Source organism: Nonomuraea sp. WAC 01424 (genome assembly GCF_003947315.1).
GTDB lineage: Bacteria > Actinomycetota > Actinomycetes > Streptosporangiales > Streptosporangiaceae > Nonomuraea > Nonomuraea spiralis.
Genome location: NZ_QHHZ01000011.1, coordinates 56,566 through 114,236, shown reverse-complemented (window position 1 = coordinate 114,236; position 57,671 = coordinate 56,566). Strand labels below are relative to the sequence as shown.

General features: G+C 74.0%; 39 protein-coding genes and 1 pseudogene (2 of these 40 only partly in view). 19 read left to right on the top strand and 21 right to left on the bottom strand.

Translation table 11 applies throughout. The annotated features are described in order from the left end of the window. Positions 1-1,365, top strand: partial view of a non-ribosomal peptide synthetase gene (locus DMB42_RS29045; RefSeq protein WP_125638373.1) — the 3' portion only. The gene continues 8,280 nt to the left of window position 1, outside the view; only the last 1,365 of its 9,645 coding nucleotides appear in the window; the start codon falls outside the window, past its left edge; it ends in the stop codon at positions 1,363-1,365. 7 nt (positions 1,366-1,372) lie between these two features. Here DMB42_RS29045 and DMB42_RS29040 read toward each other — a convergent pair whose 3' ends face one another. Continuing rightward, positions 1,373-2,542 carry an MAB_1171c family putative transporter gene (locus DMB42_RS29040; RefSeq protein ID WP_125638371.1) on the bottom strand — a complete coding sequence of 390 codons (1,170 nt, stop codon included), beginning with the start codon at positions 2,540-2,542 and terminating at the stop codon, positions 1,373-1,375. Beyond that, positions 2,535-3,077, bottom strand: coding sequence for an ImmA/IrrE family metallo-endopeptidase (locus tag DMB42_RS29035; RefSeq protein WP_125638368.1), 543 nt, complete (start codon positions 3,075-3,077; stop codon positions 2,535-2,537). The genes DMB42_RS29040 and DMB42_RS29035 overlap by 8 nt, the downstream gene beginning before the upstream one ends. Before the next feature lie 331 nt (positions 3,078-3,408). On the opposite strand from DMB42_RS29035, the gene DMB42_RS29030 reads away from it, so the two are divergent. The 3 genes from DMB42_RS29030 to DMB42_RS29020 are packed head-to-tail and all read left to right on the top strand — an operon-like array spanning position 3,409 to position 18,417. Next, complete coding sequence (locus DMB42_RS29030) at positions 3,409-15,759, top strand: non-ribosomal peptide synthetase (RefSeq protein ID WP_125638366.1); 12,351 nt, start codon at positions 3,409-3,411, stop codon at positions 15,757-15,759. Position 15,760: 1 nt separating this feature from the next. Continuing rightward, on the top strand, positions 15,761-17,164 hold the full coding sequence (locus tag DMB42_RS29025; RefSeq protein ID WP_125638364.1) for a serine hydrolase: 1,404 nt from the start codon (positions 15,761-15,763) through the stop codon (positions 17,162-17,164). 20 nt (positions 17,165-17,184) lie between these two features. Next, on the top strand, positions 17,185-18,417 hold the full coding sequence (locus DMB42_RS29020) for an MFS transporter (protein ID WP_125638362.1): 1,233 nt from the start codon (positions 17,185-17,187) through the stop codon (positions 18,415-18,417). 22 nt (positions 18,418-18,439) lie between these two features. Here the strand turns inward: DMB42_RS29020 and DMB42_RS29015 are convergent, their stop codons facing one another. The 4 genes from DMB42_RS29015 to DMB42_RS29000 form a co-directional block, all read right to left on the bottom strand. After that, positions 18,440-19,147, bottom strand: a complete 708-nt coding sequence (locus DMB42_RS29015) for an SDR family NAD(P)-dependent oxidoreductase (protein ID WP_125638360.1) — start codon at positions 19,145-19,147, stop codon at positions 18,440-18,442. Between the two features lie 65 nt (positions 19,148-19,212). Further along, positions 19,213-19,857: a response regulator transcription factor gene (locus DMB42_RS29010; protein WP_125638358.1), complete on the bottom strand. Its 645-nt coding sequence runs from the start codon at positions 19,855-19,857 to the stop codon at positions 19,213-19,215. Beyond that, positions 19,821-21,077: a sensor histidine kinase gene (locus tag DMB42_RS29005; protein ID WP_125638356.1), complete on the bottom strand. Its 1,257-nt coding sequence runs from the start codon at positions 21,075-21,077 to the stop codon at positions 19,821-19,823. The genes DMB42_RS29010 and DMB42_RS29005 overlap by 37 nt, the downstream gene beginning before the upstream one ends. Further along, entirely contained in the window at positions 21,074-21,847 is a 774-nt protein-coding gene (locus DMB42_RS29000; protein ID WP_125638354.1) for a type II CAAX prenyl endopeptidase Rce1 family protein, read from the bottom strand. The genes DMB42_RS29005 and DMB42_RS29000 overlap by 4 nt, the downstream gene beginning before the upstream one ends. A gap of 218 nt (positions 21,848-22,065) precedes the next feature. Between DMB42_RS29000 and DMB42_RS28995 the strand changes: the two genes are divergently transcribed. Further along, positions 22,066-23,907, top strand: coding sequence for a serine hydrolase (locus DMB42_RS28995; RefSeq protein WP_125638352.1), 1,842 nt, complete (start codon positions 22,066-22,068; stop codon positions 23,905-23,907). Between the two features lie 18 nt (positions 23,908-23,925). Here DMB42_RS28995 and DMB42_RS28990 read toward each other — a convergent pair whose 3' ends face one another. Further along, a complete protein-coding gene (locus DMB42_RS28990) occupies positions 23,926-27,807 on the bottom strand; it encodes a protein kinase domain-containing protein (RefSeq protein ID WP_185844918.1) in 3,882 nt (1,293 codons plus the stop codon). A gap of 161 nt (positions 27,808-27,968) precedes the next feature. Here DMB42_RS28990 and DMB42_RS28985 point away from each other — a divergent pair, with 161 nt between their 5' ends. After that, positions 27,969-29,252 (top strand): NAD(P)/FAD-dependent oxidoreductase, encoded by a 1,284-nt coding sequence (locus DMB42_RS28985; RefSeq protein WP_125638348.1) that lies wholly within the window; start codon positions 27,969-27,971, stop codon positions 29,250-29,252. A 29-nt stretch (positions 29,253-29,281) separates the two neighbouring features. Here the strand turns inward: DMB42_RS28985 and DMB42_RS28980 are convergent, their stop codons facing one another. The 3 genes from DMB42_RS28980 to DMB42_RS28970 form a co-directional block, all read right to left on the bottom strand. Beyond that, complete coding sequence (locus DMB42_RS28980; protein ID WP_125638346.1) at positions 29,282-30,265, bottom strand: BtrH N-terminal domain-containing protein; 984 nt, start codon at positions 30,263-30,265, stop codon at positions 29,282-29,284. A 112-nt stretch (positions 30,266-30,377) separates the two neighbouring features. Then, the gene (locus tag DMB42_RS28975; protein WP_125638344.1) at positions 30,378-31,868 is read right to left on the bottom strand and encodes an MFS transporter; all 1,491 of its coding nucleotides are present in this window, start codon (positions 31,866-31,868) and stop codon (positions 30,378-30,380) included. A 109-nt stretch (positions 31,869-31,977) separates the two neighbouring features. Beyond that, positions 31,978-32,796: a trypsin-like serine protease gene (locus DMB42_RS28970; RefSeq protein ID WP_125638342.1), complete on the bottom strand. Its 819-nt coding sequence runs from the start codon at positions 32,794-32,796 to the stop codon at positions 31,978-31,980. 190 nt (positions 32,797-32,986) lie between these two features. Here DMB42_RS28970 and DMB42_RS28965 point away from each other — a divergent pair, with 190 nt between their 5' ends. Then, positions 32,987-34,051: a serine hydrolase gene (locus DMB42_RS28965; protein ID WP_185844917.1), complete on the top strand. Its 1,065-nt coding sequence runs from the start codon at positions 32,987-32,989 to the stop codon at positions 34,049-34,051. Between the two features lie 53 nt (positions 34,052-34,104). After that, entirely contained in the window at positions 34,105-34,593 is a 489-nt protein-coding gene (locus tag DMB42_RS28960) for a protein-tyrosine phosphatase family protein (protein ID WP_260478012.1), read from the top strand. A gap of 30 nt (positions 34,594-34,623) precedes the next feature. Here the strand turns inward: DMB42_RS28960 and DMB42_RS28955 are convergent, their stop codons facing one another. Together DMB42_RS28955 and DMB42_RS28950 are read right to left on the bottom strand one after the other, a co-directional pair. Then, complete coding sequence (locus DMB42_RS28955; RefSeq protein ID WP_125638340.1) at positions 34,624-36,159, bottom strand: long-chain fatty acid--CoA ligase; 1,536 nt, start codon at positions 36,157-36,159, stop codon at positions 34,624-34,626. Positions 36,160-36,243: 84 nt separating this feature from the next. Continuing rightward, positions 36,244-36,993, bottom strand: coding sequence for a helix-turn-helix transcriptional regulator (locus tag DMB42_RS28950; protein WP_125638338.1), 750 nt, complete (start codon positions 36,991-36,993; stop codon positions 36,244-36,246). A gap of 355 nt (positions 36,994-37,348) precedes the next feature. Here DMB42_RS28950 and DMB42_RS28945 point away from each other — a divergent pair, with 355 nt between their 5' ends. From DMB42_RS28945 to DMB42_RS28930, 4 genes are all read left to right on the top strand, one after another. Then, the gene (locus DMB42_RS28945; protein WP_125638336.1) at positions 37,349-39,757 is read left to right on the top strand and encodes a PQQ-dependent sugar dehydrogenase; all 2,409 of its coding nucleotides are present in this window, start codon (positions 37,349-37,351) and stop codon (positions 39,755-39,757) included. Positions 39,758-39,833: 76 nt separating this feature from the next. Continuing rightward, positions 39,834-41,582 carry a CBM35 domain-containing protein gene (locus tag DMB42_RS28940; protein ID WP_125638334.1) on the top strand — a complete coding sequence of 583 codons (1,749 nt, stop codon included), beginning with the start codon at positions 39,834-39,836 and terminating at the stop codon, positions 41,580-41,582. A 115-nt stretch (positions 41,583-41,697) separates the two neighbouring features. Next, the gene (locus tag DMB42_RS28935) at positions 41,698-41,985 is read left to right on the top strand and encodes a hypothetical protein (protein WP_125638332.1); all 288 of its coding nucleotides are present in this window, start codon (positions 41,698-41,700) and stop codon (positions 41,983-41,985) included. A 94-nt stretch (positions 41,986-42,079) separates the two neighbouring features. Further along, on the top strand, positions 42,080-43,417 hold the full coding sequence (locus DMB42_RS28930; RefSeq protein ID WP_185844916.1) for an MFS transporter: 1,338 nt from the start codon (positions 42,080-42,082) through the stop codon (positions 43,415-43,417). Here DMB42_RS28930 and DMB42_RS28925 read toward each other — a convergent pair. Further along, complete coding sequence (locus DMB42_RS28925) at positions 43,401-44,243, bottom strand: alpha/beta fold hydrolase (protein WP_125638330.1); 843 nt, start codon at positions 44,241-44,243, stop codon at positions 43,401-43,403. The genes DMB42_RS28930 and DMB42_RS28925 overlap by 17 nt on opposite strands. A gap of 57 nt (positions 44,244-44,300) precedes the next feature. On the opposite strand from DMB42_RS28925, the gene DMB42_RS28920 reads away from it, so the two are divergent. Together DMB42_RS28920 and pip are read left to right on the top strand one after the other, a co-directional pair. Further along, complete coding sequence (locus DMB42_RS28920) at positions 44,301-44,831, top strand: helix-turn-helix domain-containing protein (protein WP_125638328.1); 531 nt, start codon at positions 44,301-44,303, stop codon at positions 44,829-44,831. A gap of 54 nt (positions 44,832-44,885) precedes the next feature. Then, positions 44,886-45,842 (top strand): prolyl aminopeptidase, encoded by a 957-nt coding sequence (gene pip / locus DMB42_RS28915; protein ID WP_125638325.1) that lies wholly within the window; start codon positions 44,886-44,888, stop codon positions 45,840-45,842. A 17-nt stretch (positions 45,843-45,859) separates the two neighbouring features. Here pip and DMB42_RS28910 read toward each other — a convergent pair whose 3' ends face one another. The 4 genes and pseudogenes from DMB42_RS28910 to DMB42_RS28900 all read right to left on the bottom strand — a co-directional run bounded on the left by DMB42_RS28910 (position 45,860) and on the right by DMB42_RS28900 (position 47,829). Continuing rightward, complete coding sequence (locus tag DMB42_RS28910; RefSeq protein ID WP_260478011.1) at positions 45,860-46,351, bottom strand: nitroreductase family deazaflavin-dependent oxidoreductase; 492 nt, start codon at positions 46,349-46,351, stop codon at positions 45,860-45,862. Beyond that, positions 46,348-46,683, bottom strand: a complete 336-nt coding sequence (locus tag DMB42_RS54370) for a hypothetical protein (RefSeq protein ID WP_221762397.1) — start codon at positions 46,681-46,683, stop codon at positions 46,348-46,350. The genes DMB42_RS28910 and DMB42_RS54370 overlap by 4 nt, the downstream gene beginning before the upstream one ends. A gap of 481 nt (positions 46,684-47,164) precedes the next feature. After that, positions 47,165-47,236, bottom strand: a pseudogene (locus DMB42_RS56400) (hypothetical protein); the annotation flags it as partial. Then, a complete protein-coding gene (locus tag DMB42_RS28900) occupies positions 47,224-47,829 on the bottom strand; it encodes a TetR/AcrR family transcriptional regulator (protein WP_125638323.1) in 606 nt (201 codons plus the stop codon). The gene DMB42_RS28900 and the pseudogene DMB42_RS56400, both read right to left, overlap by 13 nt. A 67-nt stretch (positions 47,830-47,896) precedes the next feature. Between DMB42_RS28900 and DMB42_RS28895 the strand changes: the two genes are divergently transcribed. Both DMB42_RS28895 and DMB42_RS28890 read left to right on the top strand, forming a co-directional pair. After that, positions 47,897-48,517: a hypothetical protein gene (locus DMB42_RS28895; RefSeq protein WP_125638321.1), complete on the top strand. Its 621-nt coding sequence runs from the start codon at positions 47,897-47,899 to the stop codon at positions 48,515-48,517. Between the two features lie 136 nt (positions 48,518-48,653). Beyond that, on the top strand, positions 48,654-49,457 hold the full coding sequence (locus tag DMB42_RS28890) for an N-acetyltransferase (RefSeq protein WP_125638319.1): 804 nt from the start codon (positions 48,654-48,656) through the stop codon (positions 49,455-49,457). Here DMB42_RS28890 and DMB42_RS28885 read toward each other — a convergent pair. The 4 genes from DMB42_RS28885 to DMB42_RS28870 all read right to left on the bottom strand — a co-directional run bounded on the left by DMB42_RS28885 (position 49,391) and on the right by DMB42_RS28870 (position 54,541). Further along, positions 49,391-50,620 carry a low temperature requirement protein A gene (locus tag DMB42_RS28885; RefSeq protein WP_125638317.1) on the bottom strand — a complete coding sequence of 410 codons (1,230 nt, stop codon included), beginning with the start codon at positions 50,618-50,620 and terminating at the stop codon, positions 49,391-49,393. The genes DMB42_RS28890 and DMB42_RS28885 overlap by 67 nt on opposite strands. A gap of 144 nt (positions 50,621-50,764) precedes the next feature. Further along, complete coding sequence (locus DMB42_RS28880) at positions 50,765-52,186, bottom strand: hypothetical protein (RefSeq protein WP_125638315.1); 1,422 nt, start codon at positions 52,184-52,186, stop codon at positions 50,765-50,767. Between the two features lie 135 nt (positions 52,187-52,321). Next, positions 52,322-52,843, bottom strand: coding sequence for a snapalysin family zinc-dependent metalloprotease (locus DMB42_RS28875; protein ID WP_125638313.1), 522 nt, complete (start codon positions 52,841-52,843; stop codon positions 52,322-52,324). A gap of 168 nt (positions 52,844-53,011) precedes the next feature. Next, positions 53,012-54,541, bottom strand: a complete 1,530-nt coding sequence (locus DMB42_RS28870) for an alpha/beta fold hydrolase (protein WP_125638311.1) — start codon at positions 54,539-54,541, stop codon at positions 53,012-53,014. A gap of 136 nt (positions 54,542-54,677) precedes the next feature. Here DMB42_RS28870 and DMB42_RS28865 point away from each other — a divergent pair, with 136 nt between their 5' ends. The 3 genes in view from DMB42_RS28865 to DMB42_RS28855 are tightly spaced (at most 60 nt apart) and all read left to right on the top strand, a layout consistent with a single transcriptional unit that may run on beyond the window. Continuing rightward, positions 54,678-57,029 (top strand): excinuclease ABC subunit UvrA, encoded by a 2,352-nt coding sequence (locus DMB42_RS28865; protein ID WP_125638309.1) that lies wholly within the window; start codon positions 54,678-54,680, stop codon positions 57,027-57,029. Continuing rightward, complete coding sequence (locus tag DMB42_RS28860) at positions 57,029-57,211, top strand: hypothetical protein (RefSeq protein WP_125638307.1); 183 nt, start codon at positions 57,029-57,031, stop codon at positions 57,209-57,211. The genes DMB42_RS28865 and DMB42_RS28860 overlap by 1 nt, the downstream gene beginning before the upstream one ends. Before the next feature lie 60 nt (positions 57,212-57,271). Continuing rightward, a protein-coding gene (locus DMB42_RS28855; RefSeq protein ID WP_125638304.1) for a LuxR family transcriptional regulator crosses the window boundary here: on the top strand, positions 57,272-57,671 show its start. It continues 2,342 nt past the right edge of the window; only the first 400 of its 2,742 coding nucleotides appear in the window; the start codon lies at positions 57,272-57,274; its stop codon lies off the right edge, out of view.

Below are 57,671 nucleotides of genomic sequence, written 5' to 3'. Positions count from 1 at the left end.
CCCTGCTCGTTGCCGGGCTCGCTGGCGTACGTCATGTACACCTCGGGCTCGACCGGGTTGCCCAAGGGCGTCGCGGTCACCCACGAGGACGTGGTGAGCCTGGCCTGGGACCACCGCTGGCGCGGCGGCGGGCACGACCGGGTGTTGTTCCACTCTCCGCACGCCTTCGACGCGGCCACGTACGAGATGTGGGTGCCGCTGCTGGCGGGCGGCGAGGTGGTGGTCGCGCCCGGCGACCTGGACGCGCGGCGGCTGCGGGCGCTGGCGGCCGAGCACGGCGTCACGGGGATGTTCCTCACGGCGGCGCTGTTCAACCTGTTCGCCGAGGAGCTGCCCGAGTGCTTCGCCGGGCTGCGCGAGGTGTGGACGGGCGGCGAGGCGGCCTCGCCGCAGGCGCTCGCGCGGGTGATCGGCCGCTGCCCCGGGACCACGTTCCACAACGGGTACGGACCCACCGAGACCACCACATTCGTCACAACCCGGGAGATGACCCCCGAGATCGTCCGGACCGGACGGGCGCCGATCGGCCGTCCCATGGACAACACCCGCGCCTACGTGCTGGACGCCGCCCTGGCGCCCGTGCCCGTCGGCGCGCCGCGCGAGCTGTACCTGGCGGGCTCCGGCCTGGCCAGGGGCTATCTCGGCAGGCCGGCGCTGACCGCCGAACGCTTCGTGGCCGACCCGTTCGGCGGCGGCGGGCGGCTCTACCGCACCGGGGACCGGGTCCGCTGGACGCCCGAGGGCGATCTGGAGTTCCTCGGCCGGGTGGACGGCCAGGTCAAGATCCGGGGCTTCCGGATCGAGACGGGCGAGGTGGAGGCCGCGCTCCTGGCGCATCCCGGGGTCGCCGAGGCCGTCGCCATGGCCAGGCAGGACACCGCCGGACGCCGGACGCTGGCGGCGTACGTGGTGCCGGCGGCCGGCGGGCCCGCGCCCTCGCACGAGGAGCTGGCCGCGAGCCTGGGCGCGCGGCTGCCCGCGTACATGGTGCCCGCGGCGTTCGTGTCCCTGGACCGGCTGCCGCTGAACGCCAACGGCAAGGTGGACCGCGCCGCCCTGCCGGAGCCCGCCCCGCCACGGGAGAAGGCGGAGTCGTACGTCGCGCCGCGCAACCCGACCGAGGAGGCGCTCGGCCGCATCTGGGAGCAGGTGCTCGGCCTGGACCGGGTGGGCGTGCACGACGACTTCTTCGCGCTGGGCGGCGACTCGATCACCAGCCTGCGGGTGACGTCGCGGGTGGGACCGGCCTTCGGCGTCGAGCTGTCGCCGCGCGACATCTTCCTGACGCCGACCGTCGCCGGGCTGTCGGAGGTGGTGCAGGACAGGATCCTGGACTCCCTGGAAGAGGCGGTCCACCGGTCGTGACGGCGGCTCAGCGCGCGCCCAGCCGCCGGTAGGCGCGCGAGACGAGGCCGAGGAAGGCGGCGTCGCTGCTCAGGTCGACGCCGCCGGGCACGGCCGCCGTCCCGGCGCCGCCGTCGGGCGGCAGGCCGCGGGCGCGGGCGCGGATGGCCGCGTCCACCGCGGCGGCCTCGGCGAACGCCTCCAGCCGCTGCCCGCGCAGGCCGGACCGCGCGCCCTCCCGCCGGGCCGCGTCCGTCACGCGCGCGTCCAGGTACGGCTCCAGAGCGATCCGGCCGTCCCGGATCTCCACGAACCGCCGGTACAACCGCAGGTCCAGGTCGCGGAAGGTGACCAGCTCGGTCAGGAAGGGGGCCGGGGCCAGCAGCGCGATGTCCGGGCTGGCCCGGTAGAGCGCCCGCCACAGCGGACGCAGCCGCAGGTGCAGCCGGAAGTCGCGGAACCAGCGCAGCCGCGCGGGCCACCACGACGGCAGGGCCAGGCCGAGCAGCACCGCGAGCACGCCGAGCGGCACCAGCAGCATGTCCAGGGGCGCCCGCAGCAGGTCGGGGTAGTCGGCGCCGACCCGCCGGCAGGCGAAGTAGGCCGCCTTGTGCAGGTGGTAGAGCACGGTCAGGGACGCGCCCACGGCGATCAGCCGCAGTCCCGCGCCCACCGCCCGGTTCTCCGTCTGGCGGGCCTCACGCAGGGCGAACCAGGTGGCGTGGCACAACACCGGCACGAGGTAGCACAGGAAGACGAGCCAGTATTCGAGCACGCCCGGCGTGTCCCCGTACCGGACGGCGAAGCGCGGGCTGTTGACCGGCGTACGGGCCAGGGCGAAGGTCAGGCACATGCCGAGCAGCACGAGCGCCGGCCAGGCGGCCTCCCCCCACGTACGGCGGCGCGGCCCCTCCGGCGGCTGGCCGACCTGCCGTACGAACGTCCCGACCGACCAGGCCACGGCCAGCATGAACGCGTGGGACACCAGCCTGGCCAGGTTCGGCACGCCGGTCAGCCGCCAGACGGCGTCGTAGGCCCAGGGCGTGTTGACCGTCGTCGAGGCGGCGATCGCAGCCAGGATGACGAACACCGCCCGCCCGGCCGGGTCGCGCGCCCAGGAGCGCACGGCGGCCAGCCGGTACGCGGTCAGCGCGCAGGCCAGCACCGCGGGGCCGTTGAGCCGCAGCCACTCACCCACGGGCGAGGCCGGACACCCCGCCGTGGAGCGCGTCCACGGTCCCGGTGAGCGCGGCGTCCACACGCCGGACGTCCGACGCCCGCGGGCGCGACTCGCGGCAGGCCCGCTGCCAGATGAGCGAGGCGAGCAGCTCGGCCTCCTGCTCCTCCTCCGACCCGTAGATCGAACGCCTGAGCACGCGGCGGACGAGGGCGGGGTTGAGGCTGGGGAACAACACGTGCCGCTGTGCCTTCGGGTCGGCCTCGGGGTAGTGGCCGCAGATCACGTGGCTCAGCTCGTGCAGGATGATGTGGTCCTGGTGCGGCGGCGTCGTGTCGGGCTTGTAGAAGATCAGGTCGGTCGCCTCGGTGGCCAGCCAGGCGCCCAGCATCTCGTCGTCGCCGGGCAGCTCCAGGAGCCGGATGGGACGCCCCCGCTCGGCGGCGACCAGGTCGCAGAGCGTTCTGACGCGATAGGGCCGCGGCATCGGTAATCGGCGGGCGATCTCCGCGCAGCGACGCCGCATGAGCCTGAACTTCTTGCCGGCGGGAGTCATACCTCTCCAGGGCTAACAATTCAGCATCGACATCCGATCACGATCGTGTCGCATCCGCTTCGACCGTGACAACGTCGTGCTTGCTCTGCCCCTTGGGCCGCCGGCCTAACCAACTCCGCACCCGCTGCCCGTACCGGCCTCTGAGCTGGTTCTTTAGCCGTCGGTTCAATGCTCTGGAGCGGCCGGGCGGCCGTTGACAACATCAAGAGGAGGCGGCGGGCGGCCTCGGACGACGCCCGCGAGGGCCGGGCCGCGCGCTTACCGCAGTTCATCGAAACGTTATCCAGGCGCGGGCGGCCGACCGTCAACCGGAGGGCTTGGAGACACCCCGATGCATATCTCTTCCCAGCGGGACGAGCGGATCGCGGCACTGCCGGAACACCTCCGTGACCAGATGCTGCGGAGACTGTCCGGCCGGTCGGCCGCCGACCCGATCCCGCGTACGGACACCACCGGCCCGGTCCCGCTCTCCCCCGCCCAGGAGCGGCTCTGGTTCATGTACGAGCTGGACCCGGACGCCGTGGACTACCTGGTGCCGCTGGCCGTACGGCTGAGGGGCGACCTGGACGTGCCCGCGCTGCGGACCGCGCTCACCCGGGTGGTGGCCCGGCACGAGACCCTGCGCACGACGTTCGGGTCCCTGGACGGGCGCGGCACGCAGCGGATCATGCCGGCCGCCGAGATGCCGCTGCCGCTGACGGACCTGTCGGAGCGTCCCGGCGAACTGGACCGCCTGCTGGAGGAGGAGGCCCGCCGGCCCGTGGACCTGCGCGTGGGGCCGGTGTTCCGGGCCCGGCTGATCCGGCTCGGCCCGCGCGAGCACGTGCTGACCGCCCACGCCCACCACATCGTCACCGACGGCTGGTCCTCGCGGGTGCTGCTCGACGATCTGGCCGCCCTGTACGCCGCCGCCGCCGGCGGCCCGCCCGCCGGCCTGCCGCCGCTGCCGGTGAGCTACGCCGACGTCAGCGCCTGGCAGCGGGAGCGGGCCTCGGGGCCGCAGGCCGAGGAGCAGCTCGCGTACTGGCGGCGCAGGCTGGACCGGCTGGCCCCCATGGACCTGCCGACGGACCGGCCGCGCCCGCCGGTCAGGAGCTCCGCCGGAGCGGCGTGCGCGTTCGAGGTGCCGGCGGACGTCGCCGGGCGGCTGCGGGAGATCGGCGAGCGGGCCGGCGCCACGCTCTTCATGACGCTGGTCGCTGCGGTGCACACGCTGCTGGCCCGCTACACCGGCCGTCCGGACGTGGCCGTGGCCACCGTCGTCTCCGGCCGGGACCGGGTCGAGACGGAGAACCTGGTCGGCTTCTTCGTCAACACGCTGGTGCTGCGCGGCGAGGTGGACGAGTCGCACCCGTTCGAGGAGCTGCTGGGCCGTACGCGCACGACGGTGCTGGACGCGTTCGCCCACGACCGGGTGCCGTTCCAGCGGCTGGTGGAGGCGCTGCGCCCGGAACGCGACCCGAGCCGCCCGCCGCTGACGGAGGTGGCGGTCAACCTGCGCAACCTGCCGCCCGGCACGGCCGCCTTCCCCGGCCTGCGGGTCACCGAGCTGCCGCCGCCCGTACTGGCCGCGAGCATGGACCTGTCGTTCGACTTCACCGAACGGGACGGCGCCCTGGCCGGAAGCCTGGCCTACAACACGAGCCTGTACGGCCCGGACACCGCCGAGCGGATGACCGCCCACCTGGTGCGCCTGCTCGCCGGGATCGCGGCGGCGCCCGCCCGGCCGCTGGCCGGGATCCCGCTGCTCGGCCGGACCGAGCACCGGCTGCTGACCTCGTTGTGGCCCGGGACCGGCGCCGGGCCGGAGACGCTGACGGTGACGCGGCTGTTCGCCGAGCAGGTGGCGGCCCGGCCGCGGGCCCAAGCCGTGGTGTGCGGCGGCCGTTCGCTCACCTACGGCGAGCTGGACGAGCGCGCCGACCGGCTGGCCCGGCTGCTGACCGCCAGGGGCGCGGGGCCGGAGCGGTACGTCGCGGTGGCGCTGCCCCGGTCGATCGACATGGTCGTGGCGGTGCTGGCGGTGCTCAAGTCCGGGGCCGCGTACCTGCCGGTGGACGTGGGGCAGCCGGCCGGCCGGATCGCGGCCATGGTCGGCGACACCCGTCCGGTGCTGGCGGTGGCCACCCGGGAGAGCGCGTCCGCGCTGCCCGCCGGCCTGCCGTTCGTCGAGCCGGACGCCCCGGCGCCCGCCGGACCGTCCGGTGGCGCCCCGGCCGCGCGGCCGGACAATCCCGCCTACGTGATCTACACCTCCGGCTCGACCGGCCGGCCCAAGGCCGTGGTGGTCACGCACGAGGGCGTGCACGACATGGTGCGCGTCCAGCGCGAGCGCATGGACGCCGGGCCGGGCGCGCGGGTGCTCCAGTTCGCCTCGCTCTCCTTCGACGGCGCGTTCTGGGAGCTGGTGCTCGCCCTGCTGTCCGGGGGCACGCTCGTGGTCGCCGCCGACGACGAACGCCCGCCGGGCGCGCCGCTGGCCGGGCTGATCGCCCGCGAGCGGGTCACCCACGTCACGCTGCCGCCCACCGCGCTCGCGACGCTGCCCGAGGACGGCGTCCCGCGCGGCGCGGTCGTCGTGGTGGCGGGCGAGACGTGCCCGCCGGAGCTGGTGCGCGCCTGGTCGCCGGGGCGGCGGGTGTTCAACGGCTACGGGCCCACGGAGACCATGGTCGGCGCCACGCTGAGCGAGCCGCTGGCCCCGGCGGACGCCGACCCGGGGCCGGTCCCCATCGGGCGGCCGTTCCCGAGCATCCGGGCGTACGTGCTGGACGAGCGGCTCAGGCCCGCGCCCATCGGCGTGCCGGGCGAGCTGTACCTCGGCGGTACGCGCCTGGCCAGGGGGTATCTGAACCGGCCCGGCCTGACCGGCGAGCGGTTCGTGGCCGACCCGTACGGGCCGCCGGGCACGCGCATGTACCGCACCGGCGACCGGGCCCGCTGGCTGGCGAACGGGCGGCTGGAGCACGCGGGCCGCACCGACGACCAGGTCAAGCTGCGCGGGTTCCGGATCGAGCCGGGCGAGGTCGAGGCCGCGCTGTCGGAGCAGCCCTGCGTGGTCGCCGCCGCCGCCGCGGTCAAGGAGGACGCGAACGGGACCAGGCGGCTGGTGGGGTACGTCGTACCGGCCGAGGGCGGCGCGGACCCCGCGGAGCTGCGCGAGGCCCTGCGGCGGCGGCTGCCCGAGCACATGGTGCCGACGGCGTTCGTGATCCTGGCCGCCCTGCCGCTCACGCACAGCGGCAAGGTGGACCGGCGGGCCCTGCCCGCGCCGACCGGCGCCCGCCACAGCGGCGAGGAGTACGCCGAGCCGCGCACACCGGCCGAACGCGCGCTCGCCGAGGTGTGGGCGCGGGTGCTGGGCGTCGAGCGGGTGGGCGTGCACGACAACTTCTTCGACCTGGGCGGCGACTCCATCCTCGGGCTCCAGGTCGTCGCGGGGGCGCAGGCGGCGGGGCTGGCGCTGACCCCGCGCCTGATGTTCCTCCGCCAGACCGTCGCCGACCTGGCCGCCGAGCTGCCCGCCGACCTGCCCGACGAGCCGCCGGGCGCGCGGGAGGCCGAGGACGGCCCGGTGAGCGGCGACGTGCCGCTCACGCCGATCCAGCACTGGTTCCTGGAGAACCTGGCCGGCAGCCTGCCCCGGTTCAACCAGGCGATAGCGCTGGAACCGCCCGCAGAAGCCGGCGACGACGCCGTCGAGGCGGCGCTGACGGCCCTGGTCGAGCGGCACGACGCGCTACGCCTGCGGCTGGAGCGGGACGGCGCCGGGTGGCGGCAGCACAACGCCGCCGCCGAGCACGGCCGGGTGCTGCGCCGCGTCGACCTGTCCGGCGTGCCCGAGGACGAGCGCGCCGGGTACGCCCACCGCGCGGCCGTGGAGGCGCAGACCTCGTTCGCGCTCGACCGCGGGCCGCTGATCAAGGCCCTGCTGTTCACCGGCGACGGCCCCCGGCGGTTGTTCCTGGCCGCCCACCACCTGGTCGTGGACGGCGTGTCGTGGCGGGTGCTGCTGTCGGACCTGGAGATCGCCTGCCGCCAGGCCGCGGCCGGGGAGCCGATCCGGCTGGGCCCGCGTTCCACGTCGTTCCGCGAGTGGGCGCTGCGGCTGGGCGACCACGCGGCGTCCGGCGGCTTCGACCACGAGCTGCCCCACTGGCGGCGGGTACGTGAGCTGGCCTCCGGGGTCCCCCCGCTGCCCGTGGACGACGACGGGGGCGCGAACGTCGCCGGCGACCTGCGTACGGTGACGGCCACGCTGGACGCCGGGCTCACCCGCCGGCTGCTGCGCGAGGTGCCGGAGGTCTACCGGACGCGCATCGACGAGGTGTTGCTCGGCGCGCTCGGCCGGGTGCTGGCCGGCTGGGCGGGCGGCGCCCGCGTCCTGGTCGAGCTGGAGGGGCACGGCCGCGAGGAGCTGTTCCCCGAGGTGGACCTGTCACGTACGGTCGGCTGGTTCACCACCGTCTCCCCCCTGGTGCTGGAGCTCCCGGACGGCGGCTGGGGCGACCTGCTCCGATCCGTCAAGGAGCAGGTCAGGGCGGTCCCGCTGCGCGGACTCGGGTACGGCGCGCTGCGCCACCTGTCCCCGGCGGGCGCCGAGCTGCGCGACGACCGGCAGCCCGAGGTCGCCTTCAACTACCTGGGCCGGATGGAGTCGCGCGGCATGCTGCCGACTCCCGAGGGCGCCGAGCGCGACCCGCGGCAGGAGCGCGTCCACCTGCTGGAGGTCAACGCGGTGGTGCGCGGTGACCGGCTGGAGATGCGCTGGTCGTACTCGGGCCGGCGGCATCGGGAGGCGACCGTGGCGGCCCTGGCCGAACGGATGACGGCGGCGCTGGCGGAGATCGTCGAGCACTGCGCGGAGCCCGGCGCGGGCGGTTGCACCCCGTCCGACTTCCCGCTGGCCCGGCTCGACCAGGCCGCCGTGGACCGCGTCGCGGGTGACGGCCGCTCGGTCGAGGACGTCTACCCGCTCACGCCGTTGCAGGGCGGCCTGCTGTTCCACTCGCTGGCCGACCCCGCCGCCGACACCTACGCCTCGCACTTCAGCCTCCTGCTCGACGGCGTGGACGACCCGGAACGCCTGGTGCGGGCCTGGCAGGAGGTCACCGACGAGATCCCGGCGCTGCGCACGGCGATCGTCTGGCAGGACGTGCCCGAGCCCGTACAGGTCGTGCGGCGCGGCGTGCGCCTCCCGGTCGAGCGGCACGACTGGCGCGGGCTGCCGGAGGCCGGGCGGCGGGCCGAGACCGAACGGCTGTGGGCGCGCCGCGCCGAACGGCGCCTCGACCTGGCCACCGCGCCGCTGGCCCGGCTGGTCGTCGCCCGCCTGACCGACACCCGGGTACGGGTCTTCTGGACCGCGCACCACGTCCTGGTGGACGGCTGGAGCGCGGCGCAGGTGCTGACCCAGGTGTTCGAGCGGTACGCGGGCCGTCCGGCCCCGGTGCGCAGGCCGTACCGGGACTATCTGGAATGGCTCGGGCTGCAGGATGTGGCGGCGGCCGAGGAGCACTGGCGGCGGGAGCTGGCCGGGTTCGCCGCGCCGACGCCGATCCCGTACGACCGGCCTCCGGCGCGGGCGCACCGGTCGCGTTCCACCGCGGCCGTACGGGTGAGCCTGCCCACCGACCGTTCCGCCCGCCTGTACGAGCGGGCCAGGAACGCGCGGCTGACGGTGAACACGCTGCTCCAGGGCGCGTGGGCGATCCTGCTGTCGCGCTACGCCGGAGAGCGCGAGGTGTGCTTCGGCGCCACCGTCTCCGGCCGCCCCGCCGGTCTGCGGGACGCCGGGTCGATCGTGGGGCTGTTCATCAACATGCTGCCCGTCCGGGTCGAGGTGGACGGCGAGGCCGAGGTGTTCGGCTGGCTGCGCCGGCTCCAGGACCACCAGGCCGAGTGCCGCCAGTACGACTACCTGTCCCCCGCCCAGGTCCACCGGTGCGGCGAGCTGCCGGGCGGCGTGCCTCTGTTCGACAGCGTGCTGGTGTTCGAGAACTACCCGGAGGGCCGTCGCGACGGGCACGGCGTACGGGTGCTGGAACACCTCGGCGACGAGCGCAGCAACTACCCGCTCATGATCACCGTGCACGCGGGCGACGAGCTGACCATCGCCGCCGACTACGACCCGGCGCTGCTCGACGAGGCCACCGCGGCCCGGTTGCTGGGCCACCTGGAGACCCTGCTCGACGCCCTCGCCGACGGCACCGCCCGGCGGACGGCGGACCTGCCGGTGCTCACCGCCGCCGAACGCGGGCAGCTCGCCGCCTGGAACGACACCGCGGCGCGTTTCCCCGCCGCCCGCCCGGTGCACGAGCTGTTCGCCGAGCAGGCCGCGCGCACCCCCGGCGACACCGCCGTGAGCTGCGGCACCGACAGCCTGACGTTCGCCGAGCTGGACGGGCGGGCCGACCGGCTGGCGCACCTGCTGATCGAGCGCGGCGCGCGGCCGGGCACGCTGGTCGGCGTCTGCGTCGAACGCGGTGTGGACGCCGTGGCCGCGCTGCTCGGCGTGCTCAAGTCGGGGGCGGCGTTCGTGCCGCTCGACCCGGACTACCCGCCTGCCCTGCTGGAATCCATGCTGGCCGACTGCGCCGCCCCGCTCGTCGTCACCCGTACGGCGCTGCTCGACCGGCTGGGCGGGACGCGGGCCGTCCTGCTGGACGATCCCGCCCTCGCCGCCGCCCCCGCCCGGCCGCCGCACGTGGACGTCGGGCCGGACGACCTGGCGTACGTGATCTTCACCTCGGGCTCGACGGGACGGCCGAAGGGCGTGATGGTCGAGCACCGCAACGTCCACCACATGACCCACGCCTGGGACGCCCGCTACGGCCTGGCCGGGACCCGGCCGCGCTGCCTGGCGGTCTCCAGCCAGTCGGTCGACCTGTTCTTCGGCGACTTCCTGCTGTCGGCGATGTTCGGCGGCGAGATGGTGATCTGCCCGGCCGACCGCGTCGGCGACCCCCGTGCCATGGCCGAGCTGCTGGTGAGCAGCGGCGCGCACCTCATGGTGACCGTGCCGTCGCTGGCGGCGGCGGTGACCGAGGAACTGGAGCGCGCGGGCCTTCGGCCGGAGGCGCTGCGGGTGCTGATGGTCGGCTCGGAGGGCTGGCCGGTGGCCGAGGCCGGACGGGTGCTCGCCCGCCTCGGGCCCGGGACGATCGCAGTCAACGCCTACGGCGCGACGGAGACCACCGTGGACTCGACCGTGTTCCAGCTCGGCGCGGCGCCCATGGGGCAGGGGGCGTACGCGCCGATCGGGCGGCCGTTCGCCAACACCCGCGTGCACGTGCTCGACGCCGGGCTGCGTCCGGTGCCCGTGGGCGTGACCGGCGAGATCTGCGTCGCGGGCGACGGGGTCGCGCGCGGTTACTGGGGGCGTCCCGAGCTGACCGCGAGCCGGTTCGTGCGCGACGCCTCCGGGGAGCGTGTGTACCGTACCGGCGACCTGGGCCGCCGCCGGGCGGACGGCGAGCTGGAGATCGTCGGGCGGGCCGACGACCAGATCAAGGTCCGCGGGTTCCGCGTGGAGCTGGGCGAGGTGGAGGCCGCGCTGGCCCGCCATCCCGGGGTGGCCGCCGCCGCTGCGGCCGGGCACCGGGACGAGGCCGGGCGCACGCGGCTGGTCGGCTACGTCGTGCCGGCCGGCGAGGACGTCCCAGGTCCGGCCGAGCTGCGCGCGTTCATGGCCGCGCACGTGCCCGCGCAGGCGGTGCCGTCGGCGTTCGCCATGCTGGACGCCCTGCCGCTGACCGCGGGCGGCACCCTCGACCGGCGGGCGCTGCCCGTGCCCGACGGGCCGCTCGACGCGGCCGTGCCCCGGGTCGCCCCGCGCGACGACACCGAGTCGCTGCTGGCCGGGATCTGGGCCGAGGTGCTGGGCCTGGACGTGGCGGACGTGGGCGTCGAGGACGACTTCTTCGACCTCGGCGGCGACTCCGTCCTCAGCATCCGGGTGATCTCGCGGGTGCGCGCGGCGCTCGGCGCGGCGCCCTCGCCGCGCCAGCTCTTCGACACCCCGACCATCGCCGCCTTCGCGGGCACGCTCACCGCCGCGCCCGTGCCCGACGCCGTCGAACGGGTCGCGGGCGAGGAGGGCCTGCCGCTGTCCTTCGCCCAGCAGCGGTTGTGGTTCCTCAGCGAGTTCGAGCCCGGCGGCTCGGAGTACAACACCGTGTACGGGCTGCGCCTGTCCGGCGAGCTGGACGTGGCGGCGCTGCGTACCGCGCTCGACCGGCTGGTGGAGCGGCACGAGGCGCTGCGCACGGTCTACGGCGACGTGGACGGCCGCGGCACGCAGACCATCCTGCCTCCCGGGCCGGTGCCCCTGCCGGTGACCGACGTGTCCGGCGACGGCGATCCCGAACGGGCGATGCGGGAGACCGTGGAGCGGGCCGCGTCCCGGCCGTTCGACCTGCGGCGCGGGCCCGTGCTGCGGGCCACGCTGGTACGGCTGGACGCCGGCGAGCACGCGCTCGCGCTGGTCATGCACCACATCGCGACCGACGGCTGGTCGATGGGCGTGCTCGGCGCCGAGCTGGGCGCCTGCTACGCCGCCGCGCTGCGGGGCGAGCGGGCCGAGCTGCCGCCGCTCCCGCTGCGGTACGCCGACTTCGCCTCCTGGCAGCGCCGGCACCCGTCCGACCCCGCCTACTGGGAACGCCGGCTGGCCGGCCTCACGCCGCTCGCGCTGCCGGTCGACCGGCCCCGCCCGCCGGTACGGGTGGCCGACGGCGCGATGCGGCTGCTCGACGTCGCGCCGGGGACGCTGGACCGGCTCAAGGCGCTGGCCCGCGGGCACGACGCCACGCTGTTCATGGTCCTGACCGCCGTGACGCAGCTCCTGCTGTCCCGGATCTGCGGACAGCGGGACGTCGCCGTCGGCACGGCGACCTCCGGACGCGGCCGGGCAGAGCTGGAGGGGCTGGTCGGGTTCTTCGTCAACACCGTCGTGCTCAGGTCCACGGTCGACGGCTCGTCGTCGTTCGCCGCGTTCCTGGCCGAGGTGCGTTCGACCGTGCTGGAGGCGTTCGAGCACGAGGACGTGCCGTTCGAGCGGCTGGTCGAGCTGCTCCGGCCGGAGCGGGACCCGAGCAGGAACCCGCTGGTGGACGTCATGGTGGTGCTGGACAACACGCCGTCGGCCGACCCGGACCTGCCGGGCCTGCGCGCCGCGCCGCTGGCGGCCGTCTCCGACCAGGTCAGCCACGACCTGACGTTCGACTTCCACGAGCACGGCGGCCGGCTGACGGCGGCCATCGGCTACAGCACCGCGCTGTTCGACCATTCCACCGCCGAACGGCTGGCCGGCCACCTGACGACCTTGCTCGACGCCGTCGCGGCCGACCCCGGCGCCCTCCTGGCCGACCTGCCGATCATGACGGACGCCGAACGGGAGCAGGTCCTGACCGGCTGGAACGCCACGCGCGCCCCGGCGTCGTCCGCGCTGTTCGCCGACCTGTTCGCCGAACGGGCCCGCGCCGACGCCGCCCTGCCCGCGCTGTCCTTCCGCGACCGTACGCTCACCTTCGCCGAGCTGGACGCCCGCGCCGACCGCCTGGCGCGGCTGCTCCGGGCGCGCGGGGCCCGTCCCGAGACGCTGGTGGGGCTGGCCTGCTCGCGCGGCGACCGGACCGTCGTGGCCCTGCTGGCGGTGCTCAAGGCCGGGGCCGCCTTCCTGCCGCTGGATCCCGACCTGCCGGACGAACGGTTGTCGTTCATGCTGGACGACGCCGCGCCGGTGATCGTCCTGACCGACCGGGAGGCGGCGTTCGGCCCGCCCGTGCCCGGTGAGCTGATCATGCTGGACGATCCCGCGCTGCTCGACGGGCAGCCCGACGGCCCGCCGGACTGGCCCGCGCCGCTCCCCGGGCACCCGGCGTACGTGATCTACACCTCCGGCTCGACCGGCCGGCCCAAGGGCGTGGTGCTCGAACACCGCGGGCTGGCCAACCTGTTCCTCGACCACCGGGCCGGTCTCATCCGTCCCGAGGCGGGCGGCGGGCGGCTCAGGGCGGGGCTCACCGCGGCGTTCAGCTTCGACACCTCGCTGGAGGGCGTGTTGTGGCTGGCCGACGGCCACGAGCTGCACGTGATCGACGACCTCACGCGGCGCGACCCGGAGGCGCTGCTGTCCTACATCGACCGGCACCGGATCGACGTGCTGGACCTGACGCCGTCCTACGCCGAGCAGCTCGTGCCGCTCGGCCTGCTCACCGGGGAACGGCACCGGCCGGCGGTGGTCATGCTGGGCGGCGAGGCGGTGGGCGAGGCGCTCTGGCGCGACCTGCGTACGGCCCCGGACACCGCCGGTTACAACTACTACGGGCCGACCGAGTGCACCGTGGACACCCTGTACTGCCGCCTGTCCGACAGCGAACGGCCCATCGTGGGCAGGCCGATGCGCAACACCCGGGCGTACGTGCTGGACGGGGGGCTGCGGCCGGTCCCCGTGGGCGTGGCCGGGGAGCTGTACCTCGCCGGTGACCAGCTCGGCCGCGGTTACCTCGGCCGGCCCGCGCTCACCGCCGAACGGTTCGTCGCCGGGCCGTTCGAGGAGGCGGGCGGGCGCATGTACCGCACCGGGGACCTGGCCCGGTGGCGTCCCGACGGGATGCTTGAGTACCTCGGCAGGACCGACGACCAGGTGAAGGTGCGCGGGTTCCGGATCGAGCCCGGCGAGATCGAGGCGGTGCTCGGCGAACACCCGGAGGTGGCGCGGGCGACCGTCGTGGTGCTCGGGGACGGGCAGGGCGTGCCGCGGATCGCCGCGTACGTCGTGCCGGTGGCCGGGGCCGCGCCGGAGACCGCCGCGCTGCGCGAGTTCGCCCGCGGCCGCCTTCCCGGCTACATGGTGCCGCACTTCTTCGTGACGCTGGACGAGCTGCCGCTGACCAGCAGCGGCAAGGTGGATCGGCGGGCCCTGCCGCAGCCGTCCGCCACCGCCGTGGACGCGGGCGCGGGCGGGCGGCTCGCGCCGCGCGACGGCGTGGAGTCGGCGCTGGTGGAGGTGTGGGCGGAGGTCCTGGGCGTCGAGCCGGGGGCGTTCGGGGTCGAGGACAACTTCTTCGACCTGGGCGGCGACTCCATCCTCAGCATGCAGATGGTCGCGAGGGCCAGGCGCGCCGGGATCGGCGTCACCACCAAGGACCTCTTCTTGAACCAGACGATCGCCGAGCTGGCCCCGGTGGCCAGGGCCGCCCCCGCCTCCACGGGCGCCGGGGCCGCCGGGGCCGTTCTCGGGGCCGGTGGGGACGCCGGTGGGCCGGTGCCGTTGACGCCGGTGCAGCGGGCGTTCCTGGCCGGTCACCGGGTCGCCCCGCACCACTACAACCAGTCCATGCTGGCCGAGCTGACCGGCCCGGTGGACGAGGAGGCCCTGCGGGCCGCACTCGCCGCGCTGGCGCGGCGCCACGACGCGCTGCGGTCCCGCTTCGAACGGGACAGCGGCGAATGGCGGCAGCACATCGCCCCCGCCGACGCCGCGCGGGTGCCGCTGACCCGGCACGACCTGACGCACCTGGACGCGGACGCCGACCTGCGGGCGGCCATGGACGAACGGGCCGCCGCCGCGGACGCCGGGTTCGACCTCGCCCACGGCCCCCTGTGCCGGGCCCTGCTGTTCGACACCGGCCCCGGCCGCCGGCCGTGGTTGTACCTCACCGCCCACCACCTGGTCGTGGACGCCGTCTCCTGGCGGGTCCTGACCGAGGACCTGGAGATCGCGTACCGGCAGGCGGCCGGCGGCGAGCCGATCGACCTCGGCCCCGCCTCCTCGCCGTTCGGCACGTGGGCGACCAGGCTGGCCGGGTACGCCGCGGGCGACGGGCCGGGCCGGGAGGCCGCGTACTGGACCGGGCTGCCGGAGCCGCCGCCGCTGCCGGTGGACCGCGACGGCGACAACCTGGTCGGCTCGGTCGCCGTCGTGCCCGGCGCGCTGTCGGAGGAGGAGACCCGCGCGCTGGTCCGCGCCGCCCCCGCCGCCTTCCGCGTACGGCTCCACGAGCTGCTGGTCACGGCCCTGGCCTGGACCCTCAGCCGGTGGAGCGGCGACGAGCGGGTGATGATCGACATGGAGGGCCACGGTCGCGAGCACCTGTTCGACGACCTCGACCTGAGCAGGACCGTCGGCTGGTTCACCACGGAGTACCCGGCGGCCCTCACGCTGCCCGGCGGCGACGACTGGGTGAAGATCGTCCGGTCGGTACGCGAGCAGCTTCGCGCGATCCCCGGCAACGGGCTCGGCTACGGCCTGCTGCGCCATCTCGGCCCGCCGGGATCCGCGGGGGCGGAGTTGTCGTCGCGGGCCGTCCCGCAGGTGGCCTTCAACTACCACGGGCAGGCGGACACGGCCGGCGGCCCCGGCGGCCCTGGTGGCCCTGGTGGCGGCCTCCTGCACGCCTTCCACGACCCGATCGGCCGCGAGCAGAGCCCGCTGGAGCGGGCCGACCACCTGCTGGAGGTCGTGGGCGCGATCCGGGACGGCCGGTTGTCGTTCGACTGGTACCACTCGCGGAACGTGCACGACCGGGCCACGGTGGACCGGCTCATGGCGGACTTCCTGACCTGCCTGCGCTCGCTGGCCCGCCACCCGGGCCCCCGCCACGCCACCGGCCCCGGCTCCGGCTTCGACCCCAACCCCGGCCCCGGCTCCGGCTCCGGCTCCGGCGGGGAGGGCTGACATGGACCGCCTCGACCTGCCGGGCCTGCTGGCCGAGTTGTCGCGCGGGCACCGCGTCCCCGGCGCCCAGCTCGCCGTCCATCGCGACGGCCGGACGACGACCGCCGAGTACGGCGTCCAGACCCCCGGCGGCCCGCCGGTGACGGCCGGCACCGCGTTCCCGCTCGGGTCGCTGACGAAGCCGTTCACCGCGACGCTGGCCGCCATGCTGGCCGACGACGGTGACGTGGGCTTCGGCACGCCGCTCGCAGGATCGCTGCCCGAGCTGGGCCCGTACGCCGCGGACCTCACCCTGGGCCGGCTGCTCAGCCACACCGCCGGCCTGGCCGCCAACGCCGAGGACGCCGACCGCGCGCCCAGCAGGCGGGCGTGGGCCGAGGGGCACTGCGGGCCCGCCTGGCCCGGCATCGTCCCCGCGTTCTCCTACTCCAACGCCGGGTACGTCCTGGCCGGTCACCTGATCGAGTCCGTCACCGGGATGACCTGGTGGGAGGCGGTCGAGGACCTGCTGCTGGCCCCGCTGGAGATCACGCCCGCGTACGTGGCGGGCCCGCCGACGGCCCGGCGGGCGGTGACCGGCCACAGCGTGCACCCGTCCCGGGACGTGGTGGTGGCGGTGGCCGAGGAGGAGTCGCCCGTCGAGGCGCCGGACGGCGCGCTGGCGCTCAGCGCCGCCGACCTGGTCACCTTCGCCCGCCTGCACCTGGGCGACCCGTCCCTGCCCGCCCTGCTCGGCGCGGACACGCTGCTGCGGATGCGCGTGGACCGGCTGGCCGGCGCCGCGATCGGCCCGTACGGCATGGCGGACGGGTGGGGACTCGGCTGGGCGATCCACCGCCGCGACGGCGTGGAGTGGTTCGGCCATGACGGCACGGGTGAGGGCACCTCGTGCCACCTGCGTGCCGATCCCGTCAGCGGCACGGTCGTCGCCCTGACCACGAACGCGAACACCGGCCTGGCCGTGTGGCGCGACCTGGTGGACCGGCTGGCGGCGGCGGGCGCCGGGGTGGGCGTCGAGGTGGGCGACCACCGCCCGCTGGCCGCCCTCGGTCCGCCCGTGCCGGGTCCGCCGGGCTGCGCGGGGACGTACGCGAACGGCGCGGCCAGGTTCGAGGTGGCCGAGGACGGCGCGGGACGCCTGAGCCTGCGGTCCACGGGCGCGATCACGTGTTTCCCCGGCCTGGTGTTCGCCGTCGGCGAGCCGCCGCCCCACGGCCGCACCGCGCACGCCGGCCGGTTCATCGCCGACGCCCCCGGCGGCAACGGCTTCAACCTCGGCGGCTTCGGCGGCGGCTTCGGCGGCGGCTTCGGCGGCGGCTTCGGCGGCGGCTTCGGCGGCGGCGGCCGGATCGGCCTGATCCAAGTGACCGGACGGCTGGCCCGCCGCCTGCCGCCGGAGTCCTGAACGGGAGGAACACGTCGACCATGAAGGATTCCGCCGTCGAGCCCGAGCCGGCCCCGCTGTCGCGCAACAGGAGCTACGCCACGCTGTGGAGCGGGCAGTTCCTCTCCGAGCTGGGCAACGAGATCAACTTCATCGCGATCCCCCTGCTGATCCTGGCCATGTCCGGCTCCGCACTGGAGGCAGGGCTGGCCTCGTCGGTGGTGGCGGCCGGTCACATGATCGCCAACCTTCCGGCCGGGGTGATCGCCGACCGCTGGGACCGCAGGCGCACCCTGCTGATCTGCCAGACCGGGCGGGCGCTGGCCATGGCCTCCGTCGCCGCCGCCGTGTGGCTGGACGCCTACTCCTTCCCGCACATCCTGCTGGTGGCGCTGCTCGACGGCCTGCTCGGGGCCGCGTTCGAGCCGGCCGAGCAGGCCGCGCTGCCGCAGGTGGTGCCCGCCTCGCAGCTGTCGCGGGCGGTGGCGGCCAACACCGCGCGGCCGTTCATCGCGACCCTCGTGGGGCCGGCGCTGGCCGGTTTCCTGTTCGCCGTTCAGCGGGCGATCCCGTTCGTGGTGGACGCCGTCATGCTCGCGTTCTCCTCCGTCGCGCTGCTCTTCCTGCGGCTGCCCGCGCGTCCGGAACCGGCGGCCGGGGAGGAGGCCCGGGGGCCGGGCGGTGACCTGGTGGCCGGGCTCCGGTGGGTGCTGGGGCGGCGGGTCATCAGGACGACGCTGCTGTGGATGTTGCTGTCCAACCTGGTCTTCACCGCCCTGATCATCATCGTGCTGGCGACGTCCCACGAGGACCAGGTGGGCGCCGGGGTGATCGGGCTGAGCATGGCCTGCATGGGGGCGGGCGGGCTGCACGGCGACGCGCTGGCCGACCGGCTGCACGCCGCGCTGCCCGCGCCGGTCGTGATCGTGGGCTTCTCGTGGGTCACCGCCGCGCTGACGGCGCTGATGGCGGTCGTGCCGAGCGGGCTGCCGCTCGGGTTGCTGCTCGGCTGCGCCGCCTTCTTCGTCCCCGTGGCCAACACCACGATCCTGACGTACCAGATCACCGTCACCCCGGACGCGCTGCGCGGCCGGCTGACGGGCATCACCGGGTTGTGCGGCGGCGGGGCGGCGGCGCTCGGGCCGCTGCTCGGCGGGGCGCTGGTCACGGTGGGGACCGGCGGCATCCTGGCCTGCGCCGCCGCGCTCGCCCTCGTGGCGACCGCGACCACGCTCAGCCCGACTCTCCGCCGATTCCCCACCGCCCGCGCCTGACCCCCAGGTCAGGCGGCCGGGGCTACCAGCCGAGGGCGCCCTCGGCGTCGAAGTAGCCGCCGGTGGGACCGTCGGGGCCGGTCAGCGCCATGCGGACGATGATCTCGGCGCCCTGCCCGACGGTCTGGTGGCCGCTGTTGCCGTTCAAATCGGTACGGGTGAAGCCGGGTTCCACCGCGTTGATCCGCATCCGGGGGAACGCCTTCGCGTACTGGACGGTGACCATGTTGACGGCCGCCTTCGACGCCGGGTACGCGACGCCCGGGTAGGCGTACCCGGTGGCGGCGGGGTCGGTCATGCGGCTGAGCGAGGCCAGGCCGCTGCTGACGTTGACGACGACCGGCGCGCCGGACCGCCGCAGCAGCGGCAGGAACGCGTGCAGCACGCGCACCATGCCGAAGACGTTCGTCTCGAACGTCCGGCGCATCATGTCGGCCGTCACGTCGGGCGCGCCGACCACGTGACCGTCCCCCATCTCCACCTGGACGCCGGCGTTGTTGACCAGCACGTCCAGCCCTCCATCGGCCTCGACGGCACGGGCCGCGGCCGCCACGGAGTCGTCGTCGGTGACGTCGAGCGGCACGGCCCGCGCGCCCAGCCGCTCGGCGGCCCGTCGTCCTCGCCCGGCGTCACGGCTTCCCACGTACACGGTGTGGCCCGCGGCCACGAGCCTTCGGGCCGTCTCGAAGCCGAGGCCCTTGTTCGCACCGGTGATCAGTGTTGTCGTCATGGCGCGACGCTAGGGATTCGCGCGCGCTCGAAGTCAATCCGGGCGCGGCGGGCTGCGTGCGGGCGTCAGCGCTTGAGGTAGGCCAGGACCGCCAGGACCCGGCGGTTGTCGTCCGTGGAGGGGGCGATCCGGAGCTTGGCGAAGATGCTCGCGGTGTGCTTGGCGACCGCGCTCTCGCTGAAGTGCAGGGTGGCGGCGATGGCGACGTTGGAGCGGCCCTCGGCCATCATCTCCAGCACGTCGAGCTCGCGCGGGGTCAGGCTGTCGATCATGCCGCGCGCCTGGCTGCGGGACAGCAGCTTGGTGATGACCTGCGGGTCCATCACCGTGCCGCCCGCCGCGACCCGGCCTACGGCGTCGACGAACTGCTCGGTGTTGGTGACCCGGTCCTTGAGCAGGTAGCCGACCGCGCCGTCGCCGCCGGCCAGCAGTTCGTTGGCGTAGAGCTGGTCGACGTACTGGGAGAGCACCAGGATGGGCAGGCCGGGCCGCCGGCGGCGGGCCTCCAGCGCGGCCTGGAGGCCTTCGTCGGTGTAGGAGGGCGGGAGCCGTACGTCGACCACGGCGACGTCCGGCTTCTCCTCCAGCAGCGCGCGCAGCAGGGACGGCCCGTTGTCGACCGACGCCACCACCTCGTAGCCGTGCTCACGCAGCGTCCTGGTCAGCCCGTCCCTCAGGAGGAAGAGGTCTTCGGCGAGGACAACGCGCACGGGATCTCCAGGGTCGCAGTGGTCGGCCCGCCGGGCGGGCTGTGCAGGGTGAGCACGCCGTCGAAGGACTCCAGGCGGCGCCGGAGCCCGCGCAGGCCGGTGCCCTTGGCGGGGTCGGCACCACCCTGGCCGTCGTCGGTGACTGTGACGCGCAGGCGCCGCCCGTCGTGGCCGATGACGACGGCGACCGTCCGCGCGGCGGCGTGCTTGGCCGAGTTGGCCAGCAGCTCACCCACCGCGAAGTAGGCCGCCGACTCGACCGGTGAGGGCAGGCGGCCGGTCAACCCTACCTCGACGTGCACGTCCAGGTGGCTGTCCAGCGCCAGCGACCGGACGGCGTCACCGAGCCCCCGGTCAGCCAGGACCGGCGGGTGGATGCCGCGTACCAGGTTGCGCAGGTCCTCCAGGGCGCGCGCGGACGTCTCGCCCACCTCCAGCAGCAGCAGGCGGGCCGCCGCCGGGTCGCTGTCGAGGAGCCGGGTGGCGGTGTCCAGGGTCAGGCCGAGGGAGACGAGCCGGGCCTGGGCGCCGTCGTGCAGGTCGCGTTCGATCCGCCGCAGCTCGGCCGCCTGCACGTCGAGCACCTGGGCCCGGGTGTCGGTCAGGTGGGCGATCCGCCGGGTCAGCTCGATACGGCTCGCCGGCGACAACACCAGCCGGGTCCAGCGGGCGTGCAGGCGCAGGATCGGCGGTGCGAGGAGGAGCCCGGCGACCACGAAGACGGCCCCCAGGACGGCGGACGCCAGCATCGTCGGCGTGTCGCTCACCGGGATGAACGCGTACCAGTTGCCGTCGCCGAGCAGCCGCCACACGAACGGATGCACCAGCACGCCGAACGCGCCGTACCAGAGGAAGGCGAGCGGGATCGCGACGAGGCCCCCGCCGATCCACGGCTCCAGCCACGCCCAGACCAGGTCCCGCCAGAACCCCTCCGCGGCCAGGATCGCCCCGGCCCGCCTGCGCCTGCTCCACGAGCGGTCACCGGCGAGCGGCTCCGACGGGGCGACGAGCGTGCCCGTCCACCGGAGGGCGCGGTCGCGGGAACGGTCCGACAACGACCGCAGCCTCGTCGCGGCCGGCGCGAGCAGCCAGAGCCCGGCGCCGACCGGCAGCAGAACGAGAGCCAGGACGACGAGTGATCCGACCGCCTGCGCCGCCACGGCGAGCAGCCCCGCGAGCTGGCAGCGCGCCACGGCGGCCAGTGTGCTTTTCCCCCTCATCGGAGGTGGATTCTAGCCGGTGCCCTCCATACCCAGATCAGCGCCGCCACCAGGCACGACACGCCGAACGCCGTGATCGGCGCCACCGCGCCGCTCTCCTCGTCCATGAACAGCAGCAGGCCGAGGTTGATCAGCGTGTGGAAACCGCCACTGAGCAGCAGCCGGTGGGCCCGCACCCGTTCCAGCGCCAGCCCCATCACGACCGACATGGACACCGTCGCCAGCAGGAACGCGCCAGCGTACGCCGGTGACTGTCCGAACACCGGCACGTGCCACACCCCCCACAACACGCCCACCGTGATCGACGTGGCCAGTGGGCCGAGCCGGCGGCGCAGCAGCGGCTGCAGCAGGCACCGCCAGCCGATCTCCTCCGCGCACGCCCCGATGAACTGCGCGACCACGATCAACGCGAACGGGCTGCTCAACGCCCCGGGCGCGGTGAAGCGCACGTCGCCGGTCAGCAGCCCGTACGCGCCCGCGCCGAGCACCAGGATCAGCGCGGCCGTGGCGAGCAGCAGCGGCCCGGTGGCGCCCACCCGGCCGCGGCCCACGGCGCCGGACAACACCGTACGGGCGAGCCCCGGCCACAACACCGCCACGACGACGACACCCAGGGCCGGCCCGAACTGGGTGAGCTGGATGACCTCGGCCGGGATCGGGGTGGCCGCCTGGGCCACGCCCAGCGCCCCCGCCGCCACGAAGGCGACGGCGCTGAACACCGCCGCGGGCGCCACCACGCCCCGGGCCGTCCCACGTTCTGTCAGAACCATGTGATCACGCTTTCGTCCGGTCGCCAGGTCTTTCGTCCAGTCGACAGGTCCAGTACCTGCAGGACGACGATCCCGCCCGGCGGGGCCGCGGGCACTGCACCTGCCAACCGGCTCGGGGTGTATCCAGGTACACCCCCGGCCTGGCCGGCGGTTGGTCCTTGGTGAGCATCTCTGCCAAGATCCATCCTGTTTCGCCCGTCTTTTGAGCGAGGAGTCCTGTGGACAGGAGACGTTTTCTCACGCTGACCGGCGTGGCCGGACTGGCGGCCGCCGCCGTGCCGGCCACGCCCGCGCTGGCGGCGGCCTACCCGTCCGCGGACTCGGGCCTGACGGCCGAGGCACACGCGAAGCTGATCGAGCTGGCCCCCTACGGCGTCACGGCGCTGGCCTTCACCCCGTCCGGCGGCTGGGTCATGGTCACGCAGGACGGGCGTTACTTCGCCCGCGGCATCCCCGACGCCTGCTACACGGAGTTGGGAGCGCTGCTCAAGGCGGGCCGGAAGATCAACGCGATCGCCTTCCCCCCGGCGGGCGGCGACCGCTGGGTGATCACCACCGATCGCGGCGTGTCGGCGCGCGGCCTGCCGGAGGCGTGCCTCACCCGCGTCAAGGCCTACTACACCGCCGGGCAGCAGGTCGTGGACGTGGCCTTCCCGCCCGCCGGCGGGGACCGCTGGGTGGTCGTCGCCGCCAACGCCTTCCAGGCGAACGGCGTGGACGACGAGTGTTACCAGATGATGCGCAACCTGACCCAGGGCGGCCGCCGGGTGACCCGCGTCGCCTTCCCGAAGGCGGGCGGCTGGACCGTGGTCGCGCAGGACGAGTTCTTCGCGCGCGGCATCGACGACGCCGCCTTCAAGAAGATGAACGCCCTGGCCGGCGGCGGCTGGCAGTTGCACAACGTGGCCTTCGCCCCTGGCGGCGGCTGGGCGCTGTGCAGCCGGGGCAAGGTGCCCGCGCTGCCCGCCGACCGGGTGCGGCAGTTCGAGAACGCGGTCGGCGGCTCGACCATCTGGCAGCGGATGAGCGCGTACAAGACGCCGGGTGTGGCGGTCGCGGTGGTCGTCGGCAACAAGATCGCCTGGTCCACCGGCTACGGGCGGCTGGCGGCCGGCGGCGCAGCCGCCGCGCATCCGGAGAGCGCATTCCAGGCGGCCTCCGTCAGCAAGGCCGTGGCCGCGGTGGGCGTGCTGCGCCTGCTGCAGACGCGCAAGATCGCGCTCACCGACGACGTCCGTCCGCTGCTCGGCTGGACGTTGCCGAGCCGCTCGTGTGTCCCGTCGTCGGCCGCGCCCACCGTCGACCAGCTCCTGACGCACCGGGCCGGGGTGATCGGGCGCGGCTCGACCTCGCCCGCCGGGGCCTGCTCCGGCTTCGACGCCGGCGGCGGCGGCTTCGCCGGGTACGCGGCCTCGGCCACGGTGCCGTCACTGCTGGAGGTCATGAACGGCGAGGGCAACTCCCCCAAGATCGAGCTGACCACCGAGCCGGGCGCCGAGTACCACTACTCGGGAGCCGGGTACGTGCTGCTCCAGCGCATGGTCGAGGAGACGGCCGGCATGCCGCTGGCCGACTACATGCGCCAGGAGGTGCTGACCCCGCTCGGGATGACGACCAGCTCGTACGCGCTCTCGCCCTCCTTCGAGCTGGCCTCCGGCCACACCGCCGCCGGGGCGGTGATCCCGGGCGCCCGCAACCGCTACCCCGAGTCGGCCGCGGCGGGCCTGTACACGAACGTGCTCGACCTGTGCCGCCTGGTGTCGTACCTGAACCGGGCCTGGACCGCGACCGGCGACATCGCCGGCCCGCTCAGCCGCACGTCGGCGCGTACGCTGCTCACCCAGGGGCCGCAGCCGGGCATGGGCCGCGGGCTGTTCATCGCCGGCTCCGGCACCCAGAACTTCTCCTACACCCACGACGGCTCCAACTACGGCTTCAGGTCGGTGTTCAAGGGTTATCCGGAGCTCGGCGCGGGCTACGCCGTCCTGGCCAACGGCAGCGACGCGGCGCTGGTCAACGAGGTCGCGGCGGGCATCAGGTCGGTCTACGGCTGGGCGTAGGGACACCGCGGCCGGGGGTCAGGTCAGGTCCTGTTCGAGCTGCGACAGCCGTTCGACCAGCCGGGCGGCCGTCGGCCGCTCGGCGGGGTTCCTGACGAGGGCGGCCGTCAGGAGCGGGCGCAGCAACGCCGGAGCCTCTCCGACGTTGGCCTTCCCCGCCGTGATGTTGTAGAAGATCATCTCGAACGGCCCCTTGCCGAACGGCGGCCGGCCGGTGGCCGCGTACAGGAGCGTGGCCGCCCAGGCGTGCACGTCGACCGCCGGTCCTGCCTTGGCGCCCTCGATGATCTCGGGGGCGACGTAGCCGGGCGTGCCGATGAACATGCCCGTGCCGGTGAGCCTGGTGGAGTCCATGGCCTGGGCGATGCCGAAGTCGATCACGACGGGGGCGCCGTCCAGCAGGACCACGTTGGTGGGCTTCAGGTCGCGGTGGATGACCCCTGCGCCGTGCATGGCCGCGCCGGCCTCGGCCACGCCTCTGGCCACGCGCAGCAGCGGGCCGAGCTCCAGCGGGCCGTCCTCCTTGACGGTGACGTCCAGGGACCTGCCGGGGACGTACCGGGTCACGATGTAGGGCGGGTCGTCGGTCAGGTCCACGTCGAGGACCTCGGCCACGAACTCGTGGCGGACCTGGCGCATCACCGAGACCTCCCGGGCCAGGCGCTGCCGGGCGAGCTTGTCCCCGGCGACCTCGGGGCGCAGCGCCTTGATGGCCACCTGCCTGCCGGACCGGGGGTCGGCGGCGAGGTAGACCAGGCCGGTGCCGCCCTCGCCGAGGAGCCGGACGAGCCGGTAGTGGCCGAGGTGGCCCGCGCGCAGGCCGTCCCTCAGCGGGCCGCCCTTCAGCGGGCCGTCATCCGGTGAACCGTCCTTCCGTGAGCCGTCCTTCAGCGGGCCGTCGTCCAGTGGATCGGTGTCCGGGGCCGGCGGTGGGTCCGGCCGGTCGTTCTTCAGGCGCAGCCGGCGTGACCGGCCCAGGGTGACCGTGCTGCCGGGCCGGAGCGTCACCGGCTCGTTCGGCGGGATCTCCTTCGCCGCGGCCTCGTCCGGGAAGCGCACGTGCGTGCCGTGGGCCGAGCCCAGGTCGATCACGTTGACGTCCCAGCCGTCCGGCTTCACCCGCAGGTGGCGGCGCGAGACCGTACCCTCCTGGTCGGTCACCGTGACCGCGCGGGCCTCGCCCGCCGCGACCTCGGGCGCCGTCTCCGGCGCGCGCCCGATCAGGTACGTCGCGTCGAGCGGGAACGACGTCCCGTCGTCGAGGACGAGCGTCCCGAGCGGCGGCCGGGCCCCCTTGTACGGCACCGGCCCGCGCCGCGCCAGGGCGACCCCGCACACCGCGCACGCGACCAGCCGGGGGTCGTTGAAGTGCCCGTTGTCGCAGTCGACGCCGTAGACCTGCGCGTCGTCCGCGGGCACGTCGGGCAGCGGCGTGGTCTCCTCCGCGGACCGCGGCCGGACGGGACCGGACGTCTCCGCCAGGTCGAGCGAGCGGCCCTCCGGGGTGCCCGCCAGCGCGGCCAGCAGGTCGGCGGGACGCCGGAAACGTTCCTCCGGCTCGGCCGCCATCGCCTTGGCCACGATCTCCTGGAGGTGCGGGAGGTCGGCCAGCGGCGACAGGTCGAGCCTCCTTCCCAGGATCGCCGCGATGACCGCGGGGATGTTCTTCCCGCTCGGGTACGGGGACTGCCCGGTCAGCGAGTAGTAGAGGATGACGCCCAGTGAGTAGATGTCGGACCTGATGTCCACCGCCAGGTTCCGCAGCGCCTCGGGCGACATGTACGCGGGCGTCCCGACGCCGGCGGTCCCCGGGTCGGTGATCTCGGCCGCGCCCGTGCTCTTGGCGATGCCGAAGTCCACGATGACCGCGTCCTTCGACGGTTTCATCATGATGTTGGACGGCTTGAGGTCGATGCGGCTGACCCCGCGGCTCTCCAGGTAGCCGAGCGCCTGCGCGAGCTGCGGGCCCAGCCGGACGACGTCCGCGGGCTCCAGCGGCCCCAGCCGGCGCACGACCTCGTTGAGCGTACGCCCTTCGACCAGTTCCATCACCAGGATGGGCCGGCCCTCGTCGTCGCCGGCGACGTCGTAGGTGCGGACGATCCTGGGGTGGTCGAGCCGGATGGCGATGGCGGCCTCCCTGCGCATCCGCTCCACCCCTTCGGCGTTGCCGAAGTGGAAGCGGCGCGGCACCTTCACGGCCACGTCGCGGGCGAGCACGACGTCCCGTCCGCGGTAGACGGTGCTCTGGCCGCCCTCGCCGATGAGCTCGACCAGCTCGTAACGGTCGCCGATGGTCCGCAACACGGACTCGACCAGGGGCGCGGGTCGCGCGTCCGGCGTACGGACCAGCGTGACGTCCCCGGCGGGGACGCGCAGCGACACGTCGAGCGCGGCCCGCTCGCCCTCGTTGCCCAGGGCGATGCCGAGCAGGGCCTGCGTCAGCCCGTCCGCCAGCTTGTACGACACCAGCCCCGCGTCCGGATCGCCCCCGTAGTTCGTCGCGTCCGGCCGGCCGGGATCGCGGGCCACGCTCAGCACCCCGTGCGCCTCCAGGTGCAGCAGCAGCCGGTCGACGCTGGCGCGGCCGACGTGCAGCAGGGGATCGAGCTCGGGCTGATCCGCCGAGCCGACGATGTCCATCGCGGTGAACGAGTCGCCCTGCTTCTTCAGGATCCAGTCGACGATGTAGTAGCCCGTGAGCCGCCACCGGTCCTCGTCGATCGGCAGCTGGAAGAGCCGGTCCCGGCCGCTGTCCAGGAAGAAGCGCTCCAGCAGCTCCTCCAGCCGGGCGTAGAACGCGACGCGCTGCGCGTCCTGGTCGTCGATGACCAGGAACGGCCGGTCGCCCTCCCACCGGACCAGCTCGCCGAACTCCTGGAGCAGCCGGCGTGGGATCCCGCGCGCCTTGAAACGCAGGTAGCGGGCCAGTTGCTCGAACTCGGCCGGCCGGTCGTCGAGCACCGCCTCCAGCAGGCGGCCGGGCGCCTCCCACGAGCAGGGGACGTAGCAGCGCCAGGCGAAGACGCTCTCGTAGACGCTGTTGCCCCGGCTGGTGTCCCGGACGACGTGGTCGTGCAGATCGGGACCGGCCACCACGAGGAAGTGCGCGCCCTGCGTGGTGAGCGTGTTCTTGAGGCTGCCCAGCAGTTTCTCGATCTCGTCGAGCCCGGAGGGGTCGGCGGTGAGCTTGTCCACCTCGTCGAGCACGATGATCAGATGCACCCGCCGCGTCGCGCGCGACCACGGGCGCCAGCGCCGCCGGGGGGTCGCCGGCCTGGCGAGCAGGCCGATGATGCGGGCCAGGTCATGCTCGACGTCGGTGTCCGAATAGGTCAGGTACGAAGCCTCCAGCGCCAGCGAACGGGTGCGTTTGCCGGACAGGCCCGCGCTCGGGGACAACCACCCGGCCGGGCCGGTCAGCTTCTTGGCCGCCGGGCCCATGCCCACGTTGAACGTCGCCGTACGCTCGGAGCCGTCCGACTGCGTCTGCTTGAGCCCGAACGAGGTCCGCACGTGCGCGAGCAGCAGCGCGCGCCGCGCGCTCGCGTCGAGGCGTTGCAGCACCCGCCGGTCGTGCAGCGCCTCGTAGGTCCGCCTGACCACGGCGAAGAGCAGCTGGTCCGGGGTCATCGGGCGGGCCACGTTGAGCGCGATGGGCACGACGAGCTCGTCCCTGGGCCGGGCGGCGGAGATCTCCTCCACCGCGCGCATGACGACCGTGCTCTTGCCCACGCCCCGGAACCCGGTGATGAGGAACGTGCCCCCGCTCGACCAGCGCAGCCGCTGGTCGAGCTCGTCGATGAGTTTCGCGTTGCCCAGCAGCGGCATCGACTGCTCGTCGTGCCGCAACGGCTCGTGGATGTAGCGGAACGACCCTTTGAGCGGAACCCTGAGCATCCTCACACCCCTGCGCCGCGCGGAAGAACACATCCCCTGAGACGAACGAGGGCGCCGGATTCACGGTTCCTCTGGGAGTACCGTACGCGCCCGCTCGCCCCCTTCGCCGCCCTACGGACTGGCCGGTGTCTGAGCGGCGAGATCACGGGTAGTGCCCTGACATGGACAATCGGGGAACGCGGGCCGTCATCGTCGTGGGGGCCGGAATGGCGGGCCTGGCCTGCGCCGTGCGACTGCACGAGGCCGGGGTGCCGGTACGGGTGCTGGAGGCGTCCGACGGCGTCGGCGGCCGGGTGCGCACCGACATCGTCGACGGCTTCCGGCTGGAACGCGGATACCAGGTGTTCAACACCGCCTATCCCGAGGCCCGACGGGTGCTCGATCTCGACGCGCTCGACCTGCGCCCGCTCGCCTCGGGCGTGATCGTCCAAGGGGCCGCCGGGGCCAAGGCCAGGGTGATGTTGCCGTGGCGGCACCCCCTGCACGCGCTGAGCGGGCTGCTGACCGGTCTCGGCACGCCGCGCGACGACGCCGTGCTGGCCGCCCTCACCGCGCGCGACCTGCTCCTTCCCGCCTCCGCGCTGCGCGGCGGGCCGGACCGGCGCGCCGACGACGAGCTGCGGGCCTGGGGCATGTCCGACAGGATGATCGAGTGCCTGATGCGTCCCTTCCTGGCCGGAGTGCTCCTCGAACGCGACCTGGAGACCTCCAGCCGGATCTTCCACCTGTTCTGGCGGTCGTTCGCGCGCGGCACCATCGGCCTGCCCGCGCTCGGCATGGGCCGTATCCCGGAGCAGCTCGCCGACCGGCTGCCGCTGGGCGCCGTCACCCTGGGCGCCCGGGTCACCGAGGTCTCACCCGACGGCGTGCGGCTCGCGGACGGCGCCACGGTCGAGGCCCCCGCCGTCGTGGTGGCCGCCGACCCGCGGGTGGCGGGCGAACTGCTGAGCGAGATCGACGTGCCGCCGATGCGCGCGGTGACCACCTTCTACCACGCCGCTCCCCGCTCGCCCGTACGCGAGCCGATCCAGATCATCGACGCCACCGGGGCCGTCACCGACACGCTGGTCCTCACGGACGCGGCCCCCGAGTACTCCGCCGACGGGCGGGCGCTGGTGTCCACGTCGGTCCTCGGCCTGACCACCGACGAGGGCCCGGTCCGGCGGCGCCTCGACGAGATCTACGGCGACACCTCCGGCTGGGAGCACGTGGCCACGTACCCGGTGCCGGCGGCGCTGCCCGCGATGCGGGCGCCGTACCCGCTGCGCCGGCCGGTCCGGCTGCGCGCCGGCCTGTACGTGTGCGGCGACCACCGCGACACCGGCTCCCTCCAGGGGGCGCTGGTCTCCGGGCGGCGGGCCGCCGAGGCCGTGCTCGACGATCTCCCGGCCCGTCAGGCGGGCAGCCTCATGTACGTCGACCGGGCCGTGGTGCGGCCGTACTGATCGGGGTCACAGGCCGCTGCCGATCGGGGTCACAGGTCGCGCAGCGCGAGCATGGCGTCCCGTTCGAGGCGGGCGAGGTCGCGCAGGACGGCTCCGGCCTGTTCCAGGTAGGCCGGGTCCTGGCCCTCGCCGGCCTTCGCGATCAGGGCGGCCACGTCGGTCCACAGGGTGGCGGCCTCGGCGTACAGCCGGTGGCCGGTGCGCAGGCGGTCGTGGTCCACGAGGTCGGCGCACTCGGCGAGGAAGTCGCGGTACAGGGCGCGGAACAGCGCGCCGCCGGTGCCGCCCCGCTCCATGAGGAGGGCGGCCTGCCGCAGGTCCCGGGCCGGTTCCTGCGCCCGGAGCAGCCAGCCGGGCACCAGGCGGGCGGCCTTGTCGATGCCGCGATGGCCCAGGTTGGCGATGGGCGCGGCGAGGAAGCCCTCGGCGCAGGCCCTGATCGCCGGGACGACCCGCTCCTGCCAGGCGGGCGGGCCGTCCGGCAGGGTGACGGCGAAGGAACGGTTCCTGGCGGTCATCGGGCCGCGTTCCGCCCTCGCCGCCGCCAGCCCGGACAGGCTCGTGCGGACCGCGCCACCCTGTGGGGCGGTGTCCACGAGGTACGCCTGCTGCTCGTCGTAGCCGTACATGGCGACGACGTGGCCGCCGAAGTGCACCTTCGTCCCGAAGTAATCCAGGTGGTAGGAGTCGAGCTGGAGGCCGACCGGCTGCCCGGCGTCGATGCGCGCGGCCACGTTCTGCCACGCCTTGCGCGCCGAGCCGGTCTCCTCCACCAGCAGAGTCAGCCCCAGCCTGGCGGCCAGGTTCCTGGTGAGCTCGAACGGCTTGACGCGCCCGCCCATGAACGGGAAGTCCATGGCCTTGGCGTCCCAGTAGACGAACGACAGGCCCGCGCCGAGCCCGAACAACATCGGCTCGGACAGATCGAGCCCCTGGTGCCGCAGCAGCACGCCCAGGGTCGTCGTCTCGCAGTGCGCCAAGCCGCGTGCGTCGATGCCGTCCACGATGGTCATGCGTCGTTCTCCTCGGTTGCGGGGTAGGGCGGCGGGCGCGGAGCCGCGGGCCGGTCCGACCGCCGGGACCAGCATGACCCCTCCCACAATGGGAGAGTCCAACGCGGCGGGGTCACCGGTCCTGCGGGAGCGGGGTGGCCGCGATGGATTCCGCCCGGTTCGAGCGGTTGGCGGCGTGGGCGGTGAGGGCGCCGGTCGCGCAGATGGCCGCGAAGCCGAAGAGCACGTACCTGGCCGCGTCGAGCATCGAGCCGCCGCCGAGGTTGACCAGGATCCCGGCGATCGCCGTGCCGAACGCGATGGACAGGCTCGTCACGGTGGCGATCGCCGCCGCCGCCCGTCCGCCCTCCTCCGGATCCCGGGTGCTGGACATCGCCGCCACGGACAGGTGCGGGTACGCCAGCCCGATCCCCGCCCCGGCGGCGAACAACACCGGCACCCAGACCAGCACCAGCCACCCCGGGGTGTCCGCGCGCTGCAACAGCCCCTGGACGAGGAGCCCGGCCGCCAGCAGCACCGGGCCGAGCACCCGCAGCCGCCGTACCGCGCCGTGCCCGGTCACCGACGAGCCGGCGATCTGGGTCACCGACCAGCCGAGCGAGACGGCCGCCGCGAAGAACCCGGCGACCAGCGGCGGCAGCCCGGCCAGCCGCTGGCCGAACAGCGGCAGGAACGACTCGACCGCGACCCCGAAGGTCAGCACCCCGATCGTCAGGTAGACCCACTTCAACGACGACCCCCGCTGGTACGTCGCCCGCGGCAGGATCCTGGACCCGCCGCGCCGCTCCTGGAGGACGAACCCGCCCATCAGCAGCAGCGCCACGCCGATGACGGCCGCCTTGGCGAGCGTGCCGGTCACGATCCCCGCCACGCTCACCGCCCCCGCGGCCGCCGTCACCAGCGACAACGCCCCGACCGGCACGGACCCCCGCCCGCCCCCGACACGTGCGGCAGGTTCCGCGCGAGGCAGGACGCGGGGGACGAGCGCGCCGCAGCCCACCCCGAGCACCGCCATCGCGACGAACGCCGGCCGCCAGGCCCCGAACTGGGCGAACAACCCGCCGAGCGCCGGACCGGCGAAGTTGCCGACGCCGTACATCGCCGACATGAGCGCGGTGCCGCGCGTCCAGAGCCGGGACGGCAGGGCCGACCGGATAACGGCGAACCCCAGCCCCGACAACAACCCCGCCCCGAGCCCCTGAACCCCCCGCGAGACCAGCAGCACCGCCATCACCGGGCTCGCCGCGCAGGCCAGCGAGCCCACGGCGAACGTGCCGAACCCGGCGAGGTAGGAGCCGACGTGCCCCCACAGGGACAACGCCCGGCCGGTGAGCATCGTCGCGACCACCATGGCGACCAGGTAGACCGTCATGTTCCAGGCGTAGAAGCTCGCGCCGCCGAGATCGGCCACCGCGGTCGGCAGCAGGCTCGCCGCCAGATAGATGTTGATCGCGCCGGCGAGCACTCCCCCGGCCAGGACGACGGCGGCCCCGAGATGCTCCCGGCCCAGCAGTTCCCGCCAGGTGGCGGGCTCGACGGCCCCGGGCGCTCCTCGCGAACCGGGCGTCGCGGGACCGGGACTTTCGTGGTGGTCAGCACTCATGACTTCAAGGCTGTCGTTGAACTGTTCCCGGAAGCTTTTCGCCGCCTCCCACGGGCCGGGCTGGGCCTACGGACGGCGAAGCCTCAACCCGCGGCCGGACCCCGCACGCTCAGCCGTACGCGCGCATCGTCGTACGGATCCAGTCCGCGTAGGCGGGCACGCTGGTGTAGAGGCCCGGCCCTTCCCCGCAGGACGGGCTCTTGGCGCCGGGCCCCGAGGTGACGCCGATGAGCTCCCACCGGCCGCCCCTGCCACGCTGGACCTGCGGCCCGCCGGAGTCCCCGTTGCAGGCCATCGCCTTGGGCACGCGGCTGACCGTGCAGAGCCGGGTACGGCTCGCGTACCCCGGGCCGCACTCGGACTTCGTGCCCCTGCGGGTGTCGAGCTCGTTGAGCCGGGGGGACATCTTCCAGTCGGCCGGGTTCTGGCTGAACTCGGTGATGCCGAAGCCGAGGATCCGGGTGGGGGTGCCGGGCCGGCCCGGCCGCGCGGCGATCGTGACAGGCTTCTGGTCGACGGGACGGTCCAGGCGGACCAGCGCGATGTCGTTCCTGTTGGGCGTGTGCTGGTCGTAGCGCGGGTGCAGGACGGCCTGGGCGATCCTGCGTTCGGCGCCTCCGGAGGTCCGCTCGTCGCTGCCGACGCGTACGGTTCCCTTCGGGATCGAGCCGATCTCCATGTCCAGGCAGTGGGCCGCGGTCACCACCCACTGCGGGTCGATCAGCGCCGCTCCGCACACACCGTCCGTGAGCCCCAGGGCCGGGGCCGAGATCGGGATCGTGGCCATGAACGGGTACGCCTCGCCGGCCTTCCTGCCGTTGACGATCGCTCCGGCGCTCCCGGCGGTGACGGCCAGGCAGGCCGCGGCGGCCAGGACGACGACGGCGGAGCGGGTGACGACACGACGAAGCGTTTTCTTCCCAAACAACTGATTTATCCCTTTTTATAGGCGATTAAGACGAAATAACGCTATCTGCGGGGATATGTCGAGGTCAGTACGCCAGCCGGTCAACTCGCGGTAGGGACCACCCCCGCACCCCCGGGCTGTGGTTTTCCGCAGCCCGGGTGGACGGCGCACCGCATTACGCCGCGAAGTCGATCTCCCTAGCGTTGTCCACATGACGCAGACGATGATGAACGTGCTGATGGCGGCGACGATCGCGATGGGTGGCCAGGGCGCCGGCGTGGGCCCCGACCTGGACAAGATCGTGGCGACCAAGGGCGCCACGGCGGCGGTGGCGCGGGTGACCGACGGCGGGCGCACCTGGACCGGCTCGGCGGGCGTGCGCGACATCGAGCGCGGCGGCCGTCCCTCCCCCAACGGGTACTTCCGGATCGGCAGCGTGACCAAGACCTTCGTGGCCACGGTGGTGCTCCAGCTCGTGGACGAGGGCAAGCTGAAGCTCGACGACCCGATCGACCGGCACCTGCCCGGCCTGGTCCCCGACGGCGGGCAGGTCACGGTCCGCCGCCTGCTCAACCACACCAGCCACCTGTACGACTACATGAGCGAGCCCGGCTACTCGACCAACCGCTGGCGCGGCGAGGCCCGTTTCCGCTCCTACCAGCCGCGCGAGCTGCTCAAGGTGGCCTTCGCCAAGAAGCTGCCCGACGACGGCGCGTGGCACTACTCCAACACCAACTACGTGGTGCTCGGGCTGCTGGTGGAGAAGCTGACCGGCCACACGTACGGCGCGGAGGTCAGGAGCCGGATCCTGCGCCCGCTGGGACTGCGCCACACGGTGGTCCCGGGCGACCGGGCAGGGCTGCCGTCCCCGCACGCCAAGGGGTACGAGGCGATGCCCGAGCTCGTGGACGCCACCCGGATGAACCCCTCGCTCGACTGGGCCGCGGGAGAGATGATCTCGACCGCCGGCGACCTGGAACGGTTCATGTCCGCCCTGCTCGGCGGCAGGCTGACCAGCGCCGAGTCGCTGAAGGCCATGCGCACGACCGTCGAGACGGGCGCCGGGTTCGGCTACGGCCTCGGGCTCCAGGCGTACGCGCTGCCGTGCGGCACGGTGTGGGGGCACAGCGGGGAGCTGATCGGGTACCTGACGTTCGCGTTCCGCTCGGACTCGGGCAAGTCGCTGACGCTGTCGCTCAACCCCTCGACGCGGAACCCGTCCACACAGGAGATCATGGGCATCGCCGTCAAGGTGTTCTGCGGGACCGGAAGCTGACGACAGGGCCTCCGGCGGCGGGACGTCACAGAGATCACGAGGAGTTGTTCCCCATGGAAGGTCCGATGGACGACATGACGGGCGAGCCGCCGCTCCTGGGCGCCTTCCGGCTCCCGGACGGCTCCTGGATCCGCGGCCGGGGCCTGCGGAACCCGCTGCCGGCGGGACCGCTGCCGGACTTCGGCCTCTATCTCGGCTCCGCGCGGCTCGCCCGCCGCCACGAGGACGGGCTGCGGTGGCCGCACGCCTGGATCGACTGGCCCGACTTCCTGCTGCCCCGCTACCGCGACGCGGCCGTACGGCAGGTCCGTGAGCTGCACCGCAAGGCGCGGGAGGGCGCGGCCGTGGAGGTCGCCTGCGGCGGAGGGGTGGGCCGCACCGGCACGGTCGTCGCCTGCCTCGCCGTCCTGGCCGGCGTCGTCGCGGGCGACGCCGTCGCCTGGACGCGCGAGCACCACCATCACCGGGCGGTCGAGACCCCGTGGCAGCGCCGCTGGGTCCTCCGCTTCCCCCCGCAGCCGAACGACCGCGCCGCACGGTGACCGCGTCCGGGCCGCGAGGGGGCCGGGCGGTCAGCGCAGCTCGCGCTTGAGGATCTTGCCGGTGACCGTCATCGGCAGGCTCTCGCGGAACTCGATCAGCCGCGGGTATTTGTAGGCCGCCATGTTCTCCCGGCACCAGGCGATGAGCTCGTCCTCGCTCGCCGCCGCCCCCGGCGCCGGGATGACGTACGCCTTGATCTCCTCGCCGTGCGAGGCGTGCGGGACGCCGACCACCGCCGCCAGCGACACGGACGGATGCGTCATCAGCACCTCCTCCAGCTCGCGCGGGTAGACGTTGAACCCGCCCCGGATGATCATGTCCTTGGTGCGGTCGACGACGGCGTAGTAGCCGTCCTCGTCGCGGGTGGCGAGGTCGCCGGTGAGGAACCAGCCGTCCCGCAGGACCTCCTCGGTCTCCTCGGGGCGCCCGTAGTAGCCCTTCATGACGTTGTGGCCGCGAACGGCGATCTCACCGGGGCCCCCGCCCTCGATGACGTTCCCGTCGCCGTCCACCAGGCGCATCTCCACGCCCCAGACCGGAAGGCCGATGGTCCCGGGCCTGGTGGGCCGGCCCGGCCGGTTGAAGCAGGCCACCGGGGAGGTCTCCGACAGGCCGTACCCCTCCAGGATCGGGACGCCGAAGGCGGCCTCGAAGTCCTTGAGCACCTCGACCGGGCAGGCGGCCCCGCCCGACACCGCCACCGGCGACGCCGGGGGCGGCGCCGCGCCGCCGGCGCGCAGCTCCGACAGCAGCGCCCAGAACATCGTCGGCACCCCGGCGAACATGGTCACCTTCTCGCCGCGCATCAGCTCCAGCGCCGCGCCGGCCTCGAAGCGCGGCTGGAGCACCAGCGTGGCACGGCGGCGCACGCTCACGTTCATCACCGCGACCTGGCCGAAGGAGTGGAAGAGCGGCAGCACGGCGAGCGCGACGTCGCCCTCGGGGTCGGCGGGGAACATCTCGTCGCTGACCATGGTGTTGACCAGGAGGTTCAGGTGGGTGAGCTCGGCGCCCTTGGGCCGGCCGGTGGTGCCGGAGGTGTAGAGGACGGCCGCGGTGTCGTCCGGCGCGGTCGGCACGGTCTCGAACCGCGCCGGCATGCCCTCCAGCGCCGCCCAGAACGACTCGCCGTGCTCCGACTCGGTGGCCAGGGGCGTGGCGGGCAGGACGAAGAAGTGCTCGCAGCCCTCGGCGGCGTCGTACGCCTCCCGCCCCCGCGCGCCCATGGGCAGCTCGGCCGAGCCCTCGAAGCAGAAGAACGCCCTGCTGTCGCTGTCGGTCAGGTGGTAGGCGATCTCGCGCGGGCGCAGCAGCACGTTGAGCGGCACCACCGCCGCCCCCGCCTTGAGGATGCCGAAGTAGACGAAGGGGAAGTAGGGCAGGTTCGGGCAGAGCAGCGCGACCTTGTCGCCCCTGCCGATCCCCCGTGCCGCCAGCAGGGCGGCGACCTGGTTGGCGACGGAGTCCACCATGGAGTACGGCAGGCGCAGGTCGCCGAGGACCAGCGCGGTGCGGTCCGGGGTGTTGCGGGCGCTGTCCTCCAGAATGATCGACAGATTGAGCATCGCGGCCTTCTCCTCGGGGCACTGGGCGTACGCCCCCAAGGATGCGGGGCCGGAGCCGTCAGGGCTTGTACGAACGTGCCGTTCTCAGGGCAGCCATTCGACGGCGGCGGCCAGCGTGGAGGGCGCGGTCCCGAACGTGCGCCTGAAGACCCGGGTGAAGTGCGGCCCGTCGGTGAACCCGGCGCTGTGGGCGGCGTCCGTCAGCGTCTCACCGGCGGCCACCAGCGCGATCGCGTGCTGGACGCGCCGCCAGCGTACGTAGGGGCGCAGCGGGATCCCCACGTGCGCGCTGAACAGGTGCGCCAGCCGGCTCGGCGACAGGTGCACCGCCGCCGCGAGCGTGTCGAGGCGCACCGGTCCCGAGCGCAGCAGCGCGGGGATGACGGCCACCGCCCGTTCCACCGCCGGGTGCGCCGGAACCTCCGCCGGGCCGGGGCGGCCGGTCCAGTGCTCGACGAGCTTCAGGGCGTGCGCGGCCTCGGCGGGGTCGGCGAACGGGGGCGTGGCCGCGTCCGTGAAAGGCTGACCCCAGGTCGGCGCGTCGGGGCCGGCGCCCGAACGGGCGAGCAGGGCGCGGCCCGCCGAGCCGCCCGGTTCGAGCTGCGCCAGCAGGGCCCCGCGCGCTCCCGCGAGGAGGGTGTGGCCGGTGTCGGGCGGGACGACCGCGGCCAGGGTGGTCAGCCGGCGGCCGCGGGCGTCGGCCATGGTGAAGGGCTCCGCGGCGACGATCAGGTGGACGGCGTGGTGGGCGTGGAGCTGGTTCGTGCCGATGGTCCCGCCGTACAGCAGGAGGCCGGGGCGCAGCGAGCACCAGCCGCGCCAGAGATGCGCCATCGCGCCTCCTCGTCAGGGCAGGGTTCCGGCCTCCGATCGTCGTGCCGGGAGGCCGCCGTGTGAAGGGGGCGTGCCGAACCGGCCCGCCGTACGATGTCGGTTTCTGAGCGGCACGGTTTGCCCTCCTGTCGTACGGCGGCGAACACAGATCCGATCTCATCCCTGTCTCAGGCATACATCTCCGGCAAATGCCTGTCCAGCGTCCTTTGCACATCGGATGTCTTCCTACCTCTTCCGAGTTGAGAGTTAGGAAAGTTTCCTAAACTTGGATCGTTCCAAGATCGGCAACTTGTTGACGGGTGTGGCTCCTTGTGGGAACACGATGAAAAGCCGCTCACCCCCCAGGAGCCACCCGATGAACCTGTGGAAGTCCCGGTTATGCGTCCTCGTGCTGGTCGCCGCCGCACTGGCCGTACCCGCCGGGCCCGCCGGCGCCGCGCCCACCCGGTACGAGGCCGAGAACGCCACGGTCTCGCAGGGAGCCGTCGAGTCCAACCACACCGGCTACTCGGGCACCGGCTTCGTCAACGGCGACAACGTCGCCGGCTCGTACGTCGAATGGACCGTCGACGCGCCCGCCGCCGGCACCGCCACGCTGGCCCTGCGCTACGCCAACGGCACCGCCGCCGACCGGCCGGCCGACATCGCCGTCAACGGCTCGGTCCTGGCCGCCTCGCGGGCCTTCGCCCCCACCGCCGACTGGGACACCTGGGCCACGGTCACGATGACCGCGCAGTTCAAGGCGGGCCCCAACACGATCAGGGTCACCGCGGCCACGGCCGGCGGCAACCCCAACTGGGACTACCTCGACGCCGAGGTCAAGGTCAGCGGCTACACCGACTACCAGGCCGAGACGGCCACGATCGCGCAGGGCGTCGTGGAGTCCAACCACGCCGGCTACACCGGCTCCGGGTTCGTCAACTACGACAACGCGCTCGGCTCGTACGTCGAGTTCCAGGTCAGCGCGGCGGCCACCGGCCCGCAGAGCCTGGCGTTGCGCTTCGCCAACGGCACCACGATCGACCGGCCGATGAGCGTCTCCGTGAACGGCACGGCGAGCACCCGCTCCTTCCCCGGCACCGGCGCGTGGACCACCTGGAACGAGGTCACGCTCACCGCCACCCTGAACGCGGGCGCCAACACCGTACGGGCCACCGCGACCACCGCGAACGGCGGCCCCAACCTCGACCGGCTGCGCGTCAGCGGACCGGGCGACACCCAGAAGCCGACCGCGCCCGGCCAGCCGGTGTGCAGCCAGATCACCCACAACAGCCTGAAACTGGACTGGCCGCCCTCCACCGACGACATCGGCGTCGCCGCCTACGACATCTACCAGCAGGGCCAGCTCATCGCCACCGCCCCCGCGCCGCCCGCCACGCTGACCGGGCTGAGCCCGGACTTCGGGTACCAGCTCTCGGTGTTCGCCCGCGACGCCTCCGGCAACGTCTCGCTGAGCAGCCCGGAGGCCGCCTGCCACACGCTGCCCGCGCCGCCGGACGACCCGCCGTCGCAGCCGGGTCAGCCCGCCGTCAGCGGCGTCCAGCCCACGTCGGCGACCGTCACGTGGGCCGCCTCCACCGACGACGGCGGCGTACGCGCCTACCTGGTCCGCGACCACGCCTCCGGCACCGTGCTGGCCACCGTCACCGGCGCCCCGCCCGCCACCACCGCGAGCGTGCCGCTGGAGTGCGCCCGCACGTACCAGCTCGACGTCGTCGCCCGGGACACCGCCGGGCAGCTCTCCGCGCCGAGCGCGGCCTCGGCCTCGTTCACCACGGGGACCTGCGGGACCGTGCCGCAGACGCCCGCCAGTGTCGCGGGCGGCTGGGACGTGCCCTGGGACGTCTCCTGGGCGCCGGACGGCTCGTACGCGCTGGTCACCGAGCGGGACACGTTCAAGGTGTTCAAGGTGACCCCGGCGGGCGTCAAGACGCAGGTCGGCACCGTGCCGAACGTGCAGACCACCGACGGCGAGGGCGGCCTCATGGGCCTGGACCTCTCCCCCACCTGGAACGGCACGACCGACCAGGAGGTGTTCTTCATGCACACCGCCGCCGAGGGCAACCGCATCGCCAGGATGAACTTCAACGGCAGCACGCTCAGCGGCTACACCTCGATCCTCCAGGGCATCGACAAGAACCGGTACCACAACGGCGGCCGCATCAGGTTCGGCCCCGACGGCTACCTGTACGCCACCACCGGCGACGCCCAGCAGTCCGCCAACGCGCCCAACCTGAACTCGCTCAACGGCAAGATCCTGCGCATCACCAGGACCGGCGCGGCGGCGCCCGGCAACCCGTTCGGCACCCGCGTCTACAGCTACGGCCACCGCAACCCGCAGGGCCTGGCCTGGGACTCGGCCGGCCGCCTGTGGTCCTCGGAGCTGGGCAACTCCTCGCGCGACGAGCTCAACCTGATCCAGCCCGGCAAGAACTACGGCTGGCCCACCTGCGAGGGCACCTGCACCACCTCGGGCATGACCAACCCCAAGTACACCTGGGGCGTCGCCGAGGCCTCGCCGAGCGGCATCGCGATCGTCAACAACACGATCTTCATGGCGGCGCTGCGCGGGCAACGACTGTGGCGCATCGTGCTGAACGGCGAGAACGTCTCGACGGTCAACTCCTACTTCAACGGCACGTACGGCCGGCTGCGCGCGGTCGAGAAGGTGCCGAACGCCGCCGCGATCTGGTTCGGCTCGACCAACTCCGACAACAACGGCGACGGGAGCGCCGACACGATCCGGCGTTCCGCCATCCAGTGAGGCCACCGGCGGCCGCGCCGTCGCGCGGCCGCCGGCACCCCTGACCTGCCCCTTCGACACCCCCCGAGGTAGGACCGTGCTCCCATCCCGCTTACGCGCCCTCGTCCCGGTCGCCGCCGCCTGCCTGGCCGTCTCCGCCCTGGTGGCGCTGCCCGCCCGCGCGGCGACCGTGCGCTACGAGGCCGAGAACGCCACCAACGTCCAGGGCGCCGTCGAGGCCAATCACACCGGGTTCTCCGGCACCGGGTTCGTCAACAGCGCCAACGCGGCGGGCCCGTACACGGAGTGGACCGTCAACGCCCCCGCGGCCGGGACCGCCACCCTGGCCCTCAGGTACGCCAACGGCACCGGCTCGGCCCGGGTCGCCGACGTCTCTGTCAACGGCGCGGTCGTGTCGGCCGGGCGCTCGTTCGGCGCCACCGCGAACTGGGACACCTGGGCGACCTCCACCCTCACCGCCACGCTGCGCGCGGGCGACAACACGATCCGGGTCACCGCCGCCTCCGCCGGAGGCAACCCCAACCTCGACTACCTGGAGGCCACGACCGCCGACGCGCCCGCCACCGAGTACCAGGCCGAGGCGGCGACGCTCGCGCAGGCCGCCGTCGCCACCAACCACACCGGCTACACCGGCACCGGGTTCGTGGACTACGTCAACGCCGCCGGCGGCTCGATCGAATGGTCGGTCAACGTCGCCGAGGCCGGCAGCCACACGCTGACCTTCCGCTACGCCAACGGCACCGCCGTCACCCGCCCGATGGACATCGCCGTCAACGGCGTCACCGCCGTACCCGGCCTGGCCTTCCCCGGCACCGGGAGCTGGGACACCTGGGCCGACGGCCGCGCCACCGTGACCCTGAACGCCGGCGTCAACACCGTCCGCGCGACCGGCACCGGCGCCGACGGCGGCCCGAACGTGGACCGGCTGTCGGTCAGCGGCGCCGGCGGCGCGGACGGCCAGGCGCCCACCGTCCCGGCGGGCCCGCGGGTGACCGGCGTGTCGGCGAGCAGCATCTCGCTGGCCTGGACCGACTCCACCGACAACGTGGGCGTCACCGGCTACCGCGTCTACGAGGGCACCACCGTGGTGGCGACCTCGCCGACCGCCGGCGCGACCGTGGGCGGGCTGGCCTCGGGGTCCGCGCACACGTACACGATCACCGCGCTGGACGCGGCGGGCAACGAGTCGGGGCACAGCGCCGCCGTCACCGGTACCGCGGCCGGCGGCACCTCCGGGCCGACCGCCGACCAGCTCCTCGCCAAGGTCACCTCGTGCGCTCAGATCTCCAACGGCACGTACAAGACCGACTCCGACGTCTCCTCCGGGACCGTCGCGGTGTGCGGCAAGACCGGCGGCGTGTTCTGGAAGGGCGACATGGACATCGACTGCGACGGCGTGCGCACCACGCAGTGCAACGAGAGCACCGACTGCTGCTTCCAGGCCGACACGTTCTGCCACACCACGTCCGACACGCCGCTGAACGCGGCGCAGCTCCCGTACGTGGTGGTGCCGAGCCCCAGCTCGATCTGGGACTACCGGACCAAGGGCATCGGCTGCGGGACGGTGGTGGCCGTCGTCTACAACGGCCAGGTGGAGTACGCGGTCATGGGTGACACCGGCCCGTCGGGGATCATCGGCGAGGCTTCCTACCGCACCGCCGCCGACCTGGGCATCAACCCGGACCCGAGCAACGGCGGCACCGACGCCGGTGTCACGTACATCGTGTTCACCGGCTCGGGCACGAAGGTCTCCGCCGCCGAGAACCACAACCAGGCCGTCACGCTGGGCAGGACCCTCGCCCAGCGGTTCATCGACGCCAACTGACCGTCCCGGAGCGACGTACGCGCAGGGCTCGGTGGGGCGGCCAGGTTTGCGCCGCCCGCACCGGGCACTGTCACAGTGCGTAACCACAGGGGAACGAGCCGGCGGGGGGCATGGCGTGGAGGAGCGGCAGGACCTGATCGACGTGCTGATCGCCGATCACCGCGAGATCGAGCGCATGTTCACGGAGCTGGCGGGGATGACCGGCCGAACGGACATCTTCCCCCTCGTACGGGAGTCCTGCCCGCGGGAGCGGCTGCTGGAGCTGGGCGCCGAGGCCGTACGGGCCAGGCACGCCGTACCGGACCAGCCACACCCCACCACACCCGGCACTCCGGGCTCTTCCGGGACGCCGTGGGCCGGGCTGGTGGATCGTGTCCGCCGCGCCCTCACCGGCCACTCCTGAGCCCGCCCCACCCGCACGACCGGCCGGACCCTCTTGACCGGTCTCCTCGGAACGCGGGCCACGTGCCGCCGCCGCCCGCGCGGACGGCTGACCCTTGCCCCGCACACTCACAGACCTTCCCTTCGCCGGCTGGCCCGTGGTCCGCTACGTCGGCGCGGCGACGCTGGTCCGCTGCGTGGACGGCGGCGCGACCGTGGGCCTGGTCCTGCTCGCGGTCCGGCGCCTCCCCCAGGGGGCCGCGGCCGGTGGGCTGTTCGTGGCGCTGCTGACCGTGCCGCACCTGCTCGGCCCGTGGCTGGCCCGCCAGTTGGACCGCTCCGCCGACGGGCGGCGGCTGCTCGCCGGGGTGTTCGTGCTGCACGGGGCGGCGCTGGCGGCCGGCGCGGCGCTCATGGGGGTCGCGCCGCTGCCCGTGGTGGGCGCGTTGCTCCTGCTCGCGGGGGCCGGCGGTCCCATGGTGACGGGCGGGCTGAGCAGCCGGCTGCCGGAGATCGCCGTACGTGCGCGGATGGCACGCGGGCGGGCCGAGGACTGGGACGCGGTCACGTACGGGGTGGGCGGCACGGCCGGTCCGGCCCTGGTCGCCGGGCTGGCGGCGGTGGCCGACCCACTGTCGGCCGTACTCGGCCTTGGGGTGGCCACCGTGGTGGCGGGCGCCGTCGTACTGACGTTGCCGGACGACCCCAGGAAACCGACCTTGCCCGGCGAATCGGACCCCAGGAAACCGGGCCTGCCGGGCGAGACGGTCGCCTCTCGGGAGGGGCGCCGGGGCGAAGGCGTACTGACGGTGCGCCAGGCGCTGGGGCTCATGGTCACGCTCGGGCCGTTGCGGCGGGTGCTGGTCGCGACGCTGCTCACCGCCGTCACCGCCGGGGGGCTGACCGTGGTGGCGGTCGAGTTCGGCGCCCGGCTCGGCCACGGGGAGGCGGCCGGCGCCGCGCTGGCCGCCGTGTACGGCCTGGGCAACCTGGCCGGCTCGCTGGCGGTGACCGCGTTCCCGCTGCGGGGAGAGCCGGAGCGGCTGACGGTCCGGCACGTGGTGATCCTGGCCGTGGCGCTGGCCCTGTGCGCGCTGTCGCCCGTCTACCCGGTGGCCGTGGCGGCGTTCGGGCTGGCCGGGTTCGCCAACGCGCCGCTGTTCGCGGCGAGCCTGGCCGCGCGGTCGGCGTACTCGCCGCCCGGGGCGCGGGCGCAGGTCTTCGTGTCGATCGCGGGGCTCAAGATGGGGTTGTCCTCGGTGGGGGCGGCCGGCGCAGGGGCGGCGCTCGTCCTGGGGCCCCGGCCGCTGCTGGCCGCCGGGGCGGCGCTCGTGCTGGTCGCCGCGGTGGTCGCCGTGGCGGACAGACGCCTCACCGCCGCCCCCGCGCGTCCGCGGCCGGGACGTACGGCGCCCGGCGGCGTTGCTCCCGAGGAGGTCAGGGAGTGCGGTTGAGCAGCCGCTCTATCCGGTCGGCGACCAGCTCCGGCCGCTCGGCCTGGACTAGGTGTCCCGAGGCGACGTCCTCGTGGCGCCCGTCGGGCAGGCTCTCGGCGTAGCGGCGCTGGTGCTCGCGGTTCTCGGCGTGCTGCCGCTCCCGGCCCTTCGCGGCGCGCTCGACCGACAACACGATCGTCGGGCACTCCGGGAGCGGGGGCGGCTCGGCGCGGAACCTCGGTACGGCGGCGGCCACCGCCCGGATCTCCCGGCGGGTCTGGGCGACCCCGGCGGGGGTGAAGTCCTCGGTGAGCATGGTCCGGTAGGTGTCGGCCGAGTACAGCCGCCGGACGTTCCCGCTGAACAGCCGCGCCACCGGGCGGAACCGGCTGAGCGTCTGCGAGACCGCCAGCATGCGGTCGATCCGCTCGGTGGTCGCGTCCCACGTGTCGTACACCGGCGAGGTCTCCGGCAGGACGTCGGCCAGCAGCAGACCCCGCAGCCGGGACCCCAAGCGCCCGGCGGCGCGGCGCGCGACCAGCCCGCCCATGCTGTGCGCCACGAGCACGAACTCCCCCGGCACGACGGCCTCGGTCATCGCGACCAGGTCGGCCGCCAGGTCGTCGATGTCCAGCCCGGCGACCCGGCCGCTGCGCGCCCGCCCGGCGCGGTCGTAGGTGACCAGCCCGACCGTCTCGGCCAGCAGCGGCGTCAACCGGTCCCAGCAGGTACGGCCACACCCCCCGCCCGCCTCGAAGACCACCTGGTACGGCCCCTGCCCGAATTCCTCGACGTAGACGTGCCCGCCGTTCACCGGCACCGCCCGCCCCTGCGTCTCCCGCATGACGACCCCCTACGTTTTCATTTTGGATAACGGTATCTCATATGAAATCGTTAGGCCATGGACCCTGTGGAGCAACTCCTGCACCCGGTACGGCTGCGCATCGTGCACGCCGTGGCCGCGGCGGACACGATGACGATCGCGCAACTGTGCGCCCGCATGCCCGAGGTTCCGAAGATCACGATGTACCGCCAGGTCGCCCACCTCACCGAGGGCGGCTTCCTGGAGGTGGACGGCGAGCAGCGCGGACGCGGCGCCACCGAGCGCCGCTACCGGCTGCGCCAGGACCGTCCCGCGATCGAGGCCGGCGCGGCCGCCGCGATGTCGCTCGACGACCACCGCCGGGGATTCGCCGCGGCCATGGCCGTCCTGATCGCCGAGTTCGACGCCTACCTGCGCCGCGAGGTCGCCGACCCGGTCGCCGACTCGGTCTCCTACCGGCAGGGCACCCTGTGGCTCAGCCCGGATGAGCTCGACGCGATGCTGGCCGACCTGCTCACGGTGTTGCGCGACCGGCTGGCCAACACCCCCGAGCCCGGCCGCGCCCCCTACCTGCTCAGCGCGATCCTGTTCCCCTCCGCGCGGCCGTGACCGCGCCGCACGAGGCCGGTCCGGGGCCGTCGGCGACGCTAGTACGGTGGCCGGATGTATCCCGAGATCGAACCCTATGATCATGGCCTGCTCGACGTCGGCGACGGCAACCTCGTCTACTGGGAGGCGTGCGGCAACCCCGACGGCAAACCCGCCCTGGTCGTGCACGGCGGGCCCGGGTCGGGCTGCACGCCCGGCCAGCGGCGCAGCTTCGACCCGGAGCGCTACCGGGTCATCCTGTTCGACCAGCGCAACTGCGGCCGCAGCCGGCCGCACGCCGCCGACCCGGCCACCGATCTGTCCGCCAACACCACCCACCACCTGGTGGCCGACATGGAACGGCTGCGCGAGCACCTGGGCGTCGAGCGCTGGCTGCTGTACGGCGGCTCCTGGGGCTCGACGCTGATCCTGGCCTACGCCGAGGCCCATCCGGAGCGGGTCTCGGAGATCGTCGTCACCGGCGTCACCATGACCCGCCATTCGGAGATCGACTGGCTGTACGACGGCGTCGGCCGCTTCTTCCCCGAGCAGCGGCGGCGCTTCCGCGAGGGGGTGCCCGAGGCCGATCGCGGCAGCCTGCGCGAGGTGCTGAGCGCCTACGGGGGTCTGATGGCCGACCCCGACCCGGCGGTCCGCGTCAAGGCCGCCCACGACTGGACGGCGTGGGAGGACACGGTCATCTCGCTGGAGGTGAACGGCAAGCCCAACGCCTACAGCGACCGGCCGCCGGACCGGCTGGCGGCGCTGGTCCGCGTCTGCGCCCACTACTTCTCCAACGACGCCTGGCTGGAGGAGGGTGTGCTGCTGCGGGAGGCGTACAAGCTGGCGGGCATCCCCGGCGTGCTCCTGCACGGCCGCTTCGACCTCGGCGCGCCCCTGGAGTACGCCTGGGACCTGGCCCAGGCGTGGCCCGAGGCGCGCCTGGTGGTCGTGGAGGACTCCGGGCACACCGGCAGCGGCACCTACCGCGACGAGATACTCAAGGCGCTGGACGGCTTCGCCGCGTCCTGAGGTCCACCACGGGCGGCTCACGAAGAAGGGGCATCACCCGGGATGAAACGCACGAACGGGATGTGCCTGCCGACCTCGCGGTAGTCCGCCACGCTGCCGTCCACGGCGAACCCCATGATCCGGCAGAGGCGGCGGGCGGCGGCCGGGTGGCGGGGCGCGTACCGGGCCATGATCTCCGCGCCCTCGGCGGCCTCGAGCGGCACGGCGGTCGCCCGGAGACGGCGGCCCCCCACCTGGACGGTCACCCGCGGGGTGGCCATGACGTTGCGGTACCAGTCGGCCTTGGGGCCGAAGCCGGAGGCGGCCACGTAGCCGTGGCCGTCGTGCCGGACGACCTCGATGACCGCCCGGCGGGGCAGGCCCGAGACGCGTCCGGTGTGGGTGAGCAGCATGACGCGGCCTCCCAGCAGCGGTCCGAGGCCCAGCCGGTAGAGCAGGATGGGCAGGCGCCACAACCGCCGGCGCAGCCCGGCCGGCGGGTCCGGCCGGTTGACGATCTCCATGGTCATCGGTCCCTTCCGAGGCCGGCGGGCGGGGGCAGGATGCTCCCCGCGCCGAACTGCCTGCGCAACAGCGGCGCGAACGTCTCGCGCATGATCAGCCGGTTCACCAGGCCCTGCGCGACCAGCCCGGCCCGGCCGCCGGGCACGAGCGACCTGGCGAACAGCGCGGCGTTGCGCTGCCGCCGCGTCACCTCCGGCCGCATCCGCGACTCGTAGCGGGCGAACGCGCGCTCGTGACCGCCCCCGCCCGCCAGCACCTCGGCCAGCAGCGACCCGGTGATCCATCCCATGCCGCCGAAGCGGGAGCGGAGCAGGTCCAGGCGTTCGGCGCGCGGCACACTCCCCCGTACGGCGATCTGAACAGGAGCAGGGCGACCAGCCGGCCCGGCTCGCCGGTGGGGTAGACGACGGCCTGCCGGCCGGGCTCGGTGTAGTGGGCGCGGACCCGGCCCCAGCCGTACCGGTCGGGGACCGGGAAGGAGGCCAGGCGGCAGCCGAGGTGACGGGCGAAACGCGGTTCGGGGCCGAAGACCAGCCCTCGACGTCACCGGCGACGGCGTCGAGGAGGGCGCCTTCGATGGTGGTGTGCATCAACGACAGGTGCGGGCCCCGGATGACCCGGTCGAGCAGCGCCTCCGTCAGCCGGGCACCGGGACGGCCGGAGGCGTCCACGAACTCGACCGAGTCGATCGGCAGCCGGTGGGGCGCGAGGGCGCCGAGGATGCCCATGCGGGCGGCGACGTCGTGGCCGGTGCCGAAGAAGTCGACGCCGTAGCCGCCGAGCCGGCCGTGCGGCGCGCGTTCGACGACCACGGGCTCGAAGCCGCGCCGCCGCAGCCAGTACGCCGGCGTGAGACCGGCGATGCCGGCCCCGCAGATCAGGACCCGCACGAGCCGCCCTCCTCCAGCAGGTCCTCCACCGCCGACAGCGCCGCGTCGACGGGAAGGTCGGGATCGATCATGTAGTGCAACATCAGGCCGTCGATCGCGGCGGTGACGAGCGTGGCGACGCCGTCCAGCCGGGCGGCCGTCCAGCCGGGACGCAGGCTCGCCAGGCGGGTGGCGATCAGGCCGCGGGCCCGGCGGAGCTCGTCGCGCAGCACCATGCCCAGGGCGGGATCGCGGGTGGCGCCCACGATCAGCTCGGCCGCCAGCCGGGTCGTCGGCTCGTCGGCCGCCGTGCGGTCCGGCATGGCGCGCATCAGGGTCAGCGCCGCGCGCTCGTCCTCGGCGTTCAGCAACTCGGTGACCAGCGGGGTGACGACGAGGTCGGTGGCCCGGCGGAAGATCGCCTCGTGCAGGCCGGGCAGCCCGCCGAAGTGGTAGTGGATCAGGCCGGGGTTGGTGCCGGCCCGATCGGCCACGGCGCGCGTGGTGACGCCGGGCCACCCATGCTCGCGCAGCAGCGCGACGCCGGTCTCCACCAGTTGCTCGCGGCGGCGGTCCCCTCGCGCCGAATTTGGTCGATCGGCCAAGTTGGTCATACGGCCAATTTAACACGTACGAGAAGGGCGCGTGCGCCGCGGGCACGAGCGGTGGTTGCATGATCAGATGACCGACGACCCCTTGGAACGCCTCAGCGCCGCCGCCCGCCGCATCCGCGAGCTGGCACATGAACGGCCCCCCACCGGCCTGTCCCACAAGGACGCCGACGACGACGCCGGCACGATCGACACGGACGGCGCCCTAGGGTTCGACCCGTTCCCCTTGCTCGGAGCCTTCCAGCGGCACGGCGTCCGGGTCGTGGTGATCGGGCAGGTCGCCGGCATCATGCACGGCTCCACCGAACTGACCGGCGACCTGGACGTGCTCTGGGACGGCACCCCCGCCCACGCCCCCGCCTTGGCCGCCGCGTTCGCCTCCGTCGGCGCCCGGCTCACCGGCGAGACGGGCGAGCCGCTGCCCCTCCGCCCGGAGTCCTTCCTCCGGCCCAAGGTGCCGTTCACCTCGCCGGGGGCCGGTGGCGACTGCTGCACCCCGGCGCTCCCCTGGGGCGGCCTGCCGGTCCGGGAGTGCTTCGACCGCGCGGTCACCGCCGTGAGCCCGAGCGGGCTGGCGGTCCACTACGTCTCCCGCGAGGACCTGGTCCGGATGCGCCGCGCCCTGGGCCGCCCGAAGGACCTCCGCCGCGCGGACGAACTGGCCCCACCCGCCCCCGCGCCGAACGCCTGACCCCACCGCACCCCGAACGCCGGCCCAGTCCTGCCGGAGGTGTCGAGGTGGGGAGCGTGCCGCATCGGTTCCTCCCGTACGGGCGAGCGCGTAAACCCTTTGGTGACGGTGTGGGGGGCTGGTTAGTCTGCCGTGCATGATCTCGCTCGTACGGCACCGCCTGACCTCCGCCGGGACCGGCCCGGCGCTGCGCGCGCTGCGCGAGTGGACGCCGCCCGACGCCCCGGCCGGCGGCGTGCATCCCGGGGACGTGGGCTGGCACCTGCGGTACGACGACGCGGCCGTCCTGCTCTGGACCGAGGACGAGCTGCCGGTGGCGGCCGGTTTCCTCGACGGTCCGGTGCTGCGGGTGACCGCCGCGCCGGGGGCCGACCTCGGGGCGCTGGCGGCCGACGCCGACGAACTGCTCGAACCCGGCCAGGACTGGTGCGACGGCCTGCCCGTGCCCGGGTGGGAGCACGATCGGGAGGAGTCCTGGCTCGTCATGTCGTGGGCCCCGCGGCCGGTGTCGAGCCGCGCCGAGCCGGTCGGCGCGGCCACCGCGGCCGACCGGGCGCTGGTGCAGCGGTCGGCCTTCGCGGGATCCACGTTCAGCGTCAGCCTCTGGGACACGATGAAACGGTCACCGGCGGGCGGGATGGCCGTGGAGGCGCTCGTGCGTACGTCGTCGGGGGCGCCCGCGGCCGCCGCGACCGGCTGGTTCGCAGGTGTGGGCCGGTGCGGGCTGCTGGAGCCGGTCGGCACGCATCCGGATCATCGCGGGCACGGCCACGGGCGCGACGCCGTGCTGGGCACGTGCGCGGCCCTGACCCGTCTGGGCGCGAGCGCGGTCGCCGTCGCGACGCCGTCCTCGAACGAGGCCGCGGTGGCGCTCTACCGGTCGGCGGGGTTCACCGTCGTACGCGAGAACCGCGACCGGGTCCGCCCCCGACCGGCCTGACCGGCGTTCAGGGCGACCGTGAGCCCGGCCGACGACACGCAGGTCGCCGCGATCGCCGCGACCACGCCGTGCACGCCGATCCAGGGCGCCGCGAGCGGCAACGTCAGGACGACCACGGCGCTGACCGTCAGCAGGACGGGACGGATCACGGGCTCCGCCACGACCAGCGCGTGCACCGTCCCGAGCAGGACGAGGAACACGCCGACCGGGACCGCGACGGCGTACCCGACGGCAAGAGACCCGGCGCCGAGAGATCCGGCCGTGAGGGGCCCGGCGGCGCGTCCGCTCTGCTCGACCGCGACCTCAAGCCCGGCGCCGAGCGCGGCCAGGGCCGCGAAGACGCCGTAGTGGCCGTACCCCCACAGGTACGAGCGATCGCGGCGGTCGCTGAGCCCGTCACCGGCCTCCACCAGGAAGTACAGCCACCACAGGGCGAACAGCACCACGAGGCCGGACACCGCGATCACCACGAATCGGCCGCTGATCCCGCTTGTCCCGACCGCCGCCGCGACTCCCCTGGACGCCGCGAGCACGCTCTCGCCGAGCAGGATGATCGTGAACAGGCCGTAGCGCTCGGCGATGTGGTGGGGGTGCCACGTGGTGGGCCCGGCCCGCTCCGCCCACCCGGGCACTGCCAGTTCCAGGGCCGCCAGGACGACGAAGAGCGGCAGCTCGGCGCCCACGGGCGCGACCAGCGAGTGGAGGAGCCAGCCCGCCGTGAGGACGGTGACGCCGCCGGCGTATCGCAGCGCGGTACGCCGCCGCGCCCGGTCCTCGACCCCGGCCCGCACCCATTGGACGACGAGCCCGATCCGCATGACGACGTACCCGAGGGTGACGACCCTGAAGTCGGCGTGCTCGCTCGCGGCCGGCACGCCTGCCGCGAGGACGAGCACGCCGGCCATCTGCAGCATGGTCAGCAGCCGGTAGGCGACGTCGTCGGTGTCGTACGACGACGCGAACCAGGTGAAGTTCATCCACGCCCACCAGATCGCGAAGAACACCTGAAGGAACGGGACGATCCCGCTCAATGCGTGTCCTTCGCCGATCTCGTGGGCGAGCCCGGCGCCGGCCGCCGCGACCGCGACCACGAAGGTGAGGTCGAACAGCAGCTCCAACTGGCTGGAGACGCGGTTCGGCTCGTCGATCGGACGTGCGCTCATCCTGATCCGAACCCTGATGCCGGCTGCCGCCAAGATCTCGCTCCTGTCGCTCGTGTTCCGGCACTGAGACAGGGCGGCGTCCCGGATTGTGACAGTCAGGCTGTCAGCGGGGCCTCGTTCCCGGGTTCGCGGCGCGGCCGGCGGTCATTCGACGGCCCCGGCCCGCGTCAGGAGGTCCCGGTACCAGGTGTCGTACGGGTGGTTGGTCGCCAGGTAGCTGGCCGGCGGGTCGGTCGCCTGGCCCGCCGAGTCGAAGTCCCAGCCGCGTACGAGCCGTCCGGCCTGCCGTGCCGAGGTGATGAACGCCGACTCCCCGGCGGGTGCCGCGTAGAACAGCGCACCCTGCTGGAGCTCCGCGCTGTCGCCCCGCTGGAACTCGTCGAAGGCGACCTGCCGGTAGCGGATGCGGTCGCCGGTGACCGCGTCGGTGTCCACCCGCAGCGTCCTGGCCGGGGTCGGGCCGTCGGCGCCGGTCCACACGTGCACGCGGGGCGTACCGCCGGCCGAGGTGGTCTTGTCGTAGCGGGCGTCGGAGGTCTTGGCGTTGCCGCTCCACGCGACGGTCATCGCGCCGCCGTCGAGCGCGCCGGTCCACTGCCAGTTCTGGTTGTTGCTCTGGCTGCGGTGGATCTCGCGGAGCCGGGTCCCGCCCGCGTCGGTGAAGCGGACGGTCGGCAGGACGCCGTTGTCGTACTGGCGGCTGGCGGACCAGGTGATCTCGCCGTCGGCGCCGAGGCGTCCCACGCGGTACCAGAGGGTGGTGGCGTTCTGGGACTGGTGGACCTCGACCAGGTCGCCGTTGTCGGAGAGGGCGACGGCCGGGGTCACGCCGTTGTCGTAGCGGCCGTGGCGCAGCCAGCTCACCCGGCCGTCGGCGCCGTACGTGCCGGTCCAGTACCACAGCACGCCGTCGCCCGAGTCGTGCACCTCCACGACCTGGCCGCGGTTGTTGGCCGCCACGGCCGGGTTGGAGCCGATGTCGCGTTTGTACAGGGTGCGGGTCACGCCGTCGCCGGAGATCACGGGGAGCACGCGGCCGCGCAGCGCGTCCACGGTCGGCGGGGTGGCCGGGTAGTCCTCGGCCCGGAACAGCCGGGGCCCGAAGGCGGAGACGAGTTTCTGGTTGAGCGCGGCCAGGTTGCCCGCGGCGTAGGAGGGGTTGTCGGTCAGGTCGTCCTTGATGTCGAGGGCGACGACGATCGGGGCGGCCGTGGGATGTGCCGCGGACCAGGCGTCGATGACCGCGAGCCAGTCGCGCAGGAGGTTCGAGACCGGGTTGCCCGCGTGGTCGACCTCGTCGCCGGGCGCGTCGTGGCCGACGGAGTAGTCGAGGGCGGTGGCGTAGCCGTTGTCGTGGATGTCGAGCTCGATGAAGCGGATGCCGTGGTCGAGCTGGTAGGCGATCGAGTTCCTGGCGCCGGAGATATTGCCCGAATAGCTGTTGTGCGTGGCGCGGAAGATCGCCGAGGGTAACGGCACGTCCGCCGCCGCCTCCGCGGACCCGCTGATCAGCAGGATCGAGGCGGCGGCGGCGAGGACTGGCAGGACGGCTCTCGGACGAGGCATGCTCTGATCCTCACGTCGGGGGCGATGCCCCCAGACAATACGATCAACGCCGTTCGGCCAACCCCGTCGCCGCCGCCGTCGCCGCCGCCGTCCCGCCCGTGGCCGCCGGGGCCGGGGACGGCCGGCGGTCGCGGGTCAGCGGTTCTCGTGCACGCGGCCGAACTCCACCGCCGGGGTGCTGCCGGCGAAGTTGCGGTCCACCTCGGCCCGTTCGGCCGTGCTGGGGTTGGCGTTCGTGCAGCTCACGGGGGCGCTGGAGCCGGACATCAGGTCACTGCACAACCCGGTGCGCCGGTCGGGCAGGCCCAGGATGTGGCCGATCTCGTGGGTGGCGATCCGGAGCGGGTAGTAGCCCTGGTTGACCGCCTGTCGGCCCATCCAGATCGTGCCGCGGCCGAGGCTGGTGGGCAGTGTCCTCGGCCAGTTGTTGTCGGCCAGGACGACGAAGCTGGCGGGCGTGCCCTGCACCAGCCGGACGTTCACCACGTTGGCGTTCCAGACCTGGGCCGCCTGGTTGACCACGCTGACGAACTCGGCCGCGCGGGAGGCGTCGTACCGTACGACCCTGACCAGGACGGCGGCCTGGGCCGGGGAGGTGACCAGCAGGAAGGAGAGGGCGAGGACGACGGAAAGCACATGCCGGAGAGACCTTGACACGGATCCTCCTCCAGGAGTTGGGGGGTTCTGTCACGGTATGCATGCCTTCGGTCGTCCGAGAAGTAGCGAATCGCACCTATCACTGGGATATAGCCGCCACGCCAGACCCAGCCCGTTCACCGGACGGCGCGGCCCGCGGAAGGCGTCCGCGGGCCGCGCCGCCGTACGTCACCGCAGTGCGGACGTCCAGCCGGGACGGCCGGGCAGCGGGCCCGGGAAGGGCTGGAGGCGCTTGAGCGTCACCTCGGCGGGCGGGACCGCCGGGCAGCGGGTGCCCTTGGCGGGCAGGTCACGGGAGAGCAGGTAGCGGTCGAAGGCATCCGTCGGGCAGTCGCCGCGGCCGTAGATGCCGTGCCCCCACCCCTCGTACGTGAGCAGGCGGGCCGCCCGCCCGGCCTGCCGCGCGGTGCCGGTCGCCCACGTGTACGGGGCGGCCGGGTCGTGCAGCGCGTTGCCGAGCAGCACCCCCGGCGAGCCGTCCAGCTTCAGCCGGTGTTGCGGGTTGGGCGTGGCCGCGCCCTGGCAGGCCAGCGTGAGCGGGTGCGCCGCGGCGCTGACCAGCATGTCCGGCGCGATGGCCGCCGACCGGCGCAGCAGCCGGTCCCATTCCCGGTAGCCGCGGACCGGCAGCGCGTAGTCCTGGCAGAACACGAACGTCGCGTCGTTGACGGTCTCCCCCGCCGCCTTCACAGGCGGCGCGAGCAGCGGGCTCGCCACCTGGGCGCCGCTCTCCATGGCGGCCAGCAGGTCGGCCAGCTCGCTCCAGGCGGGGCCGTAGAACGCGCTGAACGCCACTCCGATCAGGTCGAGCTTGCGCAGCACGACGCCCGGCTGCCCGGGGAAGGTCAGCTCGCCGCGTTCTGCCCGGCCCAGCAGGTCGTGCCAGACCGCGCGCAGGTCCCGGCCGTGCAGCGCGCACGACGCGGTCCGCTCGCACCAGGACACGAACTCGTCGAAGGAGTCCTGCGAGGTCCACGTCTCGGTCTCCAGGAACGCCTGGGTGCCGAGGCTGTGGTCCATGTTGCTGTCCAGCGCGAGGGCCCGGACGCGGCGCGGGTAACGCTCGGCGTACAGCTGGCCGATCAGCGTGCCGTACGAGACGCCGTAGTACGTCAGTTTGTCGTCGCCGAGCGCGGCGCGCAGGGCGTCGAGGTCGCGGATCACGTACCCGGTGTGGACGTTGTCGAACAGCGGGCCGGTGCGCCGGCGGCAGTCGTCGCCGTAGCGCTTGTTGAAGGCGAGCAGGGCGTCCCAGCCGGCCTGGTCCTTGATCGACAGCGGGTCGGGCGCCTGCTGGGCGAGCTCCAGCGAGCAGGTGATCGGGTGGCTGCGGGCCACGCCGCGCGGGTCGAAGCCGACTATGTCGAAGCGGCTGGTGATCTGGGGGGTGAAGCTGAGCCAGTTGTTCAGGACGCTGGTCACGCCCGAGCCGCCGGGGCCGCCGGGGTTGATCACCAGCGATCCGATGCGGGCGGCCGGGTCGCTCGCCCTGCGGCGGGCGAGGGCCAGTTCGAACGTCCCGGCGCCCAGGTTGTTCCAGTCGATCGGCACGGTCAGCGTCCCGCAGTCGACCGCGGGATCCTCCGCGCACGGCGCCCACCTGACGGCCTGGGACGGTGTCGCGGCGGCCGCGGGGACCGGCGCGAGCGGGGCCGCCAGGGCCGCTAAGAGGGTGAGGATCAGGACTGGTCTTCGCATCGCGATTCCAATCGTCGGGGGTTTGATCATCGGTCACTTCACCCGACAAGACCATCCGACTGGAGTAGGAGAACCGGGTCATCCCCTGGTACCTGTCCCTCTCATCCCGTACCGGCCGGGGGGCGTACGGCGGGCGATGGGTAGATTGCGCAGAGTGGAAGACGATGTGGTCAGCGGCATCCGGGTGCGCGGCGCGCGGGTGCACAACCTGCGGGACGTGGACGTCGCGATCCCGCGCGACGCGCTCGTGGCGTTCACGGGGATCTCGGGGTCGGGCAAGTCGTCGCTGGCGTTCGGCACGATCTTCGCCGAGTCGCAACATCGTTACCTGGAGTCGGTCGCCCCCTACGCGCGGCGGCTGCTGCAACAACTGCCCATGCCCGACGTGGACGACATCACCGGCCTGCCGCCCGCGGTCGCGCTCGGCCAGCGGCGCTCGACGCCGTCCGCACGCTCCACGGTCGGCACGCTGAGCAGGGTGTCCAACTCGCTGCGGATGCTGATGTCGCGCGCCGGCGACTACCCCGCGGGCGCGCCGCGCCTGGACTCGGACGCCTTCTCCCCCAACACGGTCGCGGGCGCGTGCCCGGAGTGCCAGGGGCAGGGCGTGCTGCACGAGGTCACCGAGGAGTCGCTGGTCCCCGATCCGGCGCTGAGCATCGCGGAGGGCGCGATCGCCTCGTGGCCGGGCGCCTGGCAGGGCAAGAACCAGCGCGACATCCTGGCGACGCTGGGCTACGACATCCACCGGCCCTGGCGAAGCCTGCCCCAGGAGCAGCGGGACTGGATCCTGTTCACCGAGGACGAGCCGGTCGTCACGGTTCACCCGGTGCGCGAGGCCGGCCGGATCCACCGCCCCTACCAGGGCAAATACGCCAGCGCGCGGCGGCTGGTGCTCAAGGCGTACGCCTCCTCGGCCAGCGAGAAGAGCCGCCGGCGGGCCGAGCGGTTCATGACCCGCCGCACCTGCCCGACGTGCGGAGGACGGCGGCTGCGTCCCGAGGCGCTGGCGGTCACGTACGCGGGCAGGACCGTCGTCGAGCTGGCCTCGCTGCCGATGAGCGAGCTGGCCGGCGTGCTGGGCCCGTCCAGGGGCGAGCCGGGCCCCGCGGGGGCGCTCGCGAGCGACATCCTCGACCGCATCGAGGTGCTGGACGAGCTGGGGCTCGGCTACCTGAGCGTCGCCCGGCCCGCGCCGACCCTGTCCAGCGGCGAGCTGCAGCGCATCCGGCTGGCGACCCAGCTCCGCGCCGGCCTGTTCGGCGTCGTGTACGTACTGGACGAACCCTCGGCCGGCCTCCACCCCGCCGACTGCGCCGCGCTGTCGGAGCTCCTGCGCCGCCTGCGCGACGGCGGCAACACCGTCTGCCTCGTCGAGCACGACATGGACGTCGTACTCCAGGCCGACTGGCTGGTCGACGTGGGCCCCGGGGCGGGCGGCGACGGCGGGCGCGTCCTGTACAGCGGGCCGGTCGCCGGGCTGCGCGAGGTCGAAGGATCGGTGACCCGCCGCTACCTGTTCGCCGCCGTCGTGCCGGAACGCCCGGCCCACCGCCCGTCGGGCCTGCTGGAACTGCGCGGCCTGACCCGCAACAACCTGCGCGGCGTGGACGTGGACGTACCACTCGGCGTCTTCACCGCGGTCACCGGGGTCTCGGGCTCGGGCAAGAGCAGCCTGCTGGAGGCGATCGCCGAGGCAGCCGCCGCGGACCGGCGGGTGGTGTGGGTCAACCAGCAGCCCATCGGCCGCACCCCGCGTTCCAACCTGGCCACCTACACCGGGCTGTTCGACACCGTACGCAAGCTGTTCGCCGCCACGGACGGCGCCCGCGCCCACGGGTACGGCCCCGCGCGCTTCTCCTTCAACGTGGCGGGCGGACGCTGCGAGACCTGCCAGGGCGACGGCTACGTGGCGGTCGAGCTGCTCTTCCTGCCCACGACGTACGCGCCCTGCCCCGACTGCGGCGGCGCCCGCTACAACCCCGACACCCTGCGGGTGACCTACCGCGACCGGACGGTCGCCGAGGTCCTGGCGATGACGGTCGACGAGGCCACCGGCTTCTTCGGCGACGTCCCCGCCGTCCGCCGCCCGCTGGAGACGCTGCACGACGTCGGGCTCGGCTATCTGCGGCTGGGCCAGCCGGCCACCGAGCTGTCCGGCGGCGAGGCCCAGCGCATCAAGCTGTCCGCCGAGTTGCAGGGCCGCCGGGCCGAGTCCACGATCTACCTGCTGGACGAGCCGTCCACCGGACTGCATCCGCACGACACCGACGTGCTCATGGACCGGCTGCACGACCTGGTCGGCGGCGGCGGCACGGTCGTGGTCGCCGAGCACGACATGCGCGTGGTGGCGACCGCCGGCCACGTCATCGACCTCGGGCCCGGCGGCGGTTCGGCCGGCGGCACCGTCGTCGCGGCCGGAACGCCGGCGCGGGTCGCGGCCAGCCCGCGCAGCCGTACCGCGCCGCATCTGAAGGGGCTGCTGTGATGCGCCGCGGGTTGTACCTGCCGCCGTTCGGCGAACTGGCCGATCCGCGCGTGCTCGCCGATCTGGCCGTACGCGCGGAGGACGCCGGCCCGTACGAGGCGGCGGGCGCGACCTGGTGGCTCGTGCAGTTCCCCGAGGTCACCACGGCCGAACAGGTGATCTCGGCCCTGACGCGGGGCTGACGTACGCTCGTCCGGCTCGGCGGGACGGGAGCGCCTGGAGGCCTCCTAGAGTGTGGTGTTGTGCTCTACGGCAGATCGGCGGAAATCAGCGCAATAGACCAGGTGATCGCGCGGGCCCGCGAGGGCCTCGCCGGCGCGGCGGTGTTGCGGGGCGAGGCGGGGGCGGGCAAGACCGCCCTGCTCGACGCGGCGTGCGCGCGGGCCGGCGGGATGCGGGTGTTGCGGACCACCGGCGTCGAGTCCGAGTCCGACCTCGCGTTCGCGGCGCTGCACCAGGTGTTGTGGCCGGTGACCGGCTCGCTCGGCGCGCTGCCCGAGCCGCAGCGCCTCGCCGTCGGCGCGGCCCTGGGGCTGGCCGCGGGCGGGGCCGGTGATCGGTTCCTGGTGGCGGCGGGCGCGCTCTCGCTGCTGGCCGAGGCCGCCGCGCCGGACGGGCTGGTGTGCGTGGTCGACGACTTCC

Excerpts from the sequence above, each read along its gene's own strand:
- DMB42_RS28920 (WP_125638328.1), top strand. The coding sequence starts at position 44,301 with ATGGACCCTGTGGAGCAACTCCTGCACCCGGTACGGCTGCGCATCGTG.
- DMB42_RS28965 (WP_185844917.1), top strand. The coding sequence starts at position 32,987 with ATGACGCAGACGATGATGAACGTGCTGATGGCGGCGACGATCGCGATG.
- DMB42_RS28975 (WP_125638344.1), bottom strand. The coding sequence starts at position 31,868 with ATGAGTGCTGACCACCACGAAAGTCCCGGTCCCGCGACGCCCGGTTCG.
- DMB42_RS28945 (WP_125638336.1), top strand. The coding sequence starts at position 37,349 with ATGAACCTGTGGAAGTCCCGGTTATGCGTCCTCGTGCTGGTCGCCGCC.
- DMB42_RS28890 (WP_125638319.1), top strand. The coding sequence starts at position 48,654 with ATGATCTCGCTCGTACGGCACCGCCTGACCTCCGCCGGGACCGGCCCG.
- DMB42_RS28910 (WP_260478011.1), bottom strand. The coding sequence starts at position 46,351 with ATGACCATGGAGATCGTCAACCGGCCGGACCCGCCGGCCGGGCTGCGC.
- DMB42_RS28870 (WP_125638311.1), bottom strand. The coding sequence starts at position 54,541 with ATGCGAAGACCAGTCCTGATCCTCACCCTCTTAGCGGCCCTGGCGGCC.
- DMB42_RS28900 (WP_125638323.1), bottom strand. The coding sequence starts at position 47,829 with ATGACCAACTTGGCCGATCGACCAAATTCGGCGCGAGGGGACCGCCGC.
- DMB42_RS29005 (WP_125638356.1), bottom strand. The coding sequence starts at position 21,077 with ATGAGGGGGAAAAGCACACTGGCCGCCGTGGCGCGCTGCCAGCTCGCG.
- DMB42_RS29015 (WP_125638360.1), bottom strand. The coding sequence starts at position 19,147 with ATGACGACAACACTGATCACCGGTGCGAACAAGGGCCTCGGCTTCGAG.
- DMB42_RS29000 (WP_125638354.1), bottom strand. The coding sequence starts at position 21,847 with ATGGTTCTGACAGAACGTGGGACGGCCCGGGGCGTGGTGGCGCCCGCG.
- DMB42_RS28990 (WP_185844918.1), bottom strand. The coding sequence starts at position 27,807 with ATGCTCAGGGTTCCGCTCAAAGGGTCGTTCCGCTACATCCACGAGCCG.
- DMB42_RS29030 (WP_125638366.1), top strand. The coding sequence starts at position 3,409 with ATGCATATCTCTTCCCAGCGGGACGAGCGGATCGCGGCACTGCCGGAA.
- DMB42_RS29020 (WP_125638362.1), top strand. The coding sequence starts at position 17,185 with ATGAAGGATTCCGCCGTCGAGCCCGAGCCGGCCCCGCTGTCGCGCAAC.
- DMB42_RS28985 (WP_125638348.1), top strand. The coding sequence starts at position 27,969 with ATGGACAATCGGGGAACGCGGGCCGTCATCGTCGTGGGGGCCGGAATG.
- DMB42_RS29035 (WP_125638368.1), bottom strand. The coding sequence starts at position 3,077 with ATGACTCCCGCCGGCAAGAAGTTCAGGCTCATGCGGCGTCGCTGCGCG.
- DMB42_RS28860 (WP_125638307.1), top strand. The coding sequence starts at position 57,029 with ATGCGCCGCGGGTTGTACCTGCCGCCGTTCGGCGAACTGGCCGATCCG.
- DMB42_RS28865 (WP_125638309.1), top strand. The coding sequence starts at position 54,678 with ATGGGTAGATTGCGCAGAGTGGAAGACGATGTGGTCAGCGGCATCCGG.
- DMB42_RS28980 (WP_125638346.1), bottom strand. The coding sequence starts at position 30,265 with ATGACCATCGTGGACGGCATCGACGCACGCGGCTTGGCGCACTGCGAG.
- DMB42_RS28880 (WP_125638315.1), bottom strand. The coding sequence starts at position 52,186 with ATGCCTCGTCCGAGAGCCGTCCTGCCAGTCCTCGCCGCCGCCGCCTCG.
- pip (WP_125638325.1), top strand. The coding sequence starts at position 44,886 with ATGTATCCCGAGATCGAACCCTATGATCATGGCCTGCTCGACGTCGGC.
- DMB42_RS28955 (WP_125638340.1), bottom strand. The coding sequence starts at position 36,159 with ATGCTCAATCTGTCGATCATTCTGGAGGACAGCGCCCGCAACACCCCG.
- DMB42_RS28960 (WP_260478012.1), top strand. The coding sequence starts at position 34,105 with ATGGAAGGTCCGATGGACGACATGACGGGCGAGCCGCCGCTCCTGGGC.
- DMB42_RS28950 (WP_125638338.1), bottom strand. The coding sequence starts at position 36,993 with ATGGCGCATCTCTGGCGCGGCTGGTGCTCGCTGCGCCCCGGCCTCCTG.
- DMB42_RS28895 (WP_125638321.1), top strand. The coding sequence starts at position 47,897 with ATGACCGACGACCCCTTGGAACGCCTCAGCGCCGCCGCCCGCCGCATC.
- DMB42_RS28925 (WP_125638330.1), bottom strand. The coding sequence starts at position 44,243 with ATGCGGGAGACGCAGGGGCGGGCGGTGCCGGTGAACGGCGGGCACGTC.
- DMB42_RS28885 (WP_125638317.1), bottom strand. The coding sequence starts at position 50,620 with ATGAGCGCACGTCCGATCGACGAGCCGAACCGCGTCTCCAGCCAGTTG.
- DMB42_RS29025 (WP_125638364.1), top strand. The coding sequence starts at position 15,761 with ATGGACCGCCTCGACCTGCCGGGCCTGCTGGCCGAGTTGTCGCGCGGG.